43 protein-coding genes, 1 tRNA gene and 2 pseudogenes (1 of these 46 running past the window's edge) are annotated in these 57,671 nt (G+C 70.6%); 26 read left to right on the forward strand and 20 right to left on the reverse strand.

The window, feature by feature from the left end:
• Positions 1-253: 253 nt before the first annotated feature.
• Together cobF and H8R17_RS25130 are read right to left on the reverse strand one after the other, a co-directional pair.
• Positions 254-1,027: a precorrin-6A synthase (deacetylating) gene (gene cobF, locus H8R17_RS25125; RefSeq protein ID WP_187825475.1), complete on the reverse strand. Its 774-nt coding sequence runs from the start codon at positions 1,025-1,027 to the stop codon at positions 254-256.
• A 90-nt stretch (positions 1,028-1,117) separates the two neighbouring features.
• Positions 1,118-1,636, reverse strand: coding sequence for a DUF309 domain-containing protein (locus tag H8R17_RS25130; protein ID WP_187825476.1), 519 nt, complete (start codon positions 1,634-1,636; stop codon positions 1,118-1,120).
• 120 nt (positions 1,637-1,756) lie between these two features.
• On the opposite strand from H8R17_RS25130, the gene H8R17_RS25135 reads away from it, so the two are divergent.
• Positions 1,757-1,833: transfer RNA gene (locus H8R17_RS25135), tRNA-Pro, on the forward strand.
• Positions 1,834-2,009: 176 nt separating this feature from the next.
• On the opposite strand, the pseudogene H8R17_RS25140 reads toward H8R17_RS25135, so the two are convergent.
• Together H8R17_RS25140 and H8R17_RS25145 are read right to left on the reverse strand one after the other, a co-directional pair.
• Positions 2,010-2,132: pseudogene (locus H8R17_RS25140) on the reverse strand (IS701 family transposase); the annotation flags it as partial.
• Between the two features lie 154 nt (positions 2,133-2,286).
• Positions 2,287-2,829, reverse strand: coding sequence for a GNAT family N-acetyltransferase (locus tag H8R17_RS25145; protein WP_187825477.1), 543 nt, complete (start codon positions 2,827-2,829; stop codon positions 2,287-2,289).
• Positions 2,830-3,438: 609 nt separating this feature from the next.
• On the opposite strand from H8R17_RS25145, the pseudogene H8R17_RS25150 reads away from it, so the two are divergent.
• Positions 3,439-3,801: pseudogene (locus H8R17_RS25150) on the forward strand (DUF952 domain-containing protein).
• Between the two features lie 303 nt (positions 3,802-4,104).
• Here H8R17_RS25150 and H8R17_RS25155 read toward each other — a convergent pair.
• A complete protein-coding gene (locus tag H8R17_RS25155; protein ID WP_316959530.1) occupies positions 4,105-4,602 on the reverse strand; it encodes a MarR family transcriptional regulator in 498 nt (165 codons plus the stop codon).
• Positions 4,603-4,774: 172 nt separating this feature from the next.
• On the opposite strand from H8R17_RS25155, the gene H8R17_RS25160 reads away from it, so the two are divergent.
• The 4 genes from H8R17_RS25160 (at position 4,775) to H8R17_RS25175 (ending at position 8,855) form a co-directional block, all read left to right on the forward strand.
• Positions 4,775-6,139 carry an aminotransferase class I/II-fold pyridoxal phosphate-dependent enzyme gene (locus tag H8R17_RS25160; protein ID WP_187825478.1) on the forward strand — a complete coding sequence of 455 codons (1,365 nt, stop codon included), beginning with the start codon at positions 4,775-4,777 and terminating at the stop codon, positions 6,137-6,139.
• A 91-nt stretch (positions 6,140-6,230) separates the two neighbouring features.
• Positions 6,231-6,893 (forward strand): NUDIX domain-containing protein, encoded by a 663-nt coding sequence (locus H8R17_RS25165; protein ID WP_187825479.1) that lies wholly within the window; start codon positions 6,231-6,233, stop codon positions 6,891-6,893.
• Positions 6,894-7,000: 107 nt separating this feature from the next.
• Entirely contained in the window at positions 7,001-7,984 is a 984-nt protein-coding gene (locus H8R17_RS25170; RefSeq protein ID WP_187825480.1) for an aldo/keto reductase, read from the forward strand.
• A gap of 52 nt (positions 7,985-8,036) precedes the next feature.
• Positions 8,037-8,855, forward strand: coding sequence for a DUF427 domain-containing protein (locus H8R17_RS25175; RefSeq protein ID WP_187825481.1), 819 nt, complete (start codon positions 8,037-8,039; stop codon positions 8,853-8,855).
• Here the strand turns inward: H8R17_RS25175 and H8R17_RS25180 are convergent.
• Positions 8,818-9,564 (reverse strand): TetR/AcrR family transcriptional regulator, encoded by a 747-nt coding sequence (locus tag H8R17_RS25180; RefSeq protein WP_187825482.1) that lies wholly within the window; start codon positions 9,562-9,564, stop codon positions 8,818-8,820. The two genes, H8R17_RS25175 and H8R17_RS25180, sit on opposite strands and share 38 nt — an antisense overlap.
• Before the next feature lie 185 nt (positions 9,565-9,749).
• Between H8R17_RS25180 and H8R17_RS25185 the strand changes: the two genes are divergently transcribed.
• From H8R17_RS25185 to H8R17_RS25210, 6 genes are all read left to right on the forward strand, one after another.
• Complete coding sequence (locus tag H8R17_RS25185) at positions 9,750-11,843, forward strand: DegT/DnrJ/EryC1/StrS family aminotransferase (protein WP_187825483.1); 2,094 nt, start codon at positions 9,750-9,752, stop codon at positions 11,841-11,843.
• Positions 11,843-12,868: an LCP family protein gene (locus H8R17_RS25190; protein ID WP_187825484.1), complete on the forward strand. Its 1,026-nt coding sequence runs from the start codon at positions 11,843-11,845 to the stop codon at positions 12,866-12,868. Before H8R17_RS25185 ends, H8R17_RS25190 begins: the two co-directional genes overlap by 1 nt.
• A 137-nt stretch (positions 12,869-13,005) precedes the next feature.
• Positions 13,006-15,705 carry a polysaccharide biosynthesis C-terminal domain-containing protein gene (locus H8R17_RS25195; protein ID WP_187825485.1) on the forward strand — a complete coding sequence of 900 codons (2,700 nt, stop codon included), beginning with the start codon at positions 13,006-13,008 and terminating at the stop codon, positions 15,703-15,705.
• Entirely contained in the window at positions 15,702-16,724 is a 1,023-nt protein-coding gene (locus H8R17_RS25200) for a glycosyltransferase family 2 protein (protein ID WP_187825486.1), read from the forward strand. Before H8R17_RS25195 ends, H8R17_RS25200 begins: the two co-directional genes overlap by 4 nt.
• Positions 16,721-17,716 carry an NAD(P)-dependent oxidoreductase gene (locus H8R17_RS25205; RefSeq protein ID WP_187825487.1) on the forward strand — a complete coding sequence of 332 codons (996 nt, stop codon included), beginning with the start codon at positions 16,721-16,723 and terminating at the stop codon, positions 17,714-17,716. The genes H8R17_RS25200 and H8R17_RS25205 overlap by 4 nt, the downstream gene beginning before the upstream one ends.
• A complete protein-coding gene (locus H8R17_RS25210) occupies positions 17,713-18,972 on the forward strand; it encodes a nucleotide sugar dehydrogenase (RefSeq protein ID WP_187825488.1) in 1,260 nt (419 codons plus the stop codon). The genes H8R17_RS25205 and H8R17_RS25210 overlap by 4 nt, the downstream gene beginning before the upstream one ends.
• Before the next feature lie 34 nt (positions 18,973-19,006).
• Here the strand turns inward: H8R17_RS25210 and H8R17_RS25215 are convergent, their stop codons facing one another.
• The 3 genes from H8R17_RS25215 to H8R17_RS48805 are packed head-to-tail and all read right to left on the reverse strand — an operon-like array spanning position 19,007 to position 22,619.
• A complete protein-coding gene (locus H8R17_RS25215) occupies positions 19,007-19,819 on the reverse strand; it encodes a 2OG-Fe(II) oxygenase (protein WP_187825489.1) in 813 nt (270 codons plus the stop codon).
• Positions 19,812-21,185: an O-antigen ligase gene (locus H8R17_RS25220; RefSeq protein WP_187825490.1), complete on the reverse strand. Its 1,374-nt coding sequence runs from the start codon at positions 21,183-21,185 to the stop codon at positions 19,812-19,814. Before H8R17_RS25220 ends, H8R17_RS25215 begins: the two co-directional genes overlap by 8 nt.
• Before the next feature lie 18 nt (positions 21,186-21,203).
• Positions 21,204-22,619 (reverse strand): polysaccharide biosynthesis tyrosine autokinase, encoded by a 1,416-nt coding sequence (locus tag H8R17_RS48805; RefSeq protein ID WP_187825491.1) that lies wholly within the window; start codon positions 22,617-22,619, stop codon positions 21,204-21,206.
• Between the two features lie 114 nt (positions 22,620-22,733).
• On the opposite strand from H8R17_RS48805, the gene H8R17_RS25230 reads away from it, so the two are divergent.
• The 3 genes from H8R17_RS25230 (at position 22,734) to H8R17_RS25240 (ending at position 25,495) form a co-directional block, all read left to right on the forward strand.
• Positions 22,734-23,798 carry a glycosyltransferase family 4 protein gene (locus H8R17_RS25230; RefSeq protein WP_187825492.1) on the forward strand — a complete coding sequence of 355 codons (1,065 nt, stop codon included), beginning with the start codon at positions 22,734-22,736 and terminating at the stop codon, positions 23,796-23,798.
• A gap of 68 nt (positions 23,799-23,866) precedes the next feature.
• Positions 23,867-24,541 carry a sugar transferase gene (locus tag H8R17_RS25235; RefSeq protein ID WP_316959531.1) on the forward strand — a complete coding sequence of 225 codons (675 nt, stop codon included), beginning with the start codon at positions 23,867-23,869 and terminating at the stop codon, positions 24,539-24,541.
• 6 nt (positions 24,542-24,547) lie between these two features.
• The gene (locus H8R17_RS25240) at positions 24,548-25,495 is read left to right on the forward strand and encodes an NAD-dependent epimerase/dehydratase family protein (RefSeq protein WP_187825494.1); all 948 of its coding nucleotides are present in this window, start codon (positions 24,548-24,550) and stop codon (positions 25,493-25,495) included.
• 50 nt (positions 25,496-25,545) lie between these two features.
• Here the strand turns inward: H8R17_RS25240 and H8R17_RS25245 are convergent, their stop codons facing one another.
• The gene (locus H8R17_RS25245; RefSeq protein ID WP_187825495.1) at positions 25,546-26,526 is read right to left on the reverse strand and encodes a hypothetical protein; all 981 of its coding nucleotides are present in this window, start codon (positions 26,524-26,526) and stop codon (positions 25,546-25,548) included.
• A gap of 378 nt (positions 26,527-26,904) precedes the next feature.
• Positions 26,905-27,867, reverse strand: coding sequence for a class I SAM-dependent methyltransferase (locus H8R17_RS25250; RefSeq protein ID WP_187825496.1), 963 nt, complete (start codon positions 27,865-27,867; stop codon positions 26,905-26,907).
• Between the two features lie 104 nt (positions 27,868-27,971).
• Here H8R17_RS25250 and H8R17_RS25255 point away from each other — a divergent pair, with 104 nt between their 5' ends.
• Genes H8R17_RS25255 through H8R17_RS25280 form a run of 6 tightly spaced genes read left to right on the forward strand, consistent with a single transcriptional unit; the run spans position 27,972 to position 35,601 of the window.
• Positions 27,972-29,291, forward strand: coding sequence for a glycosyltransferase (locus tag H8R17_RS25255; protein WP_187825497.1), 1,320 nt, complete (start codon positions 27,972-27,974; stop codon positions 29,289-29,291).
• A gap of 33 nt (positions 29,292-29,324) precedes the next feature.
• A complete protein-coding gene (locus H8R17_RS25260) occupies positions 29,325-30,641 on the forward strand; it encodes a UDP-glucose/GDP-mannose dehydrogenase family protein (protein ID WP_187825498.1) in 1,317 nt (438 codons plus the stop codon).
• 16 nt (positions 30,642-30,657) lie between these two features.
• On the forward strand, positions 30,658-31,635 hold the full coding sequence (locus H8R17_RS25265; protein ID WP_187825499.1) for a UDP-glucuronic acid decarboxylase family protein: 978 nt from the start codon (positions 30,658-30,660) through the stop codon (positions 31,633-31,635).
• Positions 31,632-32,699, forward strand: a complete 1,068-nt coding sequence (locus H8R17_RS25270) for a glucose-1-phosphate thymidylyltransferase (RefSeq protein WP_187825500.1) — start codon at positions 31,632-31,634, stop codon at positions 32,697-32,699. Before H8R17_RS25265 ends, H8R17_RS25270 begins: the two co-directional genes overlap by 4 nt.
• Positions 32,696-33,736 (forward strand): dTDP-glucose 4,6-dehydratase, encoded by a 1,041-nt coding sequence (gene rfbB / locus H8R17_RS25275; RefSeq protein WP_187825501.1) that lies wholly within the window; start codon positions 32,696-32,698, stop codon positions 33,734-33,736. The genes H8R17_RS25270 and rfbB overlap by 4 nt, the downstream gene beginning before the upstream one ends.
• Positions 33,733-35,601 carry a glycoside hydrolase family 15 protein gene (locus H8R17_RS25280; RefSeq protein WP_187825502.1) on the forward strand — a complete coding sequence of 623 codons (1,869 nt, stop codon included), beginning with the start codon at positions 33,733-33,735 and terminating at the stop codon, positions 35,599-35,601. Before rfbB ends, H8R17_RS25280 begins: the two co-directional genes overlap by 4 nt.
• Here H8R17_RS25280 and H8R17_RS25285 read toward each other — a convergent pair.
• Entirely contained in the window at positions 35,587-36,789 is a 1,203-nt protein-coding gene (locus H8R17_RS25285) for an MFS transporter (protein ID WP_187825503.1), read from the reverse strand. The genes H8R17_RS25280 and H8R17_RS25285 overlap by 15 nt on opposite strands.
• A gap of 351 nt (positions 36,790-37,140) precedes the next feature.
• Between H8R17_RS25285 and H8R17_RS25290 the strand changes: the two genes are divergently transcribed.
• From H8R17_RS25290 to H8R17_RS25300, 3 genes are all read left to right on the forward strand, one after another.
• Positions 37,141-40,293 carry a bifunctional diguanylate cyclase/phosphodiesterase gene (locus tag H8R17_RS25290; protein ID WP_187825504.1) on the forward strand — a complete coding sequence of 1,051 codons (3,153 nt, stop codon included), beginning with the start codon at positions 37,141-37,143 and terminating at the stop codon, positions 40,291-40,293.
• Between the two features lie 72 nt (positions 40,294-40,365).
• Positions 40,366-43,644: an amino acid adenylation domain-containing protein gene (locus H8R17_RS48810; protein WP_187825505.1), complete on the forward strand. Its 3,279-nt coding sequence runs from the start codon at positions 40,366-40,368 to the stop codon at positions 43,642-43,644.
• Positions 43,635-44,429, forward strand: a complete 795-nt coding sequence (locus tag H8R17_RS25300; RefSeq protein ID WP_223125447.1) for a leucyl/phenylalanyl-tRNA--protein transferase — start codon at positions 43,635-43,637, stop codon at positions 44,427-44,429. Before H8R17_RS48810 ends, H8R17_RS25300 begins: the two co-directional genes overlap by 10 nt.
• A gap of 81 nt (positions 44,430-44,510) precedes the next feature.
• On the opposite strand, the gene H8R17_RS25305 is transcribed toward H8R17_RS25300, so the two are convergent.
• The 8 genes from H8R17_RS25305 to iolC form a co-directional block, all read right to left on the reverse strand.
• The gene (locus H8R17_RS25305; RefSeq protein ID WP_187825506.1) at positions 44,511-47,603 is read right to left on the reverse strand and encodes an EAL domain-containing protein; all 3,093 of its coding nucleotides are present in this window, start codon (positions 47,601-47,603) and stop codon (positions 44,511-44,513) included.
• 232 nt (positions 47,604-47,835) lie between these two features.
• Positions 47,836-48,891, reverse strand: a complete 1,056-nt coding sequence (galE, locus tag H8R17_RS25310; RefSeq protein ID WP_187825507.1) for a UDP-glucose 4-epimerase GalE — start codon at positions 48,889-48,891, stop codon at positions 47,836-47,838.
• An 83-nt stretch (positions 48,892-48,974) separates the two neighbouring features.
• The gene (locus H8R17_RS25315; RefSeq protein ID WP_187825508.1) at positions 48,975-49,760 is read right to left on the reverse strand and encodes a GntR family transcriptional regulator; all 786 of its coding nucleotides are present in this window, start codon (positions 49,758-49,760) and stop codon (positions 48,975-48,977) included.
• Between the two features lie 32 nt (positions 49,761-49,792).
• Positions 49,793-51,295, reverse strand: a complete 1,503-nt coding sequence (locus H8R17_RS25320; RefSeq protein WP_187825509.1) for a CoA-acylating methylmalonate-semialdehyde dehydrogenase — start codon at positions 51,293-51,295, stop codon at positions 49,793-49,795.
• A gap of 29 nt (positions 51,296-51,324) precedes the next feature.
• Complete coding sequence (gene iolD / locus H8R17_RS25325; RefSeq protein WP_187825510.1) at positions 51,325-53,199, reverse strand: 3D-(3,5/4)-trihydroxycyclohexane-1,2-dione acylhydrolase (decyclizing); 1,875 nt, start codon at positions 53,197-53,199, stop codon at positions 51,325-51,327.
• Positions 53,196-54,089, reverse strand: coding sequence for a 5-deoxy-glucuronate isomerase (gene iolB, locus H8R17_RS25330; protein WP_187825511.1), 894 nt, complete (start codon positions 54,087-54,089; stop codon positions 53,196-53,198). Before iolB ends, iolD begins: the two co-directional genes overlap by 4 nt.
• 28 nt (positions 54,090-54,117) lie before the next feature.
• Positions 54,118-54,996: a deoxyribose-phosphate aldolase gene (locus H8R17_RS25335; RefSeq protein WP_187825512.1), complete on the reverse strand. Its 879-nt coding sequence runs from the start codon at positions 54,994-54,996 to the stop codon at positions 54,118-54,120.
• Positions 54,997-55,024: 28 nt separating this feature from the next.
• Positions 55,025-56,005, reverse strand: coding sequence for a 5-dehydro-2-deoxygluconokinase (gene iolC / locus H8R17_RS25340; RefSeq protein ID WP_187825513.1), 981 nt, complete (start codon positions 56,003-56,005; stop codon positions 55,025-55,027).
• Positions 56,006-56,279: 274 nt separating this feature from the next.
• Here iolC and H8R17_RS25345 point away from each other — a divergent pair, with 274 nt between their 5' ends.
• Together H8R17_RS25345 and H8R17_RS25350 are read left to right on the forward strand one after the other, a co-directional pair.
• Positions 56,280-57,302: a sugar ABC transporter substrate-binding protein gene (locus H8R17_RS25345; protein ID WP_187825514.1), complete on the forward strand. Its 1,023-nt coding sequence runs from the start codon at positions 56,280-56,282 to the stop codon at positions 57,300-57,302.
• On the forward strand, positions 57,302-57,671 hold the beginning of the coding sequence (locus tag H8R17_RS25350; protein ID WP_187825515.1) for an ABC transporter permease. The gene runs 707 nt beyond the window's last position; only the first 370 of its 1,077 coding nucleotides appear in the window; its start codon is at positions 57,302-57,304; its stop codon lies beyond the right edge, outside the window. Before H8R17_RS25345 ends, H8R17_RS25350 begins: the two co-directional genes overlap by 1 nt.

Genomic DNA, 57,671 nt, shown 5'->3' on the forward strand with positions numbered 1-57,671 from the left:
CTCCATCTCCTCAGGTGTCACGCCCGAAAGAAGATCACACCCTACCCACGCACGAACAACCGGGGTACCTAACAAAGCCCTACTAGTGCCCCGGCAGGCAACGTTCGCCCCGTCGCAGCGCCCGGCACGCCCTCTCGCCGCACCGGCCGAAAGCCCAAGTACGTCCAGTCCGAGGACTTCCGGCCGGCACGCCGAGAGCACGCACCGGACGCCGCTCCTTGACGGGCAAACGTTGCCTGCCGGGGCAGAACAACTAGCGATCCTGCGGATACCGGCGCAGCAGATACGTGTCCATGATCCAGCCCTTGCGGTCGCGGGCCTCGGCACGCAGCCGCTCGATGCGGGGAGCGGCCTCGGCGATCGGGCCGGAGACGAGGATCTCGTCCGGCGTGCCTATGTAGGCGCCCCAGTAGATGTCGACGTCCTGGTCGGCGTACTGCCGGAAGGCCTGGTGGGCGTCGAGCATCACGACGACATCGTCCACGCCCTCCGGAAGGCCCTCGGCGAGCCGCCGCCCCGTGGTGATCTGCACCGGCCGGGCGACCCGGTTCAGCCCCGTCCGATGCCGCGCGACGAGCGCGGAGACACTGCTGATGCCCGGCACGACGTCGTACTCGAAGGCCACGATGCCGCGCTCCAGCACCTCCTGCAGAATTCCCAGCGTGCTGTCGTACAGCGACGGATCCCCCCACACCAGGAACGCACCGCTCTCGTCCTCGCCGAGCTCCTCCACGATCAGCCGCTCGTAGATGTCGGCCCGGGCGCTGCGCCAGTCGCCCACGGCGGGGGAGTACGCCGCCCCACCGGCGCTCCGGTCCCGCTCCGGGTCGCGCGCTTCGACGACACGGTAGGCACCCTCCGGTATGTGCGCGTCGAGCATGTCCCGACGGAGCCGGGTGAGGTCCGCCTTCACCTCGCCCTTTTCGAGGACGAAGAACACGTCCGTGCTCCGCAGCGCCCTGACCGCCTGCAGGGTCAGCTGCTCGGGGTCGCCCGCACCGATACCGATGACATGAATCTTTCGCACGCCCCGAGTCTGCCCCACGCCACTGACAACGCCCGCACCGCGTCCCACGCCGCGAAACTTGTGGGACCACCGTGGTGAAACTCGTGGGACCTACATGCCTTGCAACCGCGGCGCCCGCGCCGCCGCGTCCACGACCTCGTCACCCCGCTCCACGACCCCCGCGAGCTCCCGCGCCCACGCGACGACCCCCGCGAGATCCATCCCGTACGGCCGCCACCGCCCCGGGCCCGACGCCCACGCCTCGACCGCCCCGGCCCCGCGCCGCAGCAACCGCGCGCCACCGGTGACATTCCCGCGGGCGGAGTGGGTGAGGCCGACAGCGAGCTGGGCGAGGCCACGCCACAGCTCCCGTTCCTCCTCGGGTCCCGACTTCCAGGCGTCCTCGAACACCTCGTGCGCGTGGAACGGCTTGCCCTCGTCCAGCAGCGCCTGAGCCTCGGCGACCGTCTCCCGCGGGGTGCGCGCCACGCCCTCGGGCTGCCGGGGCACGCCCTCTTCGCCGTACGGCAGGGGCCGCCCGAGCCCGTCCCGCGGCCGGGCACTGCGCGCCCGCCCCTCGCTGTCACGGTCCCGCGCGTCCGCCGCCCTGCCTGAGGATGAAGTGGCCATACGCCGATTGTCCCTCGCCGGTGCGCCCTTCTTGTCTCCCGCCGTGCCCCCTTCGGCGCGGCCCGGCCCGTGCGGTAAAGTGCTGTCCGCGCGATCACGGCTCACCGCCGTGCGACGCACCGGGACGTGGCGCAGCTTGGTAGCGCACTTGACTGGGGGTCAAGGGGTCGCAGGTTCAAATCCTGTCGTCCCGACCAGCTTTGGTGCAGGTCGGAGGCCGTTCTCTCGTTTGTGGGAGGGCGGCTTTTCCCGTTCCTGAGGGCTGGTGGTCGCACTGGGGTCGCAGGCCGGGTGCGGGGCTGGTTCGCTGTGGTGCAGAAGCTGGGCGGGGTGGGGGAGTGGAGCCGGTTGAGGGTCCGGCGGAGTCGTTGGAAGCTGCCCGGCAGCGGTGACGGTCAGAGGTCCAGGACTTCGGCAGGTGGAGCTCCCGGTCGACCAGGGCCCGGCCCGAGCTGGTGGCGAAGGCGGCGAGCACTCCGCTCTGGCAGTTGTCGATCTTTCCCGTAGACGCCGGTGTACCGCATCAACAGGCCCTGGAAGGCTGATGAAGATCTTGTTCTTGGCGCCCGACTCACCCCGGATCGCCGGTAAATGTCATTGGCCATGAACTGGTGCGAGCCGGGCACTGTTTCAAGATCTTCAGGAGACTCCTAGCCCTGCGAGTCCGGCTTCCAGTCCTGGACGAGGAGCCCGAGCAGCACCTCGTCCAGGAACTCGCCCATCACCCAGGCCGAGGAGCGCAGCACGCCCTCGCGGACGAAGCCGTTGCGCTCGGCGGAGCGCAGCATCGCGGCGTTGTCCGTCAGCGTCTCGATCTGCAGCCGCTGCAGGCCGCGCACGACGAAACCGTAGTGGCACAGCACCGCGACCACGTCGGTGCCGTAGCCCTGGCCGCGTGAGGACGGCAGCAGCCCCAGCCCGATGTGCGCGGACCGGTTGTGATTGTCGATGCCCCACAGCGTCGCGGTGCCGATCAGCGTGCCGCCCTCCAGCTCCACCACGGAGAACGGGACGTGCCCCTGCTCCTTGTCGTCCACCACGAGGCGCGGGTCCTTCGAGCCGGGCGTGATCGGCCGCCACGGCCCGCCTTCGGCCCGCGAGGCGTTGACCACGTCGTCGTAGAGCTCGGCCCGCAGGATCGGGATGTCGTCCTCGTGCCGGGCCCTGAGCCCAACCTTGTTGCCCCTAAGCATGCAAGCTTCCTATCCGACCGGGCTGGTCGGCGGCAAACCAATAAAGCGTGTTGCAGAAGGCCGTGATCAGGCAGCCTGAACTGGGCACTTGGCGGGTCTTGTCATGCGGTGAGGGCGAGGTGTGCATGCGGGCGACGGCCTCCGCCACGCCGTCCAGGCTGGGCAACCAACGCCCTCTGCAACACATCGGCGCCGCCGCGCCCGGTGCGGAGGTCGCCCTCGACGTGGCGTGGCTCCTGTTCGGGCGCAGTGTGTGCGGAATCTTGGGGGCGGCAGTGTCACCGGCGTGTTCATCCCACCTGCGCACTCCCGACGCCCGGCACGACGATGTTTGCGCCGAACGTCCGGTGTCACCCCATGAGAATGTGCCGTGCGTCGTCAACGGCGGCCCGGCCGACTTCATCGAGTGCGGCGGCCCTGCGGATCGATCGGCGTCCCGGCCTCACACCGCGTGTACGGGCCGGCGTGGCTCGCTGTGGCTCACGGCATCGGCCTGCCGCGGGCCGACGTCGACCGGCCGCTGACGGCGCCGCAGTGACTCGTGGACGGCGGCAGTCGGCAACACGGTCGTCGTGATCGAGCGGGGCCGGTCAGTTGTATAACCAGATCATGATCTATCACGTCGTCACGCTCGGTGACTGGACCGCTCAGCCCGACTAGCCGTACGCGCCTGCTTCCCTCGCCGAGGACGATTTCGTCCACTGCTCTCCCGACGAGCCGACCACCCTGGCCGTCGTCAACGCCTTCTACCGGGACGCGCCAAGGCCCTTGCTGGCGCTGCTCCTCGACGAGAGCCGGCTCACCGCGAAGTGCGTCTTCGAGGCCCCGGACCCCGCCCCGCCGCCCGGTACCCCCGAGGGCGTCCTGTTCCCCCACGTGTTCGGCCCCCTCAACCGCGACGCCGTCGAGCGCGTCCTGGAGATCCAGTGGGACACGGACGGCCGGGCGACAGGGCTGCGGGACGTGAGGTGAACAGCGTCGGATGACCGGGTCGTGGGTGGCGATGCCCTGGTGGGGCGGAGGCGATGCCTGTCTCGTGGCGCTGGGCGGCGTTGACCGCGCCGAGGGTGATCGGGACGAAGCCCACGTCCAGGCGGGGCCGAGGGCGGTGACGGACATCGCGGGCATGGGGTGGCTGGTGTACGACTCGACGCGGCGTGCGTGGTTGGCGCGGCCCCGTCGCGCGTCGTACGTGACGGCCGTCCTTCTCCAGCCAGGCTCCTCGCGTATGGCCCGGCCGGTGGGGAGGCCGGCACACCCCCTTGCCGACGCTCGTCACCCGGCGTCCTCGCGCAGCACGCTGTTGATCTCGCCCAGCGCATGCGTCAGCCGCGCATAGTCCTCGGCGCCCAGTGGGTCGACGAAGTGCCGCTGGACCACGCGGGCGTGGACGTCGGCGGCCCGGAGGAACACCGCACGCCCCTGCTGGGTCGGTTCGACCAGGACGCTTCTGCGGTCCTCGGGCGACGGCACCCGGCGGACCAGACCGGCCTGTTCCATGCGGTCGATCAGGCGGGTCGTGCCGCTGCTGGTGAGGGTGAGGTCGTCGGCCAGCCGGCGCTGCGAGACCTCTTCGCCGGGCTGCCGGCAGAGCCGGATGAGCACCTCCAGCATGGTGTGACTGATCCCGCACTCCCGCCGCACCGCGCTGTCGATCCGCTGTTCCAGCCGGGTGGCGGCCTTCACCAGCAGGCCGAAATCACGCACGAGCCCGCTGTTGGCGGCGCGGGCGGCAGCCACGGCCTCCGCATCCCGCCCGATCGCATCCTCCACCTGTCCGAACCCTCTCGCCCGTCCGCGTCGTCGGCCCTGCCGAGTCCGTCCCCCGGTGAGTTTACTGTCCTGACACCTACTGATGTCTCAACTACTGAGCAAGCAATTGCTGAGTAGTCAACTAAATCCTATGGTAGGTGCAGACGCCTCCGCGAACGAGAGGAAGGGATCAGTGGACCTGCAGCACTGGCTCGGCCGAGCCACCCACGCGATTCAGGACTGGGCCGACACCTACGGCCCCTACCAGCCGCACCCGTCCCTCCAGATCGACGACGACCGTTTCGCCGTCGCCTTCGAGGAGCTCACCGGGAGGCTGAAGGACAACTACCCCTTCTTCCACCCGCACTACGCGGGCCAGATGCTCAAGCCCCCGCACCCCGCCGCCGTGGTCGGCTACCTCACCGCGATGCTGATCAACCCCAACAACCACGCCCTGGACGGCGGCCCCACCACCGCCGCGATGGAACGCGAGGCCGTCGCCCAGCTCGCCGCGATGTTCGGCTACGACACCCACCTCGGCCACCTCACCACCAGCGGCACGATCGCCAACCTCGAAGCCCTCTTCGTCGCCCGCGAACTCCACCCCGGCCGGGGCATCGCCTACAGCGAGGACGCCCACTACACCCACGGCCGCATGTGCCACGTCCTGGGCATGACCGGCCACCCCGTCCGCACCGACAGCCGGGGCCGCATGGACCTCGACGCGCTGGAGGACGTCCTGCGCACCGGCGAGGTGGGCACCGTCGTCCTCACCACCGGCACCACCGGCCTGGGCGCCGTCGACCCCGTCCACCAGGCGCTGGCCCTCAAGGAGCGCTACGGCGTCCGCCTCCACGTCGACGCCGCGTACGGCGGCTTCTTCATCCTGCTGGCCGGCGCCGACGGCCCCGAAGGACTCCCGTCCGAGCCCTGGCGGGCCATCGCCCGGTGCGACTCGATCGTCGTCGACCCGCACAAGCACGGACTCCAGCCCTACGGCTGCGGCGCGGTCCTCTTCCGCGACCCCGAGGTCGGCCGCCACTACCTCCACGACTCGCCCTACACCTACTTCACCTCGAGCGAGCTCCACCTCGGCGAGATCAGCCTGGAGTGCTCACGAGCCGGGGCGTCGGCCGCCGCCCTGTGGCTCACCTTCCAGCTCCTGCCGCCCACGCGCGAGGGGCTCGGACAGGTGCTGGCCGCGGGCCGGCGGGCGGCACTCGGGTGGGCGGAACTGATCGCCGTATCACAGCACTTGGAGCTCTACCAGGAGCCCGAGCTGGACATCGTCAGCTACTTCCCCGCAGTCGAACCGGCCACCCTGGCAGCCGTCGACTCCGCGTCCGCGCGCATCCTCGCCGACGGCATGACCGGCCCCGATCCGGTGTTCCTGAGCACCCTCAAGGCCGGCCGCGAGGCATTCACCGCACGCCATCCGGGGATCACCGCGGACGCCGACGGCGCCCGCATCCTCCGCAGCGTCCTCATGAAGCCGGAATCCGAGCACCACGTCGAGTACCTGCACACCAGGGTCGAAGAGCTCACCCGCGGTCGATGATCGTCCCGGAATCCGTGGTAGAAGTGGACATGACAAACTCGCTCCACACAGACTGGCGCCGTTCCCCGCGCCCCGCCCGGACGGCGTCCCGATGACCGCCGGCATCGACACCCCGGACCGCCGCGGCCGCACCGGACTCGACCGGACCGGCCGGGACATGACCGGCAATCCCCGGGTCAGGGTGCGGGACGTGAAGCTCCTGTCCAGCCACTGGTACGTCGAGCGCGCGACCACCTTCGACTTCCGGCACGCCGACGGCACCTGGTCCACCCAGGAGCGCGAGACGCACGACCGCGGCAACGGCGCCACGATGCTGCTGTACGACGCCGGACGCGAAACCGTGCTGCTCACCCGCCAGTTCCGGTTCCCGGTGTACGTCAACGCCCACCCCGACGGCATGCTGATCGAGACACCCGGCGGGCTCCTCGACGACGAGGACGAGCACCCGGAGATCGCCGTGCGGCGCGAGGTCGTGGAGGAGACCGGGCACACCATCGGGGAGATCGAGCACGTCTTCGACGTGTACATGAGCCCCGGCTCGGTCACCGAACGCGTCAGCTTCTACGCCGCCGCCTACGGCCCGTCCACCCGCACGCACGAGGGCGGCGGCCTGGGCGAGGAGGGTGAGGACATCGAGATCCTCGAACTCCCCTTCCGCAGGGCCCTGGAGATGATCCGCACCGGCGAGATCAACGACGCGAAGACCATCATGCTGCTCCAATGGGCGGCACTGGAAAGCCCGTTCGCGAAATGAGCCCGAAACGAGTGTGAAGTGCCCGCGGGACCACTTGACTTGGAGGGCGCTCCAGGCTGAAGACTCCCGTTCGAGCCGGACCCGCCGGCCGAACGGGAGGAAGTACCGTGAAGTACCGCACCATCGGCACCGACCCGGCCACCCGCCGCGAGGTGAGCGTGCTCGCGCTCGGCGCGATGCTCTTCGGCTCGCGGACGGACGAGCAGACCTCCTTCGCCGTCCTCGACCGCTATGTCGAGGCGGGCGGCACCTTCATCGACACGTCTGACAACTACGCCTTCTGGGAGGACGGCGGCCAGGGCGGCCAGAGCGAGAACCTGCTCGGCCGCTGGCGCCGCAGCCGCGGCATCGGCGACGAGATCGTCCTCGCCACCAAGCTCGGCGCCCGCCCCCTGGCCCCCGGCACCAGCTACGTCGACAACCCCGAGGGCCTGTCGGCGAAGGTGATCCGCGAGTCCGCCGAACGCAGCCGGGAACGCCTCGGCGTGGACAAGCTCGACCTGCTGTACGCCCACATCGACGACCCGACCGTGCCCCAGCAGGAGACCGTCGAGGGCTTCGCGGCCCTCGTCGCGGAGGGCACGGTCGGCCTGCTCGGCGTGAGCAACCAGGCCACCTGGCGCGTGGAGCGCGCCCGCGCCCTGGCCGGCACTGCCGGGCTGCCCGGCTACGAGGTGCTCCAGTACGAGCACACGTATCTGCGCCCCCGCACCGACCTGCCCAGCGACCTGTTCCCCGACGGCAGCCTCGGCGCGGCCGGCCCCGACCTGCTCGGCTACCTGCGGGCCGAGCCCGGCCTGACCCTGGTCGCCTACTCACCCCTGCTCAAGGGCGCCTACGTACGACCGGACCGGCTGCCCACCGACTACGACCACCCCGGCACCCCCGCCCGCCTCGCCGCGCTGCGGGACGTGGCCCGTGAGACCGGCGCGACCGTCAACCAGGTGGTGCTGGCCTGGCTGATCGGCGGCGAACTGCCGGTCATCCCGCTCGTCGGCGTCTCGTCGGTGGTGCAATTGGAGGAGAACCTTTCCGCCGTCGACCTCGAACTGACACCGGAACAGCGGGCCCGGCTGGACGCGGCGCACTGAACCCGCCGCGCGCCCGGCCGACGGCCCGCGACCCCGGGGAGAGAAGGGGCCCATGCCCGCACACCCAGCCGCCCGGTCCATCCGCACCACCCCCGAGGGGCTCCTGTGGGAGCCCAGCGAGCGCTGGGTGCGCGGCCGCAAGGGCGACATCACCGTCGTCGACAGCCGCCACCCGGTCCTCGTCTGGGAGCCGGCCTTCCCGGTACCGATGTACGCCTTCCCGCGTGAGGAGGTCCGCACGGATCTCCTCCGCCCGGCGCACCACCCGGCCATGGGCACCCACACCGGCTCCCGGATCTTCTACGACCTCCACGCCGACGGCGAGGTGCGGGAGAACGCGGCCTGGACGTTCCCCGCCGACGACCTGGCCGGACACATCGCCTTCGAGTGGTTCCGGCGCACCGACACCGGCCTCGACCGCTGGTTCGAGGAGGAGGAAGAGATCTTCGTCCACCCCCGTGACCCGCACAAGCGGGTCGACGCGCTGCCCAGCAGCCGCCACGTGCAGGTCGAGATCGACGGCACGGTCGTAGCCGACACCCACCGCCCGGTCCTGCTCTTCGAGACCGCCCTGCCGACCCGCTACTACATCCCGCGCGAGGACGTCCGCCTCGACCTGTTCGAGCCCGCCGACCACAGCACCGGCTGCCCGTACAAGGGCACGGCCCGCTACTGGTCCTGGCGGGGAAACCCCGACGTACCGCCCCACATCCTCTGGAGCTACCCGGCCCCCCTGCCACCCGCGGCCGCCGTCAAGGACCTCCTCGCCTTCTACAACGAGGCGGTCGACATCACCGTGGACGGCGAACCCCTGGAACGCCCGGTGACGCATTTCAGCGAGGCGCTGTCCCGCCGACCTCCGTCCTCGTGAACCGGTCGAGCAGCGCGTCCAGCCCGGCCGCCAGCCCCTCCGGCCCGCCCCGGTCGGCGAGCGTGGCGGCGGTCTCCCGGAGCGTGGGCAGTTCCTGCGCCGACAGCCGGTGCAGCCCGAGGCGGAAGGCGGGATCGGGCTCGTCCGGGTTGTCCACCATGGGCCGCAGCTCCACGGACACATAGCCGAGCAGCCAGGCGGTGTAGGCCCGGAAGACAGCACCACTGCGCACGTCGTCGAACCCGGCCTCCCGAAGCAGCGCGAGCACCCGCTCGTGATCCCGCAACACGGCGGTCGGCCGCCGGGCCAGCGGGACTGCCAGCATGCGGGTGGCGAGCAGCGGCACCGCCCGGGGGTGCGCGAGGCACACGTCGTAGGTCGCCCGCGCCATGCGGTGCAGCCCGGCCCGCCACGCCGGTACCCCCGGCTCGGGACCGGGCTCCGCGGCGAGCCGGGCCTCCAGCTCGAGGTACAGGGCCTCGACGAGGCCGTCGAGGAGGGCGTCCTTGCTCGCGGCGTACCGGTAGAGCGCCATCGCCTCCACACCGAGCTCGGTGCCGAGCCGGCGCATGCTCAGCGCCGACAGACCCTCCCGGTCCACCAGCTCGAGGGCACTGGCCAGCACTCGCTCCCGGCTCAGCCGTCCGTAACGGCCGCGGTCGCTGGCGCGCCGCGCCGGTGCGGCATCCTCGGCCGGGTCCTTCGCCATGCCTCGTCTCCAGACGCTCGGTGCGTGCGGTGTTCCGTTCCTGTTGACTCTAGGCGGTCCGCAGCGCAATCTGTACGTATACGACGTAAATATACGCGATAAGGATGTCTCGAAGAGACAGCGGACGGCGTCATCGTTCCCGACGGAACGTTCCCCACGGAAGCCAGCACAGGGGGAGCACCCCCATGACAGTTCACAGGTTGCGGTCCGGGCGGCAACCGGGCGGGCGCGGTCGGCCCCCCGCCCCCGACGGCGAGTCGCGTGTCGACGCCCCGGCGCCCGGCTCTGCGGGCGGTGGCGTGCCCTTCGCCCTCACCCGGATCAGCCCGGAGGCCCGCAGGGCGGCGCAGCGGGTGCTCGCTTCCGGGTGGGTGACCACCGGCCCGGAGACGGAACGCTTCGAGCACGAGTTCGCGGATTATGTCTCGGCCGCCCACGCGGTCGCGGTGAGTTCCTGCACGGCGGCCCTGGAACTGGCGCTGCGGGCCCTGCGGCTGCCGGCCGGCGGTACCGTCCTGGTCCCGGCCGTGACCTTCTGCGGCGCGGCCCATGCCGTGCTGCACGCAGGGCTGCGACCCGTGCTCGTCGACGTGGACCCGCGCACCGGGATGCCGACGCCGGCCACGGTGGCCCGCGCGGCCCGGGCGTGCGGCTGCCCGCACGCGATGATGGTCCTGCACTACGCCGGGTCGCCGGCCCCGGTCGCCGAGCTGGCCGAAGCCGCGCACCTGCCCCTGACGCACGTGATCGAGGACGCCGCGCACGCCGTGGGCACGACGGTGGGCGACCGGCCCGTGGGCAGCCTGTCGCGGGCCACCTGCTTCAGCTTCTACGCCACCAAGAACCTGCCCATCGGCGAGGGCGGCATGGTCACCACCGACGACGCCGAACTCGCCGGGCTGGTCCGCCGCGGTCGGCTGCACGGTATGTCCGCCGGCGCCTGGCGGCGCAATCTGCCCGGCGGCAGCTGGCGGTACACCGTCGAGGAGGCCGGTCTCAAGGCCAACATGACCGACGTACAGGCCGCCATCGGGCGGGCTCAGCTCCGGCACCTCGACGACTGGCAGCGGCGTCGGCACACCCTGGCCGCGCGCTACGAGGCGGCGCTTCGGACCGTGCCCGGACTCGACCGACTGGAGCCCGCCACCGCGGGGGTGCACGCCCGTCACCTCTGCGTGGTGCGGGTGCTCCGGGAGTACGGAACCGACCGTGACGAACTGATCGAACGCCTGGCGGCGCGCGGTATCGGCACCTCGGTCCACTTCATCCCGCTGCACCACATGCCGTACTTTCAGCGGGCCGCGCTCATCCCGCCGGGTGGCCTGCCGGGTGCTGACACGCTGTTCCCGCAGCTGCTGTCCCTGCCTTTGCACCCGCACCTCACCGAGCGGGTCGTCGACCGCGTCTGCGGGGAGCTGGCCCGGCTCGGTCCACGGCGTCCCACCCCGCGGACGCGACGGGCGACCGGGCCGCGTACACGTGCCATCGGCAGCGGCGAGGCCGGGCAGGAGCTCGCCCGTGATCCGTCCCGCACCCCGCAGCTCGGGCTCGACTATGCCGGCTTCCTGGACGACGAAGACGACGATCCGGCCAGGCGCCGGGCCGGCGTCATCGGGCCGGCGTCAGGCGTCATAGGGGGCCCGCCCGCAATCGGCCGGCTCGACGGCACCGGGGCGGACGTGCCCGCGCACCGGATCGAGGCGGTGGTCGTCGCCGTCCCCGGCCCCGGTGCGGATCGCTTCCGGCGGATGGCGCGCGCCGCGGAGGCCGCGGGGGCAGGCGTGCGGTACCGACCGTCGCTCATCGCCGCGCTCCGCCGCCACATGCGGGCCGGCGACATGCGTTCCATGGACGTGGACGCGCTGTACCGGCTCCTGCTGGAGCTCCACGGCGACGCCCTGCACGCCGACGACGGGGTGATCTCGGACATCCGGGACCGCCCCGGCATCGACCTGCCGCGGCCGGCCGCGCTCATCGTGCAGAACACCCCGCCCGGCACCGCGCTCGGCATGACCGTCGAGGAGGCCGTCGGCCTGCTCCCGGAGGTGGGGAGCATGGCCGAGGTCGGCGAGGTCTTCGTCCTGCACAGGAGCGGCCCCGTGCGGATCACGGACCTCCTCCGAGCGGACGCACGCACCGTGCACCTGCCCGGCGTGGAACGCAACGACACCGGCGATGTCCGCCGCGTCCTCGCCGGACTCCTCGCGGGGTGCCCCACGTTCCCACTGGCTCGCCACAGGCGTGCCGGGGCGGCCGATCCACACCTGGACGACTTCTGATGTCCACGAACCACGAGTGGCCGCGCTGGGCGCCGAAAAAGAACGTCCGGCCGCGTCACCGTCTGCGCAACCGCCTGCTGGTCGGTCTCGTGGTCGTCCTGCTCGCCGTGCTCGGGCTGGGGGGCGGCGGCCTGTGGTGGGCCACCGATCACTACGGCGACCAGGTCACCCGCATACCCCACGCCTTCCCGGACGGCCCGCGGCCCGAGCCCAGTGAGGGAACCACCTTCCTGCTGGCGGGTGTCGACAGCCGCTCCCGGAAGCCGACCACCGGAGACGACGCCGCGGCCCCTCTGTGGAAGGTAGGCGCCCAGCGCAGCGACACACTGATGCTGGTGCACCTCGGCCCCGGCGAGGACGCGGCGTACACCGTGTCGATCCCGCGGGACAGCTGGGTGCCCATCCCGGGACACGGACACGCGAAGATCAACGCCGCGTTCTCCTGGGGTGGCCCTGCTCTCCTCGTCCAGACGGTAGAACGGCTCACCGATGTGCGGGTCGATCATTTCGCCGTCGTCGACTGGCACGGCTTCATGGCGCTCACCGACGCGGTCGGCGGCGTACCGATCACCGTGCGTGAGAGCTCCTACGACTCGGAGCAGCACAAGCACTTCACTGCGGGCACCCACACGATGAACGGCGAGGAGGCGCTCGCCTACGTCCGGCAGCGCCACGGTCTGCCCGGCGGCGAGCTGGACCGGATCAAGCGGCAGCAGCAGTTCCTGCGGAGCCTGGTCGGCGAGATCGGCGCAGACGTGCGCATCACCGACCCGCTGGGGGTCTCCCGGATGCTCGACGCCCTCACCGCCGCCGTGAGCGTGGACGACCACCTGTCCAACGCCGACCTGCGCAACCTCGTCCTCGCCCTGCGTCACCTGAACGCCGCGGACGCCTCCTTCAGGACCGCGCCGATCGTCCGGTCGGACATGATCGACGGCCAGTACGCCCTGATCGTCGACCGAAGCGGGCTGCGGACGCTCTGCCAGCGCATGGTGGCAGGACATTCCGCCGGCACCGGGAAGTGAGGCAGGACGTGCGCCCCAGCCACCACGTGCCGCGACTTCCCGGCCCGGCCGCCACGCCGCACCGCGCAGGGCATGGTGATCCCGCTGCCCCGCACGGCACCTCGTCCGCCGCTCCGGCACGGCGTCTCTTCTCGGGCATGGGCTTCAGCGCGCTGGCGCAGGTGGCTCCCCTGCTCACCAACCTGGCGCTGACGCCCTTCCTGATCCGCCAACTGGGGCTCGACCGATTCGGCGTGTGGTCACTGATCCTGGTCTTCCTGGCCACCCTCGCCGTGCTGGACGGCGGTGTCGGAGCCTCCCTGGCGCGCTTCTACGCCTACCACGGCGCCCGGGGCGACCGCGACGGCACCGGCCGGCTGGTCGTCGGGTCGCTGACGCTCTTCTTCGGGCTGGGCGCGCTCGTCACCGGGCTCAGCGTGCTGCTCGCTCCCGTCGTAGTGGCCGCGCTCGACGTACCGCCGCATCTCTCGCAGGAAGCCGAGCAACTGCTGCTGGCCCTCGGTCCTCTGCTCACCCTGGCCCTGGCCGCCCACTCCGCCATCGCGCTGCTGCAGGCGAACGCCCGCTTCGGCTCTCTCGCGGTCGTCAGCGGGGGATCGTGTCTGCTCTACGCGGTGGCCGTGGTCACGGTGATCGACAGCGGGCCGGACCTCCCGCTGCTCGCCCTGCTCACCACGGGCCGGTACCTGCTCGTCACGGTCGGCGGTCTTTCGGCCGGGGCGCGCCACGTCCGCATCCGCCGCCCCCTGCTGCCCCTGCCGGCCGAGCGCCGCGAGTTCGTCGGCTACGCGTCCCGTATGCAGTTGTCGGGGTTCACCGTCTTCCTCAACGGAGAGGTCGACGCCCTGGTGATCGCCGCGCTGCTCCCGGTGCGCTACGTGGGCATCTTCGCCGCCGGCTACCAGGCCGCGATCGCTCTGCGCAGCCTGCCGCTGTACGCCTTCCCACCGATCCTGACCAGGATGACCCAGGTCTACGCAGCGCATGAACTCCCAGGCGCGGTCCGGGAGTTCCACGCGCTGCAGCTCCGCTGGCTGCCGGCGGTGCTGACCTACGGGGCGGTGACGGCGGCGGCGGCGGGCCTGGCGGTCCAGGTGTGGCTGGGCCCCGAGCTGGCGCTCAGCGGAGCGGTGGCCGCCGTCCTGCTGGCCGGATACGCCGTACAGGTGGCCTTCACCGGGATGCGCACCTGCTTCGTCCGGGCCATCGGGCGCCCGGGGCTCGAGACCCGCTACTCCTGGTGCTCGACAGCGGTGAACCTCGCGCTCACCGTGCCGCTGACCATCGCCTTCGGAGTCGTCGGCGTCGTCCTGGCCACCTCGGTCGGGATCATCGCGGGCTCCCTGTACTTCGTCGTCCTGTGCCGGCGACTGGCCGACCTGCGCGAACAGCACCTGCCGAAGCGATGGGTGCCGGCGACCGCGCTGGCCGTGACCACGGCCGTCCTCGGCGACGTCCTGGTGCTGCAGCTGGGGTGGCACGGTGCACTGCCGCTGCTGCTGGCCGGCCTCCCCGTGCTGGCAGGCCTCGCCCTCGCATGGCCGTTCATCGGCCGCGAACTCATCCAGGGCCCCCGCATCCGGGCGGAGTCCACGCCCGCGAAGGAAGGAGACATCATGACCGGACGGACCTCGCCAGGGCGTGGCGACGGGCGGTCTCGACGCGTCCTGATCGTGGCTCAGCTCGACGGGTACGCCAACAGCGTCAAACCCCTGGCCATCGAGCGGTTCCTGCGGGAACACGGCTACGACGTGGACCTGGTGGACACCAACTGCCTGGCGCGCGCGTCGACCGCTCGTGGCTCCCTCGGGCGGATGCTCCCGGGATCCGCGCGCCCCGGCAAGCTCGCCCTGTACGCGAACGACGTCGCCTCCAAGGTGCTCACCAGACGGTGGGGCTTCGGACGGCGCCACCTCTCGTACTACGTGCTGCTGACGGACCACCGGCTGCGCCGCCGCATCCTCAGGAGCGAACTGGCTCCGGACGACTTCGATCTCGTCATCTGCGAAACACCCTACGACGCGGGCGTGCTGACGAACCCCACGTCCGCCGCCACCCTCTACGACTGCCCCAACCCCTGGGCCGACGAGGTACTCAACGAGGGCCGGCTCACCGCGCGCCAGCACAGGAAGCTCCGGGACTGGGAAAGGGACTTCCTCGAGGGCATGGAGTACCTGTCGTTCAGCTGGGAGACCTACGGCCGGTACGCGCAGGCGAACTACGGCATCAGCGGCGACAACTTCGTCCAGCTCAACTGGGGCTGCACACCGTCCGCCGAGCGGGCGGGGTTCGACCGTCCGCCCCGCGTGGCCTACCTCGGTTCGCTCAGCGGGCAGTTCATCAACCTCCCGCTGCTGTCCCGGCTGAGCCGGCTCTATCCGTACATCGATGTGTACGGCGGGCCGCCGCCGGATCCGTCCCTGGGACTCAACTACCGCGGCTACGCCTCTGCCGAGGTTCTGCGCGAGTACCAGTTCGGGCTGATCACCTGCACTCAAGACGCGCTCCGCGAAGAAGGCTTCTCTGCCAAGCACCTGCACTACCTCGCGTACGGGCTGCCCGTCCTCGTTCCGGCCTGGCGGCGCCACCTCGATCTGCTGCGCGGATCGGTGCCCTACACCGAGGAGGACTTCACCGCCCGCATCGACGACCTGAGCGACGAGGCACGGTGGCAGTCGGCCAGCGACGAGGCGTACGAGCAGGCCCGGAGGCTGGACTGGAACCGGACGCTGGAGCCGCTGCGGCGGCTGCTGGACGGTTCGCCGGCGCATCCCGGGGCGGAAGCTCTGCCGGACCAGCGATACGCGCCCTCCGGCGGGACAGGTCGTGCGCCATGACCCTGCTCGTCGATGTCGTGATCGTCAACTGGAACGCCGGAGTCCACCTCCACAACTGCCTGCGCTCCATCGCCCGGGCCGACCAGTCGCTCCTGCGGGTCGGCGAGGTGGTGGTCGTCGACAACGCCTCGAGCGACGGCTCCGCCCACGACCTTCAGGTACCCGGGCTGCCCCTGCGGGTGGTGCGCAACCCCGACAACCGTGGCTTCGCGGCGGCCTGCAACCAGGGCGCCGCGCGGTGCCGTTCCGACTTCGTGCTCTTCCTGAACCCGGACACCGAGCTGTACCCGGACACCTTGCGGATCACGGGCGAGTTTCTCCGCACACCGGGCGCGCAGCGCTTCGGGATCGTCGGAGCGCGCATGGTGGATGAGCACGGGCGCCCGCGGATCTCCGTCTCACGCTTTCCCAGTCCCCGCACGTACGTCGGAGGGATGACGGGGCTCGACCGGGTGGCGCCCGCCCTCTTCCCCCCGCACCACCTGCGGCCGCAGGACCTGCCCCGCTCCGGCCCGGTCGACCAGGTCATCGGCGCGTTCTTCCTGGTGCGCCGACCCCTGTTCAACGAACTGAACGGCTTCGACGAGGGCTACTTCCTGTACCTGGAGGAGGTCGACTTCGCCCTGCGGGCTCGCCGACTGGGCTGGCCCTCGTACCACCTCGCGGACGCACGGGTCTATCACGCCGAGGCGATCAGTTCGGCCCAACTGGGGCCGTGGCGGCACTATCTGCTGCTGTGCAGCCGCACCCGTTACATGCTGCGGCACTGGTCGCGGCCCCAGGCGTGGTCGCTGGCCGGCCTGTCCCTGTCCGTGGAACCGGTCGCGCGGCTGGTGGGAGCGGCGTTGCGCGGACAACCTCTGAACGTGCGGGCCACACTCGCCGTCCAGTGGGCGTTCCTGCGGTGGCTGCGGCACGGCCGCCCGACGGGGCCGCCCCCGCACTCGTCCATACCGGCACGGCAGATTGCCGAGCCGCGACCCGTCCATCCGGCACCTACGAGGAGGAGGTCGGCATGAGGGCGCTCATCACTGGCGGTGCGGGTTTCATCGGCTCGCACCTGGTCGAACACCTGCTGGCCCTGGGCCACGAGGTCGTCGTACTCGACGACTTCAGCACCGGCTCGATGGCGAATCTCACGCGGACCTCCGATGCCGTGACCATGGTGCGCGGTTCGATCCTCGACGAGGCCGACGTGACGGAGGCGACGGACGGCTGTGACACCGTCTTTCACCTGGCCGCCGCGGTCGGCGTGCACACCATCGTGAACCGGCCGCTGGAGTCGCTGCGCAAGAACCTGCTGGGCACCGAGACTGTTCTCGACGTGGCCCGGCGCCAGGGGACTCGGCTGCTGCTCGCCTCCTCGTCCGAGGTGTACGGCAAGAACACCAAGGACCGTCTCGACGAGGACGACGACCGCGTCCTCGGCTCGCCGCTCAAGAGCCGCTGGTCGTACGCCGCCGTCAAGGGCCTCGACGAACTGATGGCGTACTGCTACTGGCGCGAGCACGGCTTGCGTGCCGTGATCGTGCGACCGTTCAACGTTGTCGGTCCCCGGCAGTCCGCTCGCTACGGCATGGTCGTGCCGACCCTGGTCGGGCAGGCGCTGGCCGGCCGTCCGCTCACCGTCCACGGCGACGGCACCCAACGCAGGTGCTTCTGCGCGGTCGGTGACATCGTCCCGGCTCTGGTCGCGCTGGTGACGGACCCACGCGCGTACGGTCGTGTGTTCAACCTCGGTGGCACCGAAGAGGTGTCGATGCGGGAGCTGGCCGACCGGGTCCTGCGGGTCACCGGGTCGCACAGCCCCGTCGTTCACGTCCCCTACGAGCGGGCTTATGAGCCGGGGTTCGAGGACATGGCGCGCCGGATGCCGGACACGGCCAGGGCCCGGCAACTGATCGGATACCGGCCGCGGACGGGCCTCGACGAGATGATCGCGGCCGTGGCGGCCGACCAGCGCGGACGTGCCCGGGAAACCGTGGGCACCAGGACCGAGGAGTCCCGATGAGAGACCTCGCCGTGATCGGGCTCGGCTACGCCGGGCTGCCGCTGGCCCGCGAGGCGGCGGCGGCCGGACTGTGCGTGGCAGGGTACGACGTCAATCCTCGTGTGGTGGAAGGCCTCAACGCGGGTCGGTCGCATGTCGACGACGTGTCCGACCACGACGTACGGGCCATGTTCGACGCCGGTTTCACCGCCACCCTTGATACGGCCGCGCTGGGCACCGCACACGCAGTGGTGATCTGCGTGCCGACGCCGCTGCACGCCGATGGCAGTCCGGACCTCACGCCCGTCCGTCGGGCCACGCAGACGCTCGCCCCGTACGTCGGCCGCGGCACACTGGTGGTGCTGGAGTCGACGACCTACCCGGGCACCACGGACGACGTGGTGCGCCCGGTGCTGGAGCGGGGCACGGGGTTGACCGCCGGGACCGACTTCCATCTGGCGTTCGCGCCGGAGCGTATCGACCCGGGCAACAAGGGTTTCGGGTTGCGCAACACACCGAAGGTCGTGGGTGGGCTCATGCCGTGCTGTGCCCAGGCCGCCGCCGCGCTCTACGGCAAGGTCTGCGACACGGTGGTGATGGCCAAGGGCACGCGCGAGGCGGAGATGGCCAAGCTGCTGGAGAACACCTATCGGAATGTCAATATCGCGCTGGTCAACGAGCTCGCGATGGTTGCCCACGAACTGGACGTCGACCTGTGGGACGCGATCGCGTGCGCTGCCACGAAGCCGTTCGGCTTCCAGCCCTTCCACCCGGGGCCGGGCGTCGGGGGGCACTGCATCCCCGTCGACCCGAACTACCTCATTCACCAGGCGCATGCGGCGGGCAGCGCTGTTCGCCTGGTCGAACTCGCACAGGAGATCAACCGCGGTATGCCCGAGTACGTCGTGCGGCGCGCGGCAGAAGTGCTCGGTGCGGGCAGATCGCTGAGAGGCGTCTGCGTCCTCCTGGTCGGGGTGACGTACAAGGAGAATGTCTCCGACCTGCGGGAGACCCCGGCGCGACCGATCGTGCGGCGGCTGCGGGCCGAGTCGGCGAACGTGACCTATCACGACCCGTATGTCGCCGGGTTCACCGTGGACGACGAGCCGGTGGACCGGGCGGCGGACGTCGTACGGGCCGCCGCCGCGGCGGATCTCACCATCCTGCTCCAGCCGCACGCGGCCTATGACCTGGACGCCATCGTGGCCGCCGCGCCGCTTCTGCTGGACGCGAGGGGCTGCACCCACAGCACCCACAGCGGCGCCGAACTGCTGTAGCCGCCGAACAGTACAGTCGGCGTGAGCCGCACACCTAGCGGGCGTGCGCCCGGCGCCGGACATGCCGCGCGGCATCGAGCAGAACGGGTGGTGTCACGCGCTCAACGGTCCTGCGCGTGCGCCCCTGGCGTTCGCCCGGCCGCTGCTGGTACAGGGTGCTGTGCTCGGAGCTGCGCTCCTCCGCCGGGCGGCCGTTGGTGTAGTAGTAGAGGGCGAGCGACCGACGGGTCCGGCCCGGCGGGCAGGCCAGCGGCTCGGGGTGGCCGTGGTAGGCGAAGTCCGTGGTGGCGAAGACGACGAAGCGGTTGAAGACGGGAAGGACTTCCGCAACCGCGTGGGTCATCTGCCGGTCCCACAGCTCCAGAGCACCCCCGTACGACTCCTGCCAGTCCCTGTTCAGGTAGACGATGGCGTTCAGCCTGCGGTCGAGGCGCAGTTTCTGATGCCAGTTGAAGTCCGCGTGCACTTTGAGGAATCCGCCCCGCTCGATCTGGTGCAGGCCCCCGCCCTCGAAGTACGGGTCAGGTACGAGACCGTCGATTCCGGTCAGCCGCTCGAGAAAGCCGAGGAACACCGCCGAGTTGAACTGCGCCAGCAGATGGCGGGTGAACTCCCCGAACAGGGCGTCTCCTTCACTGGCCAGCTTCTTCGAGGTGGACCGGTCGAACTTCTTCCAGGGCCCGTCACCGGGCTGAGGGAACTCCGACACGACCTGGTCCAGGACCCACTCGGGCAGGAGGCCGTCGAAGACGACATGGGGGAACGGCTCGGCGCTGCGGAAGCGATCGCGAGAGGTGTCGGCGAGTTGCGACAGGCGGTCGTCCGAGAAGTAGTACGGCTCAAACATCGCTCATCATCCTTGGTTTCGAGTGGTGGTGTTGTCGTACGGATGTCCCGGCCCGCGCCCGCGCCTGGACCGGCAGGAGTGTTGCCGCGACGAGCGCGAAGGTCATCGAATTGCTGATGCCGAAGGACCAGGGGCGCTCCAGCACGGAGGCGAGGAGCACGGGGAGCAGGACGCAGGCCGCGACCGGAAAACCGCGGGTCCCGCCGCGGAAGAGCAGATACGCCAGCAGAACGGCGAACAGGAGCAGTCCGACGATTCCGCCCGCGTACAGGGTGTCGATCCATTGGTTGTGCAACGAGGGCGAGACGGCTGCGGGTATCTCGCCACTCTGGTACTTGGCGGACCAGGCCTTGCTGCCGTAACCGAGGAGCGGAGAGCGGGTCCACTCCTCCTTGGCCAGGTCCCAGATGGCGGCACGCAGTCCGAGATCGCCGAAGTGCGCGGGGCGGAGCGGCACGGCGAGGCCGACCGCTGTCACCCCGGCGACGACCGTCCCGCCCAGCAGAAGGCGGCCGGGGGTAACGCCCGCGTTCGGTGCCGGGTCCGGCTGGTCGGGAAGCCTCGGCCGCAGCAACGCCAGCAGGGCCACCGCCGCGATGGCGGTCACGCTCGCCAGGACGCTGCCGGTGGCGATCGCCACGAAGGCGAGGTAGCACACCAGCGGGACGCGCACCCAGCCGCGCAGGCCCAGCCAGACGAAGGGGATGCTCGCCACCACCAGCAGGCTGAAGATGTTCTCGTTGGTGAAGACGCCCGCGTAGAGGATCCCCAGTTCGCCGCACGGATTGTCGCCGCGGCAGGAGCGTACGACAGTGGCGGGCTCGACGAACGACTCGATGCCGCCCAGCACGGTGTACACCATGACCACGGCGGCACCGCCGAGCAACGCGGAGCGTCCGGGGCGTGCGACGGCTGCCGCCAGCAGGGCCGCCAGCAAGGTGAGTTGTCGCGGCGTCCACAGGGGCTGTCCGTGCAGGGCGTCGGACGCGGCGAGGGCCAGGACGATCACGGTCGCGATCAGGGGCGCCACATTGATACGGGCGCGGGCGACCAGCAGCCGGCCGACGACGAACAGCACGCAGACCAGGAGAATCAGACCGTTGGCGAGGGAGCCGATCCGGTTCACCCAGCTCGGGAACCCGATCACGGTGTCGCCGAGGGGATCCAGGTGCTCCGCCCGGCCGGTGACGATCGTGTACACGGTGGCGGGCAGGTTGGCCAGGACGCCGATCAGCAGGACCAGGGTCGAGGTGAGGTCCCAGTCGCCGAACACGCGGGCCCTGCGAAGGGCGATCGCCCAGGGGATCAGGGACAGGAGTGTCAGGATCCCGATGATCAGTACCGTGGTGGACTGCTGTTGCGTCATCGGCGGCCTCCCGGGTGACTACCGGCTGCGGCCGGCCGGGGTGCGGATGCCGTCGGGAAGCGCCTTCGCCCGGTCCTCGGGTGCCGGAGCACCGTGCCGCTGTGCCGCTTGGCGGCGCCGGTGCGGGCGGGTGTGCCTGTCGGGCGGCGCGGCGGTGACGACGGCGCCGAGGACGCGCGCACCGATCGAGGCCAGGCCCTCGAGCGCACGGCGTACCTGGTCGAACCGGCTCTTGCCGACCCGGACCACGAGCACCACCGCCTCCGCCTCGGCGGCGAGGATCGCCGCGTCGGCGAACGGAAGCAGGGGTGGGCTGTCCAGCACGACGAAATCCGCGTCCGCCTCGAGCGTGCGCAGCAACTGCCTCAGGTGGCGTGACGACAGCAGTGCGGCCGGGTCGGGCGGAGGAGCGCCGCTCGGCAGCACCCGCAGATGTCCGGCCTCCCAGGTCTGGAGGGCGTCGGCGAGTCCCACCTCACCGGTGACGACGTCAGTCAGGCCGGGGGCGTCGTGCAGGCCGAGCGTCTCGGCCAGACGCGGACGACGCAGGTCCGCCTCGACGAGTACGACGCGTCGGCCCGTGCGGGCGACGTTGACCGCCAGGTCGACGGCGGTGTCGGTCCGGGCCTCACCGCTCACGGCGCTGGTGACGAGCAGTGAGTTCGGTGTGCCGTCGCGTGGCAGGCGCAGGCGGATCCGCAACTGGCTGAGCGCTTCGTCACGCTGGGTGCCTCGGCCCCGGTCGGCTGTGCCCGCCCTGCGCCGTGCGGGCTTGGGGAGGACGCCCAGCGTCGCGACCTCCAGACGCCTGCGGAGGTCGCCTGCCGAACGGACCCTGGTGTCGAGCGAGTTGCGCAGGACGGCGCCCGTGATGCCGACGACGATGCCGGCGAGCAGACCGATCGCCCCGTTCAGCACCGGGCGCGGACTTGTGGGTGTCGTCGGCGGTTCGGGATTGCCGACCACGCTGGCCTTGACCAGTTGCGGCGCGTCGTCCGAGCCCTTCTCGATGCTGTCGATGTACCTCGTGAACTGGGTGGCGGTCTCGTCGGCGATCGCCTGTGCACGCGTGGCGGACGGGTCCTCCACCCCGATGTCGACCAGGGTGGTGTCGAGCGGCGCCTGCGCACTGATCTTGTTCGCGAGGTGCTCGGGTGTCGTGCGCAGATCGAGTTCGTCGATGACGCCGCGGAGCACCACGGGACTCGTCGTGATCTTCGTATAGGACTTGACGCGCTGCTGGGTGAACAGGCCGCCCGCATACGCGTCGGCGCTGTTCTTGTCGTTGGTGGCGATGAAGAGCTGCGCCTTCGCCGTATAGGTGCGCGGCGTCAGGGCGGTCACGGCTGCCGCTGTGAACAGTCCCACCAGGACGCACACCACGACGAACCGCCAACGCCGGCGCAGGACATCGACGTATTCACGGAGATCCACGGGAGCTCCTCTGCGGCTTGGGGCGGGACCGCTTGACCTTGCCCGCCCATAGAGGCATATGCTGGTTTACGTCGTAAATGTACGTTATCAGCTTATGTTGCAAGGTGGGAAGTCATGGACAATCGCCTTGGGCACTGCGCGATCACCCCCTACGGGCGGGGAGCCGGCAGCTCGCGGGTCCGTGTCTTCGAGTGGCTGGACCGCGTCGACACAGACTTCACCGTCAGCAGCTACGCGTCGTTCGCCGATGCCGCCCCGTCCCGGCTGGCCCGGCACCCGGTGGCCGTGGCGCTGGCGGAACGGCGGCTGTACCACCTGGCGGCCGCGCGCCCGCGTCGTCTGCTGCTGCACCGGGAGGCGTCCCCGCTCAGCCGCGGCTGGTGGGAACGCAGGCTGCTCACCTCCGCGGACTTCGGCGTGTACGACTTCGACGACGCCCTGCAGTGGGACTGGGGTGCCGGTGGGGCGGTGCGCAGGCTCGCCCCGAAGGCCGGCAAGGCGCGAACCGCGGTCCGGTACGCCGACCGCGTCATCGCGGGCAACGACGTCCTCGGGAACTGGGCCGCGGGGCGCCACCGCGACGTCGTGGTGATCCCCAGTTGCGTCGCGCCGGAGGACTACGCGCCGAAAACCGCTTATGCGTTGCACGACCCGCCACGCCTCGGCTGGATCGGCTCACGGCACAACGAGGCCTGCCTGCTGCGGGTGGCCGGGGCGCTAGAGGAGATCCACCGGGGCAGCGGCGCCCGCCTGACGCTCATCGGCACCACGACGCGTTCGCTGGGCCGCATCGAGGCCTTCATCGACCGGTTCGACTGGAGCCCGCACCGCGAGCGCACCATGCTCGCGGACATCGACATCGGTCTCATGCCCCTGCCGTCGACCCCTTACAGCATGGGCAAGTGCGGTTACAAGCTGCTCCAGTGCGGGGCCGCGGGGCTGCCCGCCGTGGCCACGCCGATCGGGGTGAACGCCGAGATCCTCGATCGGCTCGGGATGCCGGCCGCCCGCGACGAACGCGAGTGGACCGAGGTGATCCAGAGCCTGCTGAGGGCGTCGGATGCCGCCAGGGAGCGGCTGGGGAGGCAAGCGCGGGCCGTCGTCCGCCGCCACTACTCGTACGACGCCTGGCTTCCCCGGTGGGCCGCGGCACTGGAACTCGAGGGTGTGCCGTCATGACCGCCGCCTCCCGCGAGCCCCTGCCTGCCGGCGTCCGTGGCCGAGCGGCCGTTCCGCCGATGACTCCCGTGCCTCTCCCGTGGACGCTCCGGGCCCTGGACGTCGTCGTCGCGGTGACACTGCTCGTCCTCCTGTCACCCCTGATGCTGTTCCTTGCCGTCCTGATCCGCGCGACAAGCGGCAGCCCCGTGCTCTTCCGGCAGCAGCGGACAGGAGAAGGGGCACGGGAGTTCACCCTCTACAAGTTCCGTACCATGCGGCACGGTATGACCGGCCCCGGGCTCACCAGCGGCTGCGACCCCCGTGTGACCGGCACGGGCCGACTGCTCAGGCGCTTCCACCTGGACGAGCTGCCGCAACTGGCCAACGTGCTGCGCGGTGACATGACGCTGGTGGGTCCCCGCCCGGAACCGGCCCACGTGGCTCGCCGTTTCCCGCCCGAACACCGATGGATGTTCCGTCACCGTCCCGGGCTCACCGGACCGTGCCAGCTGCTTTCGCGCGAGCACGCTGCGCTGCTCAACGACAAGCCGGATCCCGAGGAGTACTACCTCGCGGTCATGGTTCCGCTGCGCGCCGAGCTGAACGCGGAGCTATTTTCCCACGCCTCCTTGACCACCGTGCTGCGTTACATCGCTCGGACGCTGTGGTACGTGCTGTCCGCCATGTGGGACAGGAGTGGTTCCGGTACACGCTCCGACCGGCCCGGCGATGCCGGCACACGGTGCACCGAGGAAGGTTGATTCCCCATGCGAGCGGTCGTGACCGGGGCAGCCGGATTCATCGGCTCCCATCTGTGCGAGCACTTGTTGTCCCGCGGCGACGAGGTGATCGGCGTCGACGCCATGACGGACTTCTACACCCCCGCGCGCAAGCGGGAGAACCTCGGCCCGCTGCTGGACCGGGACGGATTCGCCTTCCGGCGGGCCGATCTGCTCCAGGTTCCCCTGGAGCCGGTCTTCGCCGAGGCCGACGCCGTCTACCACCTCGCGGGCCAGCCCGGCGTCCGCGGATCCTGGGGCCCGGAGTTCGCCGTCTACGTGGAACGCAACGTCCTGGCGACCCAGCGCGTGCTGGAGGCGGCCCGCGCCACCGGCCTGCGCCGCCTCGTCTACGCCTCCAGTTCGTCGGTGTACGGAGACGCCGAGGCGTACCCGACCCGGGAGACCGTGCGCCCCAGCCCCGTCTCCCCGTACGGCGTGACGAAGCTCGCCGCGGAGCACCTGTGCGAGGCCTATCGTGCCGCCTTCGGTGTCCCCGTCGCCTCGCTGCGGCTGTTCAGCGTCTACGGGCCGGGGCAGCGTCCCGACATGGCGTTCTCACGGCTGGTCACGACAGCGATCAGTGAGCGTCCGTTCCTGCTCTACGGGGACGGGGAGCAGAGCCGCGACTTCACCTACGTCACCGACGTGGTGACCGCCATGCGCGCGGTGGCGCTCTCCTCGTGGAGCGGTGTCGCCAATGTGGGGGGCGGCTGCGAGGTGACGATGAACGAGGCCATCGCCCTGCTCCGCCTGCTCGGCGCCCCGGTGCGCGTGGTCCGCGTGCCGCGTCAGCCGGGCGACGCCCGCCGTACCGCAGCCGACATCACCCGCGCACGTGAGGCGTTCGGCTACCGGCCGGCAACGGGCCTGCGGGACGGACTCGCGGCGATGGTGACGGCCGCACGCACCGGCCGCCCGGTGCCGGCCGTCTGACCACCGGGACGACCGTGCGACCAGCAGGTTCGTCAGACATCCCTGTTCGGCTAGGCAAAGTGCGGATCGTCATTGGTGATGGGGGTGGTCACTCCGACGAACGTGTTGCCGGTCGACGTACCCAGAGCGCCCTTGTAGTTGTATATGGCCCACTGCATGCCGTCGAATGTGTTGTCGTACACATTCGCGCCTATGTAGTGGTTGATGCCGACGCCGAACCTGTCCGCATTCCCGATGTTGTGGATGTTGTTCCGGTAGACGTTCAGGTTCTTCGCGGCGTTGAACGGACCGCCGCTGATGCCGATGATCACGACACCGTTCGTGAATCTGGTTCCACTGATGTCGTTGTCGTGGATAAGGATGTTGTCGGCTGCCGCGTTCTGGAAGCCGCTGTATACAATGCCCGGCAACGTACCTGTGCCGGTCGTGGAACCGCCGACGATCGTGTTGTGGTGAACGAATACGTCGGACAACATCTCGCTGGACGAGTTGGGCTCGAGGTCGATGGGGCCGGGCATTCCGGAACGCGAACACTTGACAAAGGTGTTGTTATGCACCTCGATGCGCGTACCGGTGATGATGGAAACACCGTTCCGATTGAAGTGATCAGACGTGAACGTGTTGTTCGGCCCGATCGTGCAATTCTTGGCGGAACTCCCGATGTTCACATAGACGCCGTCACCGATGATGTTGTTGAACTGGCAGTTCTTGACAACCACGTTGCTGAAGTTTCCGTGGATCCTCACGCAGTGGCGGTATTGGGACCAGGTGGCTCCCTGGTTCGCCGCACGTCCGTCGAATGTGAGGTTGTCGATCGTGACGCCCGAGCCACTCACCTTCAGGATCTCGTCGCTCTGCCTGGTCGACGCGGTGGAGTTGTCGGGGAAGCGCAGGACCGAACCATTGCCTTCGACGTAGCAGTTGGCCGGAATCGACAGCGAGGTGACCGTGTACGTCCGCCCTGCCGGGAAGACGAGACGCTTGCCGGCGGCGGCGTCGGCCGCCAACTGAGGTGTGGCGTAGTCCGCCACGAGGACAGCGCCGCCGTCGCCCGAAGGGCGTCGTGCTGCGGTCAGAAGAGGGATTGATATCAGCGCCAATATCGACCTGCGGGAAACAGGGCTGAAACCGGAGGGTATCTCCGCCTGTGATCTCTGTGCTCGGTGCAAACCAGGGACTCCGTGTGCGTGGAACAATGTCAGCGGTCGGCGCCCGCTCGGGTGCGGTACTCTACCCTAAACTTGCTCCATTGCCAGACTTGACATCAGAGCCTGCCCGTGAATCGATCTTTGATCAGAGCGGCGCAGCTGCGCGGCCGCTATCACCGCCTTCGTCAATTTACGGCGTATGTTTTATGGCGTGTGCGCGTCGTAGTCGGGCTGGGGGTACGAAGTGCGTCTGCCGCGCACTCAGGCCTTCCTTTGCGCTCCGCCGTAATAGGCCACGATTTCCGAGGCCGACATCTCGCCCTCCCGTCTGCGTCCCAGGAAGTAGTAGGCCGTGGCGTCGTCCATCGCGTACGGCGCCGGGACGAGGCGGTCGAGGGCCCGCAGCCAGCACAGCAGCAGGCGCGCCACCCGGCCCGCGAAGGCGGAGCGGGTCAGGCCCCGCACCAAGTGGTCGACGCTCCAGAGCAGTTGGGTGCCGGGACCCGCGACAGGGCCGGCCGCGAGTTCCTCGAACCCTCGGAAGAGATAGCGGTGGCCGCTCGCGGTGAACCGCGTGAAGTCGTAGGGCCCGGCGTGCACCTGCTGCAGGAACGGGGTCTCCGCGTAGACGAGGCCGTCGCTCTTCAGGACGCGGTGGGCCTCGGCGACGACCAGGGCCGGATCGAGCACGTGCTCCAGTACGGCCTGCACCAGCACCCCGTCGACGCTCGCCGTGGGCAGCGGGATGTGATGGGCGTCCGCGACGAACTGGGTCACCGGGCTGCCGACGAGGTCGAAGGCGATGACCTGGACACGCCGATCGCGGTAGACCGCGTCCACGCCGTTGCCCACCGTCCCGCCGCCTATGACGAGCAGCGTCGGGGCGGAGCCGGGAAGAGAGCGCATCAGGACGTCGATGTTCCGGGCCGCTACCCGGTTTGACGGCTTCCAGAGGCGGCGCAGCGGGCGGGGCAGCCGGGAGACGCGGCCGAGGGGATTCTGCCCGGTGCGTCCGGCACCGTCCGCGAAGTCCTCTCGGCGGAGCACGCTGCGCTCGAAGTCGACGAGGACCGGCCACCCGCCGATCACCGGGAAGCCGGCCGACGCGTGGTGCGGGCACTCGGGCGACGTGCAGCAGAAGGCGTCGCGCGCCGCGTTCAGGGGGGACCGGCAGCGCGGGCACATCAGTAGCCGCTCGATGCGGTCCAGTTCGATCAGGGCCATTGAGCTCCTCCGTCCGCTGCGCCGTCGGCTTGACCCGGCTTGACGGGAGAGGGAGTATGTGTACGTATACGACGTAAATATACATGCTGGGAAGGAGTGGCGGAATGTCGACCCCAGCTCTTGCGGCGACCACCCCTCCATCGGGCTCCGCCCCCGACTGGCCCGCACCGCCACCACGCGCGTCGTCGGCCGACCGGTTGCCGCCGCAGCCGGTGCTGCCGCGCGTCAAGGTGCTCCATGTGATCACCCGCATGCTGGGCGGTGCCGGAGGCAACACCCTGCTGTCGTCCATGGGGATGGACCCTGACCGGTACGAGATGTGGATCGCGGGCGGGCCGGGCGGTGAGCTGTGGGACCGGGCCCGGGCGGCGGGTGTGCGCACGGTCGAGATCCCGGAGTTCCGCCACGTTCTCACTCCCGCGGACATCCGCGTGCTCTGGCGGCTGATCAGGCTGATCCGCCGCGAACGCTTCACCGTCGTGCACACCCACTCCGCGAAGGGCGGCTTCCTCGGCCGGCTGGCCGCACGGCTGTGCCGCACGCCGGTGGTGGTGCACACCTTCCACGGCCTGAGCTTCCACGACCGGATGCCCCTGGGCCGGCGCAGGATCTACCACGGGCTCGAACGGGTGACGAGGCGCCTCGCCCACCGCTACCTCGCCGTCGCGCCGCGCGTGGCGCGCCAGGTCGTGGAGGAGCGGCTGGCTCCAGCCGGCAGCGTCCACGTCGTGCCGTCGGCGGTCGAACTGGCCAGCATTCCCGACGGGTTCGAACCGGCCGCACGGCGTGCGCTCGGTGTGCCGCCCGGGATGAAGCTCATCGGCACCGTCGGGCGGATCGACACCCAGAAGGCGCCACTGGACTTCGTCCGGATGGCCGCCGCCGTTCAGGAGGTGTTTCCCGACACCGCATTCGTCATGATCGGCGACGGGCCGCTGGCCGGGGACGTCCGGCGGCTCGCTGCTGAACTGGGCGTCGAGATACGGCTCACCGGTCACCGTCCGGACGCCGCCGCACTCGTAGCCGGACTGGACGTCTTCGTCATCACGTCCCTGTACGAGGGGCTCGGCCGCGCCCTCACGGAGGCGCTCGCCGCGGCGCGGCCGGTCGTCGCGACGGCCGTCAACGGAGTCCCCGACCTGGTGGAGCACGGCGCCACGGGCCTGCTGACGAGGCCGGATGACCGGGAGGACCTCGTCCGCGCGGTCGGCTGGCTGCTCGAACACCCCAGCGAGGCCGCCGCGATGGGGCGGCAGGGACGGGACCGCGTACGGGCGGCCTTCGCCCCCGAGGACATGTGCGCCCGCCTCGACGCCTGCTACCGCGAACTGCTGGGCCTGCCGGGCATCCGGCCGGCCGGACCCGCCCCCACCGCCCAACGGACCGTGACGTCCACCGACGCCGTGCCTGTCCCCACGTCCTGACGGGGACGCTCCCACTGCCACGGAGAAACCACCATGCGCCTCTCAGTCATCGGCACCGGATACGTAGGAGCCGTGCACGCCGCCTGCATGGCGGAGGTCGGGCACGAGGTCCTCGGCGTGGACGTCGACGCCGAGCGGATCACCGCGCTCGCCGCGGGCCGTGTGCCCTTCTACGAGCCGGGACTCGGCGGGATGCTCAAGCGGACCGTGGACGGCGGACGGCTGCGCTTCACCACGTCGACGGCCGAGGCGGTCCGCTTCGCCGACATGCACTTCGTGTGCGTCGGCACTCCGCAGCGGCCCGGCTCCGGCGCCGCCGATCTGCGGTACGTGGAGGCCGCCGTGGACGCGCTGGCCGCCCACATACCGGGCGGCGGACCCACGCAAGCCCTCGTCGTCGGCAAGTCCACCGTCCCTGTCGGGACGGCCGAGCGCCTCGCCCAGCGGCTGAAGGGCGCCGCCGACGTTGCCTGGAACCCGGAGTTCCTGCGCGAAGGGTGCGCGGTCCAGGACACCCTGCGGCCGGAACGCATCGTCGCCGGGGTCCGCACAGCGCACGCCGAGATGCGGCTGCGCGAGCTCTACGCGCCGCTGCTCACCGCCGGCATGCCCTTCATCGCCACCGACACCGCCACCGCCGAAATGGTCAAGCTGGCGTCGAACGCCTTCCTTGCCACGAAGATCTCCTTCATCAACGCCATGGCCGAGATCTGCGACGTCACCGGTGCCGACGTCCGCACCCTCGCCGAGGCCATGGGCGCGGACTCCCGCATCGGGCCCCGCTTCCTGGCCCCCGGCCTCGGCTTCGGCGGCAGCTGCCTGCCCAAGGACATCCGGGCCTTCGCCGCCTGGGCGGAGGAGCGGGGCGTCGCGGAGTCGGTGACCCTCCTCCGGGAGGCCGACGCGATCAACACCCGGCAGCGGCGGCGTGTCGTCGACCTTGCCGAACGGCTGGTCGGCGGGTCCTTCACCGACCGCGGTGTCGCGGTCCTCGGGGCCGCCTTCAAGCCCCGCAGCGACGACGTCCGCGACTCGCCGGCGCTCGCAGTCGCGGAGGAGGTTCGACGCCGGGGCGCCCGGGTCCGCGTCCACGATCCGGAGGCGGTCGACAACGCCCGGGCGGCGCACCCCGCGCTGCAGTTCGCCCTGGACGTGGCCAAGGCATGCGAGCGGGCCGACGTGGTGCTGCACCTCACCGAGTGGCCCCAGTACCGAGAGCTCGACCCGGCCTCTCTGGCCACCGTGGTGCGCACCCCGGCCATCGTGGACGCGCGCCACACCCTCGACTCGGTGGCCTGGCGCGCGGCGGGCTGGACCCTGTGCGCACCCGGCCGTCCGCGGCTCGGCTGACCGGCAGGAGGATGTCATGCGTGTCGTGGTGGCCGGCGGGAGCGGCTTCCTGGGATCGCATCTGTGCGAGGCGCTGCTCAGCAGGGGGGACGCCGTCTGCTGCCTGGACGACTTCTCCTCGGGCCGGGCGGCCAATATCAACCACCTGATGCCCGTGCCCGGCTTCGTCTGTACACGGGGCGACGTCACCACCCGCTTCCGGGTCTTCGGGCACGTCGACGCCGTGGTCCACCTCGCGAGCCCCGCCTCGCCGCCCGACTACCAGCGCTGGCCCCTGCAGACACTGGCCGCCGGCAGCCGGGGCACCGAGAACCTGCTGCTGCTGGCGGTCCGGCACCGGGCCCGTTTCGTCCTGGCGTCCACCAGCGAGGTCTACGGCGACCCCGCGGTGCACCCGCAGGAGGAGGAGTACTGGGGACACGTCAACCCCGTCGGACCGCGCAGCGTCTACGACGAGGCCAAGCGCTTCGCCGAGGCCCTGACCATGGCCTACCGGCGCAGCCGGGGCGCGGCCACCGGTATCGTGCGGATCTTCAACACGTACGGTCCGCGGATGCGTGCCGACGACGGACGGGTGGTGTCCACCTTCGTCCGGCAAGCCCTGGACAGGGAAGCACTGACCGTCTTCGGCGACGGCAGCCAGACCCGCAGCCTGTGCTACGTCGACGACATGGTCCGCGGCCTGCTGGCCATGGTGGACTCGGACCTGCCCGGCCCCGTCAACCTCGGCAACCCCGGTGAGCGGACCGTGCGGGAGCTCGCGGAACTGGTACTGCTGATCACGGGCTCGGACAGCGGACTGCGCTTCCTGCCACTGCCCGTCGACGATCCGGTCCGCCGGCGCCCCGCCATCACGCGGGCCCGCGAAGAGCTCGGCTGGCAGCCGCAGGTGCCCCTGGAAGAAGGGCTGCGCCGCACTGTCGCCTGGTTCGCCGCGCGGCCGGACACGCCCGTACAAGCCCCCGACCCTTCTACAGCGGGGTGGCCCTCATGAAAGCACTCGTCCTGTGCGGCGGAGCCGGCACCCGCCTGCGCCCCATCACACACACCTCCGCGAAGCAACTCGTGCCGGTGGCCAACAAACCGGTGCTGTTCTACGGCCTGGAGGCCATCGCCGCCGCCGGCGTGACCCGGACCGGCATCATCGTCGGCGACACCGCGCCGGAGATCCGCGAAGCCGTCGGCGACGGCTCCCGGTTCGGACTCGACGTGAGCTACCTTCCGCAGGAAGCGCCGCTGGGGCTGGCGCACGCCGTCCTGATCGCCCGGGGCTTCCTGGACGACGACGACTTCGTGATGTACCTCGGCGACAACTTCATCGTCGGTGGCATCTCCGGCGTGGTCGACGACTTCCGCCGTGAGCGGCCCGACGCCCGGATTCTGCTGACCCACGTGCCCGAACCGACCGCCTTCGGCATCGCCGAGCTGGACGGGACGGGCCGGGTGGTGGGCCTGGAGGAGAAACCGCGGCATCCGAAGAGCGATCTGGCGCTCGTGGGCGTCTACCTGTTCACCCCCGCCGTGCACGAGGCCGTACGGGCCGTACGGCCGTCCCGGCGCGGCGAGCTGGAGATCACCGACGCCCTCCAGTGGCTGCTCGACCAGGGGTACAACGTCCGGGCCAGCACCATCTCGGGCTACTGGAAGGACACCGGGAACGTCACCGACATGCTGGAGGTGAACCGCTCCGTCCTGGAGACCCTTCAGCCGCGGACCGAGGGCAGCGTCGACGAGGTCAGCGAGATCATCGGCCGGGTCCGCATCGAGGCCGGCGCCAAGGTCTTCGCCAGCCGCGTCGTCGGCCCGGCCCTCATCGGGGCCGGGACGGTGATCGCCGACTCCTACGTCGGGCCCTTCACCTCGATCGCCGAGAACTGTCTGGTCGAGGAGAGCGAGATCGAGTACTCGATCGTGCTGCGGCAGGCGACCGTCGTCGGGACGCGCCGGATCGAGGTGTCGCTGATCGGCAACAGCGTCGAGGTGACCCCGGCGCCCCGTACCCCTGCCGTGCACCGGCTGGTGCTCGGCGACCACAGCAAGGTGCAGATCCCGTCATGACCACCATCCGCGTCCTGGTCACCGGCGGAGCCGGGTTCATCGGCTCCCACTACGTCCGCACGCTGCTCGGCCCGGACGGCCCGCCGGAGGTGACCGTCACGGTGCTGGACAAGCTCACCTACGCCGGCAACCCGGCGAATCTGCACGAGGTCCGCGACGCGGACGGCTTCACCTTCGTCCGCGGCGACATCTGCGACGCGGAGCTCGTCGACCGGCTGGTCGCCGCACACGACCAGGTGGTGCACTTCGCCGCCGAGTCGCACGTCGACCGGTCCATCCTGGGCGCCGACGCATTCGTACGGACGAACGTGCTGGGCACACAGACCCTGCTGGACGCGGCCCTGCGCCACGGACTGGGGACCTTCGTCCACATCTCCTCCGACGAGGTGTACGGCTCCATCGAGAAGGGCTCCTGGCCGGAGACCGACCCGCTGCGGCCCAACTCGCCCTACTCCGCCTCCAAAGCGGCGTCGGACCTGATCGCGCTGGCGTACCACCGCACCCACGGCCTCGACGTGCGGGTCACCCGGTGCTCGAACAACTACGGCCACCACCAGTACCCCGAGAAGGTCGTCCCCCTCTTCATCACCCGTCTGCTGAACGGCAGGCCCGTCCCGCTCTACGGCGACGGCGGCAACGTGCGCGACTGGATCCACATCGACGACCATGTGCGCGGCATCGAACTCGTCCGCACCCGAGGCTGCCCCGGCGAGGTCTACAACATCGGCGGCGGCAACGAACTGTCCAACCGGGAAATGACCGACCTGCTGCTGCTCGCGTGCGGCGCCGACCGGCGGATGGTGAGGTTCGTCGAGGACCGCAAGGGGCACGACCGCCGCTACTCGGTCGACTTCACGAAGATCCGCACCGAGCTCGGCTACACACCGCGCAAGGACCTGGCCACGGGACTCGCGGAGACCGTCCGCTGGTACCGCACGCACCGCTCCTGGTGGGAGCCGCTGGTGGACCGAGCGGCCGGAGGCCCGGCCCTGCGCACCTCCGGCCTACCGGTGCGGAGGACGGAGAATCCGTCATGAGCCTGCCCATCGAGGACTACGCCCTTCTCAGCGACCTGGAAACCGCCGCCATGGTCGGCCGGGACGGTTCGGTCGACTGGCTGTGTCTGCCCCGCTTCGACTCGGAGGCCTGTCTTGCCGCGCTGCTGGGCACACGGGACCACGGCTTCTGGCGGGTCGCTCCGACCGCCGCGCCGGGTACCTGTACCCGGCGCGCCTACCGGCCCGACACGCTGGTTCTGGACACCTGGTGGGAGACCGCCGAGGGAGCGGTGCGGGTCACCGACTTCATGTCGCCCCGTGCCCGGCTGCCGTGCATCGTCCGTGTGGTCGAGGGTTTGTCGGGCGCCGTGCGCATGCGCAGCGAACTGCGCCTGCGCTTCCACCACGGGCGCGTGGTGCCCTGGGTCCGCGACATCGGCGACTGCACCGTCGCGGTCGCCGGGCCGGACGCCGTATGGCTGAGCGCGGACGGTCCGGTGCGCCCCCTGGGCGGGGAGGGCACCACGGTTCTGGACTTCAGCGTCCCGGCCGGACGGCGGATGGCCCTCACCCTGGCATGGGCGCCCTCGCACCGCCCCGGGCTGCCCGCACCCCTGGGTGTCCCGGCGGAGACGATGCTCAAGGAGACCGGCGACTTCTGGCGGCGCTGGGCGGGCCAGTGCCGCTACCAGGGGCCGTGGCGGGACGCCGTGGTGCGCTCCCTGATCATGCTGAAGGCGCTCACCTACGCCCCCACGGGCGGCATCGTCGCCGCTCCGACCACCTCGCTGCCCGGGTGCATCGGCGGCGAACGCAACTGGGACTACCGGTACTGCTGGCTGCGCGACTCCGCCCTCACCCTGTCCTGCCTCCTGCGCAGCGGCTACCGGGAGGAGGCCTGCGCCTGGCTGGACTGGCTGGTACGGGCCGTCGCGGGCGACCCGGCCGATCTGCAGACGGTGTACGGCCTCGGTGGACAACGGCTGCTGCCGGAGACCGAGGCGCCCTGGCTGCCCGGCTACGAGGGATCACAGCCGGTGCGGTTCGGGAACTCCGCGGTCGGCCACTTCCAGCTGGACGTCTACGGCGAGGTCCTGGACGCGCTGTCGCTGTCCCTGCGGGCCGGCATCCCCATGCCCGCCCATGTATGGGATCTGGTCGAGGCACTGATGGGCTTCCTGCAGCGGCATTGGCGGGAACCCGACCAGGGGCTGTGGCAGATGCGGGGGCCGCGGCGGCAGTTCGTCCACTCCAAGGTGATGGTGTGGGTTGCCGCCGACCGTGCTCTGCGCATGGCGGAGGCGCTCGGCCGCAACGGTCCTTCGGCGGAGTGGCGGGCCCTGCGGGACGAGGTGCGCCGGCAGGTTCTGCGCCTGGGCTGGGACGCGGGGCAGCGGTCCTTCGTGCAGTCCTACGGTTCGGCCGGCCTGGACGCCTCCGCCCTGCTGATGCCACGACTCGGCTTTCTGCCCGCCCGGGACCCGAGGGTGCTGTGCACCGTCCGCGAGATGAGCCGACTGAACCACGGCGGCTTCGTACGGCGGTACGGCCCGGGCGGCGAGGGCGTGGACGGCATGCGGGGTCGCGAAGGGACGTTCGTGGCATGCTCCCTGTGGTATGCCGACGCTCTCGCCGCCACCGGACACACCCAACAGGCCCGGGATGCCTTCGAACGGGTGCTTGGCGTCCGCAATGACGTCGGACTGCTGTCGGAGCAGTGGGATCCGGACGCCGGGCGCCAGCTGGGCAACGCTCCCCAGGCGTTCAGCCACATCACCCTGGTGGAAACGGCGTTCACCCTGTCTGTAGCCCCATCGCGGAGTCCCCGAATCGGAGAAGCGTCGGACCGGCGACGGTCCTCGTCACCTTCGGGCGATCGGTCAAGAGCGTCAACACCCCGCTGACCGCGCGCTCGCGCGGGTGAGCCGCGGCAGGGCGAGGAAGACTGTCGAGGCGGCGAGCAGAGCCGCCGCGCACGGCACCCAGTAGCCCGCCGAGGCCCCCGCCGCGTCGGCCACCCACCCGGCCCCGCCGTAGCCCAGCGCCACCCCGACGGAGAGGCCTGAGACGATCCAGGTGATGCTCTCGGTGAGCCGTGCGGCCGGCGCCAGACGGCTTACCAGCTCCATCGTGGTGATCAAGGTCGGCGCGATGGAGGCGCCCGCCACGAAGAGCATCCCCGTCAGCACCGCGAGACCCGGCGCGAACACGAGCGGTGCCGTCGCCACCGCCATCGCCCAGACGCCGACCAGCAACCGCCGCGTGATCGCCCCCCGCGGCCGGATCGCGCCGAAGACCACGCCCGCCAGGGCCGAGCCGAGGGCGTACACGCCCAGCAGCAGACCGGAGAGCGCCTTGTGGTGGTGTGCGTCGGCGAACGCCACCGTCGCGACCTCCACCGAACCATAGGTCGCGCCCACCGACGTCAGCGTCAGCACCAGCAAGCCGAGGCCCGGGATGCGCAGCGCCCAGCCCTTCGAGCGCTGCGGCTGCGGGCGCACCGGCGGTTCCGTGCGCCGTTGTGCGGCGAACAGCAGGACGCCGACGGCGAGCAGGACCGCGGCCGTCAGCGGTCCGGCCTCGGCGCTGACCTCGGTCGACAAAGTGATCGCCAAGATCGGCCCGGCGACGTAGGTCACCTCGTCGAGCAGCGACTCCAGCGAGTACGCGGTGTGCAGCAGCTGCCGTGATCCCCGGTGGATCTCCGCCCAGCGGGACCTGACGAGCGCGCCCATGCTGGGCATGCAGCCCGCCACCGCCGCCGCGGCGTACAGCGTCCAGACCGGCGCGGCGTACCGGGCGCACAGCACGAGCGCACAGATGGCGGCGACCGACACGACCATCGCCGGAACGACGACCCGGCGCTGGCCATGGCGGTCGACCAGCCGGGAGATCTGCGGCCCGATCGCCGCGGTGGCGAACGCCTGTGTGGCGGAGACCGTACCGGCGAGCAGGTACTCACCGCCGAACTGCGACAGCATGGTGACGATGGCGACGCCGATCATCGACAGCGGAACGCGCGCGATGAAGCCCGCGGTACAGAAGTGCAGGCTGCCAGTGGCAGAGAAGATCCGGCGGTAATCGGAGAGCATGGGGACTCCACGCCCCGTCAGGAGCCGATCGTCGTTGGGCTGATCCGTCCGATGTCACCATCCCCAAGTCGCCTATTTTCCCGCATGACTCGGTATGCCGCGAGGCGACGCGCTTTCTCTCAGGGCGTATGCCGGTCGGTATATCTCCCTGCGCATGCGGGAGATGGCGAGATGAGTAAGCTGGAGGGAAGACACGTCGCGGCCCTGGAGAATCCTTCCTCCTCCACCAGCCCGATCACGCGGGCTTCTCAGCCGTCGCCCGGTGCCGTTCGCTCGGCTCGGCCCGCCCGAAAGTGGCCTTCCCAGGAGGTGAATGGGGGTGTGAACGCACTACCGCGAAGCCATGCACCGATGGCCGCGGTCAGCGCATGCATCATCGCGCTGACGGTGTTTTACTACATATTTCCGGAACGGCGGCTGCTCTTCGTCGCCATAGGAATAGTCGGCGTCACCGGTATCCTTCTGGGTGTCTTTCTCAACCGTCCGGTGCACCGACGCCCCTGGCTGCTGCTCGCCGCGGGAAACCTCTCCTTTGCCGCGGGCCAGACCGCCCAGATCACCTATATTCAGTTTCTCCAGCAGCCGAGCCCGTTTCCGTCGATAGCCGACGGCTTCTACCTCGCTGCGTACCCGCTCTACGCGGCCGGGCTGCTGGGCTTCGTCCACTGGCACACGGGGTGGCGCGACCGCGCGAGCCTCGTCGACGCGCTGACGCTGACGGTCGGCCTGGCATTGCTCTCCTGGCTCTTCCTCATCGACCCGTTCGCCCGTCTGGAGGGCCTGACCTGGGTGCAGAAGGCGTTCTCCATCGCCTATCCGCTCGGCGACATCCTCGTCCTGGCTATGCTGCTGCGCCTGCTCGCAGGCCATGGCGGCAAGAGCCGCTCGCTCGCGCTGCTCACCACGGGCACCCTCGGCCTGCTCACCGCCGACGTGGCGTACGGCCTGATACAACTGAACGGGACCTGGCGCACCGGTACGCTTGTCGATCTCGGCTGGGCCGTCCTGTACGGCGCCTGGGCGGCCGCCGCGCTGGATCCGTCCATGCGGTCGATGACCCAGCCGGTGGAATGGCGCGCCGACACCGGTGTGGGCCGGCTGAGCCTGCTCACCCTGGCGTCGCTGATCGCGCCGACCATCCTGCTGGTGCAGGCGGTGCGCGGCGTGAGCTCCAACGGCGGCGTCATCGGAGTGTTCTCCGCGGTGCTCTTCGTGCTCGTGCTCTACCGCCTGGCGGGCGTGGCGACGACCCACCGGCAGGCGGTCGGCCGGGAGAAGGTGCTGCGCGTCGCGGTGTCGTCGCTTGGCCAGGCGAACGGCGTGCCTCATGTGGCCGCCGCCGTCCACACCGCGGTGACGGGGCTGATGAATCACGGCCCGGCGCGTTCCGCGCTGCTCATCGTGCCGGACGACACTTTCTGGCTGAACGGGGCGCACGACGGCGAACGCCGGCCCGTGCCCGCGTGGGTGACCGCGGCCGTACAGAACCTGACCGCGTCCGGCGAGAACCGCCTGGTGCCCCTCGACGGCCTCGTGCGCGATCTCGCCGCCGACCTCGTGGGACCGGACGACGAGGAGCCGGCCCGCACAGGCCGGGCACTGGTCTGCCCGCTCGTCTCACACGACCACCCGTGCGGCGAACCGCTGATCGGGGCGCTGATCGTGGCCGGGGACGAGCGGGACCTGCTCGTGCTCCGTGAAACGCTGGCGACCCTCGCGGCGCAGACCGCACTCGCCGTGACGCGGCTCGACCTCGCCGAAGAGGTCAACCGCCGCAACAGCGAGGCGTACTTCCGCACCCTGGTGCAGAACGCCTCCGACGTCATCCTGATCCTCGACGACGACGACCGGGTCCGCTACGCCAGCCCCTCCGCCGACCAGGTGCTCGGCGTGCCGAACCTGGAGGGCACCCACCTCATCGATCTGGTGCCCCCGCAGGACAGCCGCACGGTGGTCCAGACACTCGGCCGGATACGCAGCCGTGACTACCAGACCCGCCGCGAGCACTGGCGCATGGTCCGCGTCGACCGGACGTCCATCGAGGTCGAGGTGAGATGGAGCGACCTGCGTGAGGAGGCGACGGTCGGAGGTGTGGTGCTCACCCTGCGGGACGTGACCGAACAGCGCAAGCTCGAACGCGAACTCACCCACCGGGCGTTCCACGACGCGCTCACCGGCCTGGCCAACCGCGTGCTCTTCCAGGACCGCGTCAGCCATGCCCTGATGCAGGCACAGCGCGACGGCACGGTGGTCGGCGTGCTCTTCGTCGACGTCGACAACTTCAAGGTCGTCAACGACATCCACGGCCACAGCGTGGGCGACGAACTTCTGGTCGCGCTGTCACTGAGGCTGCAGACCGCCGTCCGTGCCTCCGACACGGCCGCGCGCATCGGCGGTGACGAGTTCGCGCTCCTGGTGGAGGGCTCCGTCACCGCGGGGGGTGTGGAGCGGTTCACCGAACACGTGATGACCGTGTTCGACGAGCCGTTCCGGCTCAGCGTCGGGCCGGTGAGCACGTACGCCAGCGTCGGCGTCGCGACGACGGAGGACAGCATCGACTCGGTCGAACTGCTCAGGCACGCTGATCTCGCGTTGTACGCGGCGAAGACGGCGGGCAAGCGGCAGTGGCGCCGCTACCGCCCGGAGCTGCAGAGTGGCATGGCCGAGCGCGCCAAGTTGCAGGCGGGCCTGGACAGTTCGTCGATCGAGTCGTCGTTCATGGTGCTGTACCAACCCATCGTGGAGCTGACCGGCGGGCGGATCGTGGGCTTCGAGGCGCTCGTTCGCTGGCCCCACTCCACGCGCGGCATGGTGCTGCCGGAGGAGTTCATCACGCTGGCCGAGGAGAGCGGGCAGATCGTCCCGCTCGGCGCCTGGGTACTTGATCAGGCCTCGGCCGAGGCCGTCCGGTGGGAGAGCTCCGTGCGGCGCGACGGAGCGGCCGGACGCAGCGCACCGTACGTCAGCGTGAACGTGTCGCCGCGTCAGTTCCGGGACGAGGGGTTCCCGCAGGTGGTCCGGCGTGCCCTGGATCTCTCCGGCATCGAACCGTCGTCCCTCGTCATGGAACTGACCGAGAGTGTTCTGATGTATAACGACGAACGCATCCTGGCTGAGATGAGTTCGCTCACCGATCTCGGAATCCGCATCGCGATTGACGATTTCGGAACGGGATACTCGTCATTGAGCTATCTGCGTGAATTCCCGATCTCGATACTCAAGATCGACAAATCGTTCATCAGCGAACTGGGGCACTCTCCGGAGCAGTACGCCCTGGTCGAGGGCATCACCCATCTCGCGGACACGCTCGGCCTCACGGTGATCGCGGAAGGAGTGGAGAACGTGAGGCAACAGGAGTCGCTGGTCTCCATGGGCTGCCGGTTCGGGCAGGGATACCTCTTTGCCGAGCCGGTCGGTGCCGAGGAGGCGCAGCAGCTCGTCCTCGCGCCGCCACTCGGCCGCCTGGCGGAACTGCCTGGTGCGCCCGCGGAAGGGAAGCAGTGATGGGGACGGCGCTCTCCAGTGCAGGGCGCGGATTGCGCTCCGCAGGACGCCGCGGGTGGCAGGAGACCCAAGGTGTCGCAACGTGATGCCCCGTCGGCCGAATCGGCTGCGCCGTGCGTCGTGCTGCGCAATGACGAGGAGCAGTACGCGATCTGGCCCGCCGGTCGCCGGATCCCGGCCGGATGGCGCCGGGTGGGCGGGCCGGCGACCGCCGCCTGGTGCGCGGGCCTGGTGGACCGCCAGTGGACCGACATGCGCCCCGCGAGCACCCGCGCCGGGTGGCGGCCCCCGGCCCCGGGGCCGGGCACCGTGCCCGAGCTGGTCCGGGAGTGGGCGCGGCGTGAGCCGTCCGCGGACGCGGTGCTCTCGGACGCGGGCCGCCTCAGCTACGCCGAGCTGACCGGACGCGCCGACCGGCTTGCCCACGAGCTGCGCGCGTCGGGCGTCGGCGCGGAGTCCCTCGTCACCGTGTGCCTCGACCGTGTGCCCGAGCTGGTCGTCGCGCTGCTGGCGGTGTTGAGCTCCGGCGGTGCGTTCCTGCCCCTCGACCCGGCGACTCCGCGGCAGCGGCTGGTGGGACTGGTAGGAGAGACCGGTTCACGCCTCATCGTCTCGAGCCGCGAGCACGCCCCGATCTTCGCCGGGTGCCAGGCGCGGATCGTCCATGCCGGGGAGGTGGCCCCGCAGACTCCGCTGGAGGGACCGCGGCCGGCCCCCGGCCCGCGGCCGGACGACCTCGCCTACGTGATCTACACCTCCGGATCCACCGGGCCCCCCAAGGGTGTGATGATCACCCACAGGTCGCTGACCCATTCCCTCACCGCGGTGGCCGGGGCGTACCAACTGACGCCCGGCGACCGCGTGCTGCACGCGGCGGCCCTCGGCTTCGACACGTCGCTGGAGCAGATCTTCGCCACGCTGATCAGCGGTGCGACGCTCGTGCTCGCGGGAACACACGCCTGGGCGCCCACCGACCTGCTGCACCGCCTCCCGGAGCACGGGATCACCGTCGCCGACCTGACCCCGGCCTACTGGCGGCAGCTGGTCTCCGCCGCTGACCGCGGCGAGCGCATGGCATCGCTCAGGCTCGCCATCGTCGGCGGCGAGATCGTCACTGCGAAGGACTGCCGGGCCGTTCTGCGCCGGGTCCCCGGCGCGCGGCTCATCAATGCCTACGGGCTCACCGAGACCACCATCACCTCCACGCTCTGCGACCTGAACGAGGAGGTGCTCACCGCGCCCGACACCGCAGTCGCCCCGGTCGGCAGGCCCCTGGAGGGCAGTCACGTCCACGTGCTCGACGCCGAACTGCACCCGGTGCGACCGGGCGAGCGCGGCGAGATCTACATCGGCGGCCGGGGGCTGGCCCGCGGTATCTGGCGGCAACCCGCCCTGACCGCACGGCAGTTCCTGCCCGACCCGCACGGCTTGGCGCAGGGGGACCGGATGTATCGCACCGGGGATCTGGGCCGTCGGCGCCCGGACGGCCACCTGGAGGTCCTGGGCCGGGTCGACGACCAGCTGAAGATCCGCGGGTTCCGGGTCGACCCGGCCGAGGTCGAGGCCGCGCTCGTCTCCCTCCCGGAGATCAGCCAGGCGATGGTCGTGGCCCGGGCGCGCGACGATGGCGACCGGGACCTCGTCGCGTACTGCACAACGGCCTCACCACGGGAGGACGGCGAGGCGACACGGCGCGCTCGGCTGCGGGCGGCACTCGGCGAGGTCCTGCCGGGCTACATGATCCCGGCGGCTTTCCACACGGTGGAGCGGCTGCCCGTCACGCCAGGCGGAAAGCTCGACCGCCGGGCCGTGCTGGAACCCGCGGCCACGGCGCCGGTGACGGTCGGCGCCCACGACCGTCCGGTGCCGCAGGGCATGGCCCAGTTGTGGGGACGGATCCTGGGCGTCGACTACGTCCATCCGCACGACGACTTCTTCGAGCTGGGCGGCAACTCGCTGCTGGTCATGGAGATGCTCGCCCGGACCCGGGTCATCTTCGGCATCGGCGTCACGCAGATCCGCGACCTGACCCGTTCTCTGCTGCGGCATCCGACGCTTGCCGCCTTCGCCGAGGCCGTGCGCCAGGCGCGGGCGGGCACCTTGGCCCCCCCGGCCGGCGGCAGCATCTACTTCGCCGCCGAGGCCGATCGGCGCGTTCCGACGGTGGGCCACCACGCGCCGGCTCCCGACCCCAGCCACCCCCGCGACGTCCTCCTCACCGGGGCGACCGGGTTCTGCGGCGCGCACATGATCGACGAGCTGCTGAGCATCACGACAGGACGGGTGCTGTGCCTGGTCAGGGCCTCCGACGAGCAGCACGGCATGGAGCGGATCCGCGCCAGCCACCAGCGGCACGTCCACCGCGATCTGTCCAGCGCCCGCATCCAGCCGGTCATCGGCGACCTGGGCAAGCCCCTCCTGGGGCTGTCACCCGGCCACTTCGAGGAGCTGGGATCGACCATCGACGCCGTCTACCACTTCGGCGGCCAGGTCAACTTCATTTACCCGTACCACGAGTTGTGCGCGGCCAACGTCGACGGCACCCACGAGATCATCCGCCTGGCCGCGAGCCGGGCCGTCCCCGTCCACTTCACCTCCAGCATGGCGGTGCTGGCCGGATTCGGGCCGGCCGGGGTGCGCGAGGTGACGGAGAGCACGCCGCTGCGCTTCCCCGAGTATCTGTCGGTGGGGTACGTGGAGACCAAATGGGTCGGCGAGGCGCTGCTGAAGAAGGCGTCCGACGCAGGGCTGCCGGTCGCCGTCTACCGCTTGATGGACGTCACGGGCAGCAGCGGAACCGGCGTGATGAACACCGGCAGCGAGATGGCCGCCCTCATCGGCTTCATCGCGCGGACCGGGCTGTGCCCCGACGTTCCGCTGCCGCTGGACTTCCTGCCGGCCGACTGCCTCACGCGTGCGCTCGGCCACATCTCCACCCGCCATCCTGCGCGCGGCCAGGTCTACCACCTCACCAATCCGCGTCCCGCGCTGCTGGATTCGCTCACCGAGCGCCTGCGCGAGCGGGGTTACCCGGTCCGGGAGATGCCGTACGAGGAGTGGATCGCGGCCTTGGTGACGTACGCGGCCGGGCATCCCACCGACCCGATCACCCCGTTCGTCCCGCTCTTCGTCGACCGGTGTGCGCTCGCCGACATCACCGTGAGCGAGATGTACTTCCAGGGCGTCTTCCCGGAGTTCACCCGCGGCAACGCCGAACAGGCGCTGGCGGATGCCCGGATCGACATACCCCCCGTCGACGTGGAGATGATCGACCGCCACATCGACTTCCTCCGACAGGCCGACTACGTCCGGCCGGTGACAGGCCAGGAGCAGGGAGCGCCATGGTGGTGAGCCGATGCCCTGGCTGGGAGGCGCTGGACGTGCTGGAAGCGGCGCCCGACGCTCCGGTTGCCTTCTGCGCCGACCTCTCGCCCGCCTGCCTGCTGGCGGCGTACCGCACCGGGGTCTATCCGTTCCCGGCGTCCGACGAGTACGTCCGCGCCCTCAACGAGGCGATGTTCGCCGACCAGGTCCAGGAGGGCCGCATCCGTCTCGTGGGGGAGGAGCCGGACGACCCCTACGCCGTCTCCTGGTGGTCGCCGGACCCCAGACCGGTGGTGCCCGTCTCGGCCGCACACGTCAGCCGGAGCCTCGCCCGGCGGCTGCGCAGCCGCCTTGACTGGACGACCAGCCTCGACCGGCGGTTCGAGCAGGTCGTCCGCGAGTGCGGCGCCGGCCGCACCCCCCTGTGGCTCACCGAAGAGCTGATCGCAAGCCTGGTCCGCCTCCACGATCTGGGTCATGCCCACAGCGTCGAGGTGTGGGAGGAGGGCGATCTGGTCGGCGGCGTCTTCGGCCTCCAGGTCGGATCGGTCTTCAGCATGGACTCGATGTTCTTCCGCCGTCCCGGCGCCTCGAAGGTCGCGGTGGCCGACCTCGCGGCGCGCTTCGCACAGGCCGGCGGCGTGCTGCTCGACGCTCAGCGGGACAGCCCGCACGTCCGCAGCCTGGGCGGCGTTCTCGTACCGCGAGAGCAGTACGTGCGACACCTGCGCCGCAGCGCGCGCGACAGCCCCCCGATGCCCACAGATCCCCTGCCGGCCCGTCGCCTCGTCCGGCCGACGGGATCGCGCTGACCGCGTGCGGAGCGCTGCCGTGCCGTTCCGAGGTGTGCGGGCCCACCGGGGCACTGTCGTCGGACGTACGTCGTCGTTCCTTCACGCAGGCCCGGCGGTGTGGCCATGGGCCCCTTGCCGCAGGACGAGCTCGCCCTCCTCCACCGTCATCGGCCGGGCGAACAGGTATCCCTGTCCGTACCGGCAGCCGATGTCGGCCAGCAGGTCCCGTTGCACCCGCTCCTCGATCCCCTCGGCGATCACCTCCAGCCCGAGCGTGTCGGCGAGGCGGACGATGCCCTCGACCAGGGCCACCTGCTGCGGGTCCCGCGGGATGTCGTCGATGAACGTCTTGTCGATCTTGAGTACGTCGATGGGGAAGTCCCGAAGGTAGCGCAGCGAGGCGTAACCGGTGCCGAAGTCGTCGATCGCGATGCGCACGCCGATCTCCTTCAGCTCCCGGATGAGCGTGTCGATCTGGTCGGTCCGCTGCATGAGCACCGATTCGGTGAGTTCCAGCTGCAGCGTGCCCGGGACCAGACCGGAGGCGTCGACGGACCTGCAGACCTCGTCCAGAAAGCTCATGTCGCGCCACTGCCGGGCGGACACGTTGACGCTGAGGTACGGCGGTGCGGGCAGTCGGACGCGCCGCTGCAGCCGGGCGATGTCGGCCGTGGCATGGCGCAGCACCCAGGCGCCCAGTATCGAGATGTGCCCGGATTCCTCGGCCAGCGGGATGAACTGCCCCGGCGGGACCGGTCCGCTGGACAGACCCGGCCAGCGGGCCAGTGCCTCGAAGCCCACGACCTGGTCTGCGGCGATATCCACCACGGGCTGGTAGCGCAGGGTGAACTCCCCCCTGGCGATCGCTCCGTTCAGCTGCGCCCGGAGGTCGTGGCGCTCGACCAGGCGGACACGCTGCTGGGGCTGGAAACGGCGCCACTGTCGCTTTCCGGCGGCCTTGGCGGCATACAGGGCCAGATCGGCGAGCGCCAGGAGTTCGTCGGCGTCAGTGGTGTCCTGGGCAGTGGCCACGCCTATGCTGCCGGAGACGCTCACCGAGTCCTCAGCAAGCTGGAAGGGCCGGTTCAGGGTCTGGATCACCTGAGCGGCCAGCAACTCGGCGTCGAGGGGCTGCTTGGCGTCCTCCATCAGCACCGCGAACTCGTCGCCACCCAGCCGAGCCGCCGTGTCGGTACGGCGCAGGGCCCCCGACAGGCGCTCCGCCACGGCGCACAGCAGCCGGTCGCCGACCGCGTGCCCGCGCGTGTCGTTGACGATCTTGAAGTCGTCCAGGTCGATGAAGAGCAGGCATGTGATCGCCGACTCGCGCCGGCCGCGCAGCAGCGCGCGCTCGGTCCGCTCCAGCAGCAGCGTCCGGTTGGGCAGACCGGTCAGGGGGTCGTGGAAGGCGCGCTGCGTGAGCTCGTGCTCCAGCCGACGCTGCTCGGTGACGTCCCGCAGGGTGATGACCAGACCGCCCACGGTCCGGTCCTGCCGCAGGTCACGGCAGCGCACCTCCACCTCGATGCGGCTCGAATCCCGTACCACCCACCAGTGGTCGTGCGCTTCCTGCCGTGCCTCATCCAGCAGGCTCGTCAGCGCGCGGTTCACCCGGTCGCGCTCCTGGGGATCGACAAGTGCCTGCAGTTCGGTGCCGACCAGGTCGGCGCTGCCGAACAGGACGCGCGCGGACGGACTGGCATAACGGACGGTCGTGTCCTCGTCGACGATGAGGATGACGTCCGAGGCGTTGTGCACCAGGGTGCGGAAGTACGCCTCGCTCTCCTTGCGGGTGATCTCCCGCCGCAGCGCGATGCGTTCCGCCACCAACCTCGCGTGCGAGGCCAGGATCTCGAGCGAGCCGCGCATCTCGGCGAGTTGCTGCTCAGGGCCGGCTGCCAGCAGCACGCCCGAGGGCCCGCCGTCGGTTGGCCGGTCGGGCCGGTCCATGGGGCAGATCAGGGCGGTCGGCAGATCCGCGAGCCGCGCGGCGATGTCCGGCCCGAGCGCGGCGACGGGCACCATGAGGGCGCGGTGCCGGGCGAGGCTGCCCTGCCCGCTCGGAAGGCCGGGCTCACCACCGTTCAGACGCGTGTACAGGTCCTGGGCGTGCTGGGCCGACAGGACCAAGGTCGCGTGCCGGACGCTCGGTCCGAACAGCGCGGTGACCGCCGTGTCGCAGGCCCGCGCGACCTCCTCCGGCCAGAACGCACCCACCAGTGATGCGGACGCCGCGCGCAGTGCCTGTTCCCGCGCCACGGCCTTGCGGTGCGCCACGACCATCACGGCGAGCCGCAGGATCACCAGCACGAACAGCGCGGCGGAGAACGCGGCCAGCACTGTCGCGTCGTGCACGGTGCCCGCGCTCTCCTCGTGGACCAGGATCGCGGGCGGAATCAGTGTGGCCGCTGTGAGCAGCAGCAGGCGACGCCAGGGCGGAAACAGGGACTGCCACTGCGACCGGGGCTCCGACGCGGTCAGCTGCGTCATGGAGGGGTGGAGCGCGGCCAGTCCCCAGGCCGTGCAGAAGACGATCCGGCCGGAGTCCAGCAGGGTGTCCGCCTGCCCCATCTCGTTGAGCCGCAGGATCCCGTAGGCGATGTCGAAGCTCAGCAGTGTGCTCGTGCCCAGGACGAGCAACTGCACGGCGCGTTGGCGGCCGGGCCCGGGTCTGGGGGCGAGCAGCCGGACCAGCATCGCGAGCACCAGGACATCCCCGAGCGGGTAGGCCACGCTGATCGCATGCTGCTGCCAGGTGAGGCCCTCGAGCCGGACCAGCGGCTGCACCAAGTAGACCCACACCGGTAGCGCGAGCCCGGCCGTGACGATCAGCGCGTCGAGCAGGCTGGGCAGATCACGACCCGCCCGGCGGTAGCGCACCAGCCCGAACAGTCCCGCGGTGAGGAGAGGGTACCCGGCGAGGGAGCAGACGTCGGACGGGGACGTGAACGAGTTCGACGCGTGAAAGTACGTCTCCCGCACGTTGGAGTAGGTGCCCCCCGCGGCGAAGGCCAGCAGCCCGGCGGCGAGGACCCACCACGGCCAGCGATGCGCGGGCCGGTGGATCCGCACACCGGTCAGGACGGCGACGACACCCGCCAGGGCTATGACGGCCCACACCGGCGCCCGCATGTCCGGAACGGTCAGGTATACGCCGGTGAGGGGGCCGACCAGGGCAATGTGGGCTGCCATCAGGCGGTGGGCCAGCAACAAGGGCAAGCACCCCGAATCGGTGGCGACCGAAATGCGCGGTATATGCCAACTTGGGCTTTCTGTACCGATCATAAGGCGTGACCGGCATGCGCCGCATGTCGTCCTGCTGTGGGGCGCGCGCGGAAGCGTCAGCGCGAGCGAGGTCCCGGCCGTCCCGGCGTCGGCCGGCCGTACGGGCCTCTCGCTGACGGTCGGAAGCCGCAAGGGGGTGCTACTGCTGCGCCGCCGGGCGCCGGGCCGAGTCGGCGTAGCCGCGCGGGTTGAGCCGCTGGAAGTGCCAGGCATCCCGGCACATGTCGGCGAGGTCCCGGACGGGGCCCCAGCCCCAGGCGCGCCGTACGGCGGACGAGTCGGCGACGAGTGCGGCAACGTCGCCGGGGCGGCGCGGCACGATCTCGTACGGGATGGGTCTGCCGCATGCCCTGGTGAACGCGGCGACGACGTCGAGGACCGAGTTGCCGTGGCCCAGGCCGAGGTTGTACACGTGCATGCCCGGGGCGTCGCCGAAGTGGTCGAGGGCGACGCGGTGTGCTTCTACGGTGTCCATGACGTGGATGTAGTCGCGAATCGCGGTGCCGTCGTGCGTGGGATAGTCCCCGCCGTACACGCTCAGCCGTTCCCGCCTGCCGATGGCCACCTGCGCCAGGTACGGCATCAGGTTCCCGGGCGTGCCGTGCGGGTCCTCCCCGAGCAGTCCGCTGGGGTGGGCGCCGACCGGGTTGAAGTATCTCAGGCACAGCACGGTGTACTCGGGTCGTCGGCGGCAGACGTCGGCGAGGATCTGCTCGCAGACCCACTTGGAGGCGGCGTAGGGATTGGTGGGCCGGGCGGGGGTGGATTCGTCGAGCGGCCCCGTCCCCGCCTCGCCGTAGACGGAGCAGGACGAGGAGTACACGAGCTGGTGCACTCCGTGCTCGTGCATGGTCCGCAGCAGGGCCGTCATGCCGCCCACGTTCGTGTCGTAGTACTCGATGGGCGTGCTCGTCGATGCGCTCACGGACTTCAGGGAGGCGAAGTGCATCACCGCGTCCACCGCGTGCCGGTCGAAAACGGCCGAGAGGGCCTGCCGGTCGCGGATGTCCAACTCGTAGACATCACCGACGAAGCGTCCGGCGATCCGCTCCACGCGCGCGAAGACCTGCGGCGTGCTGTTGGAGTAGTCATCGACCACGATCACCTCGTAGCCGTGGTCGAGCAGATCGACGCACGCGTGGCTCCCGATGAAACCGGCCCCGCCGGTGATCAGGACTGTTGTCGGTGCGCTCATGGACCCGGCTCCCTCGAACGTCGTACGCTTACGACGTATACACGACTTTCCTCCTTTCGTTTCCTTGAGTCAAGGTCCGGACGTCAGGCCCTGACCAGCAACTGGAAATCAAACGCATACCGCGACGCCCGGTAGATGTGCGTCCCGTACTCCACCGGCCGCCCAGTGTCGTCGTACGCCGTGCGCTGCATGGTGAGCAGTGCGGCGCCCTCCTGTTCGTCCAGGCGGGACGCCTCCGTCGCGGTGGCCGAGCGGGCGCCGATGGTCTGGTGGGCGCTGTGCAGGGTGATGCCGGCCGAGCGCATCATGCGGTACAGGCCGGTCGACTCCAGGCGGGCGCTGTCGAGGTCCAGCAGCGTCGCCGGGAGGTAGTTGGACAGGAGGGCGACCGGCTGGCCGTGCGTGCAGCGCAGTCGTTCCAGGGCGATGACGTCGCTGCCCTCGGTGAGACCGAGGGCGGCCGCCACGTCGGGGGACGCCGGTACCGGCTCGTTGCGCACCACCTTCGTGGTCGGGCCCTGCCCGGCTGCCTCCAGGTCGTCGTAGAGGCTGCTCAGCTCCAGCGGGCGCTTGACCTGGCTGTGCACGACCTGGGTGCCGACGCCGCGCCGCCGGACCAGCAGTCCCTTGTCGACGAGGGACTGGATGGCCTGGCGGACGGTGGGGCGGGACAGGCCCAGGCGTACGGAGAGGTCGACCTCGTTGCCCAGGAGGCTGCCCGGGGCGAGGACCCCGTGCTCGATCGCCTCCTCCAGCTGCTGCGCGAGCTGATAGTAGAGCGGCACCGGACTGCCGCGGTCCAGGGCGAAGTCCAGCGTGCTGAGCGCGGGGGCGCTCCCGGCACGTGTGCGGTCACTGGTCTTCGCCATGGACGTACTTCCCAACTGAGGGCGCGGCAGGGTCAGGAGTTGCTCGGGAAACCGAGGTTGATGCCCGCGTCGGCCGGGTCCGGCCAGCGGGTGGTGATGACCTTGCCCTGGGTGTAGAAGGCGATGCCGTCGTTGCCGTAGATGTGCAGGTCGCCGAAGAGGGAGTCCTTCCAGCCGCCGAAGGAGTGGTAGCCGACGGGGACCGGGATCGGGACGTTCACGCCGACCATGCCCGCCTTGACCTCCAGCTGGAAGCGGCGGGCGGCGCCGCCGTCCCGGGTGAAGATCGCGGTGCCGTTGCCCCAGCGGGAGGAGTTGATCAGCTGGATGGCCTCCTCGTAGGTCTCCGCGCGGACCACGCACAGCACCGGGCCGAAGATCTCGTCCTTGTACGCGTCCGCCGTGACCGGCACGCGGTCCAGGAGGGACACGCCCAGGAAGAAGCCGTCAGCGCATTCAGGGTGGCCGTCGACCGTGTAGCCCGTGCCGTCGACGACGACCTCGGCGCCCTGCCCGGCCGCGCTCGCCACGTACGACGCCACCTTGTCGCGGTGCTCGCGGGTGATCAGCGGGCCCATCTCCGAGGCGGGGTCGTTGCCGGGGCCGATCTTCAGGTTCTTCGCGCGCTCGGCGATCTTGCCGACCAGCTCGTCACCCGTGTCGCCGACCGCGACCACGACGGAGACGGCCATGCAGCGCTCGCCCGCCGAGCCGTACGCGGCGTTGATCGCCTGGTCGGCGGCGAAGTCCAGGTCGGCGTCCGGCAGGACCAGCATGTGGTTCTTGGCGCCGCCCAGAGCCTGCACGCGCTTGCCGTGCTCGACCGCCCGGGCCTGGATGTACTTGGCGATCGGCGTCGAGCCGACGAAGGAGACGGCCTCCACGTCCGGGTGCTCCAGGAGACGGTCGACGGCCACCTTGTCGCCCTGGACGACGTTCAGCACGCCCTCGGGCAGGCCCGCCTCGGTGGCCAGTTCCGCCAGCCGGTACGACGCCGACGGGTCCTTCTCGCTGGGCTTGAGCACGAACGTGTTGCCGCACGCGATGGCCAGCGGGAACATCCACATCGGCACCATCGCCGGGAAGTTGAACGGCGTGATGCCCGCGACCACGCCGAGCGGCTGGCGGATCGAGGCGACGTCGACCCGGGTGGAGACCTGCGTGGACAGCTCGCCCTTGAGCTTCTCGGAGATGCCGCAGGCCAGCTCGACGATCTCCATGCCCCGCGCGACCTCGCCGAGCGCGTCGGAGTGCACCTTGCCGTGCTCCGCGGTGATCAGCTCGGCGATCTCGTCGCGGTGGGCGTCCAACAGCTCGCGGTACTTGAACAGGATCGCGGTGCGCTTGGCCAGGGACACCGTGCCCCAGCTCTGATACGCGGCGCTGGCGGAGGCGACCGCGGCGTCCACCTCGTCGACGGTCGCGAACGCGACCTGCTTCTCCTGGGCGCCGGTGGCCGGATTGTAGACGGCGCCGAAGCGGCCGGAGGTGCCCTCGACGGGCTTGCCGTCGATCCAGTGGGTGATGTTCTGCATGGTGCGGGGCCTTTCGGGAGCGGGGGAGTTCAGAGGTGGTGGCGGCGTCCGGCGAGGTGGTGGTCGTAGCGCTCGCGGGCCTCGACCGCCGCCTCGCGGGAGGCGGCCTCGGCCACGGGAACGTCCCACCAGGCCTGAGGGCCGGGGGAGGTGGGGTTCATGATGTCCGTCTCGACGTACACGCAGGTCGGCCGGTCGGAGGCGCGGGCAGTAGCCAGCGCCGCGCGCAGCTCGCGCACCGTCTTGGCGCGCAGGACGTCCATGCCGAGGCTGGCCGCGTTGGCGGCCAGGTCCACCGGGAGCGGGGCGCCGCTGAAGGTGCCGTCGGCGGACCGGTAGCGGTAGTCGGTGCCGAAGCGCTCGCCGCCGGTCTCGGCCGACAGCCCGCCGATGGAGGCGTAGCCGTGGTTCTGGATCAGAACGATGTTGACCGGCAGCCCCTCCTGGACCGCGGTGACGATCTCCGTCGGCATCATCAGGTAGGTGCCGTCGCCGACCAGCGACCACACGACCGTGTCCGGGGCGGCCTGCTGGATGCCGATGCCGGCCGGGATCTCGTAGCCCATGCAGGAGTAGCCGTACTCCAGGTGGTACTGGCGCGGGCTGCGGGAACGCCACAGCTTGTGCAGGTCGCCCGGGAGCGAACCGGCCGCGTTGATCACCACGTCGTCGTCGCCGACGACCGCGTCCAGCGCGCCGAGCACCTGCGTCTGGGTCGGCACCGCGCTCTCGTCGTCGGCCCGGTAGGCGGCCTCGACGACCTGGTCCCAGCGCTCCTTGCCGGCGCGGTACTCGGCCTCGTACGCGTCCGCCACGCGGTGGTCGGCCAGCGCCTGCGTCAGACCCGTGAGCCCTGTCCGCGCGTCGCAGACGAGCGTGCTCGCCGACAGCTTGTGCGCGTCGAAGGCGGTGATGTTGAGGTTCAGGAACCGCACGTCCGGGTTCTGGAACAGCGTGCCGGAGGCCGTGGTGAAGTCGGAGTAGCGGGTGCCGACACCGATCACCAGGTCGGCGGCGCGGGCGATGTCGTCGCTGACCGACGTGCCGGTGTGGCCGATGCCGCCCAGATCGGCCGGGTGGTCGTAGCGCAGGGAGCCCTTGCCCGCCTGGGTGGAGGCGACCGGGATGCCGGTGGCCTCCACGAACGACTTCAGTGCGGCCTCGGCCTCGCTGTGGTGGACGCCGCCGCCCGCGACGATCAGCGGGCGCTCGGCGGCCCGGATCGCCTCGACGGCCGCCGTCAGCTCCACCGGGTCGGGCGCGGGGCGCCGTACGTACCAGACGCGCTCGGCGAAGAACTCCTCCGGCCAGTCGTACGCCTCCGCCTGCACGTCCTGGGGGAGGGCCAGCGTCACCGCGCCGGTCTCGGCCGGGTCGGCGAGCACCCGCATGGCTTTCAGGGCCGAGGGGATCAGGGCCTCGGGGCGGGTGACGCGGTCGAAGTACCGGGACACCGGACGCAGCGAGTCGTTCACCGACACGTCCGCCTCGACCGGGTGCTCCAGCTGCTGGAGCAGCGGGTCGGGGGCGTGGCTGGCGAAGTAGTCGCCGGGCAGCAGGAGCACCGGCAGGCGGTTGATCGTCGCCAGGGCGGCGCCCGTGACGAGGTTCGTGGCGCCGGGGCCGATCGACGTCGTCACCGCCTGCGCGGACAGGCGGCCCAGCTGGCGGGCGTAGCCGACCGCCGCGTGCACCATGGCCTGCTCGTTGCGGCCCTGGTGGTACGGCATGACGTCCTCGCCGGCCTCCAGCAGGGCCTGGCCGACGCCGGCCACGTTGCCGTGGCCGAAGATGCCCCAGGTACCGGCGATCAGCCGGCGCCGTACGCCGTCCCGCTCGGTGTACTGGGCGGCCAGGAACCGCACCAGCGCCTGGGCGGTCGTCAGTCGGCGGGTGGAGCTCATCGGGACCTCTCGGGGGCGGTGTAGAGGGGCAGACGGGGGTCGACGGGCTGGTCCGGCCAGGTGCCGCGGATCCAGGCGTGGTCGGGGTGGTCGCAGATCAGCCAGGCGCGCTCGTCCTCCGGGCCCGCCATGACGTTCAGGTAGTACATGTGGTGGCCGGGTGTGGCCATGGACGGACCGTGCCAGCCGTCCGGGATGAGCACGACGTCGCCGTCGCGCACCTCGGCCAGCACGTCCGTGTCGCGGCCCGGACCGGAGGGGGAGACCCGCTGGTAGCCGAGGCCGGGGATGCCGTCGTGCCCGGCGAACTCGAAGTAGTAGATCTCCTCCAGCACGGACTCCTCGCCCGGCCGGTGCTCGTCGTGCTTGTGCGGCGGGAACGACGACCAGTTGCCGCCCGGCGTGATCACCTCGACCGCGATCAGCTTGTCGCAGTCGAAGACCCCGGCCGCGCCGAAGTTGTTGACCTGGCGGGAGCAGTTGCCGGTGCCGCGCAGCTCGACCGGGACCGACTCGGCCGGGCCGTAGCGGGCGGGCAGCCGGCGGGTGCAGCGCGCGCCGGTCAGCGCGAACCGTCCGCCGCCGGTGGACGTCACCGTCGTACGGGCGTCGCGCGGCACGTACGCGAAGTCGCTCACGCCGCTGAAGACGTCCGCGCGGCCGGTCAGCTCGAAGGTGTCGTGGCCGAAGTCGTCGTTGGCGGCGACCGTGCAGCCGCCGCTGAGCGGCACGACGATCCACTCGCTGTCACCGGTCTCGAAGGTGTGCGTGCCGCCAGGGGGCAGCTCCAGGATCCGCAGGCTGGAGTGGCTCCAGCCGGCCTTCTCGGGCGTGACGTCGACGACGTACGGGCCGCCGAGGGCCTTTCCAGCGGGCAGGTGAAACGTCATGGTCTCCTCCGGATCACTACAGGCCGGATCACAACAGGCCGACGGCCGTGTCCACCGCCGTCTCCACGCTGCCCTCGGCCGGGTAGAGCAGCGAACGGCCGACGACCATGCCCTTCACGGTGGGCAGCCGCAGCGCCTTGCGCCAGCGCTCGTAGGCGCCCTCCTGGTCCTTGCCGACCTCGCCGCCGAGCAGCACGGTGGGCAGCGTCGAGGTTTCCATGACCTGCGCCATGTCGTCCGGGTCGTCGGTGACCGGCAGCTTCAGCCAGGTGTAGGCGGAGGTGCCGCCCAGACCGGAGGCGATGGCGATGGACTTGGTGACGGCCTCGGCGGACAGGTCGTTGCGGACCTTGCCGTCGACGCGGCGGGAGATGAACGGCTCGACGAATATCGGCAGCCGGTGCGCGGCCGAGTCGTCGACGGCGCGGGCGGTGGCTTCCAGCGTGGTCAGGGAGCCCGGGTCGGCGTAGTCGATGCGGACCAGCAGCTTGCCCGCGTCGAAGCGGAGCCGGGCGATGTCCTCGGCGCGGTAGCCGGTGAACCGGTCGTCCATCTCGAAGGCGGCGCCGGCCAGGCCTCCGCGGTTCATCGAGCACATGACGACCTTGTTCTCCAGGACTCCGAGCAGCAGCAGATCCTCCAGGATGTCGGCGGTGCCGAGCACCCCGTCGACGCCGGGCCGGGACAGCGCGACGCACAGACGTTCCAGCAGATCCGCCCGGTTGGCCATGGCCAGGCTCCGGTCGCCGACGCCCAGGGCACCGCGGGCCGGATGGTCGGCGGCCACGATCATCAGGCGGCCGCTGTCGCCGACCAGCGGCCGGCGGGCGCGCCGGGCGGCCGCCTCGGCGATCGCCTCGGGGTGCCTCGCCCTGATCGAGACGAGGTCGGGGATGCTGATGCTCAAGACAGGCTCCGTTCGGGGATGGCTCGGGTCAGCGGCGCGCGAGGAGGTCGTCGACCTCGGACTCGGTCGGCATCGCGGAGGAGCAGGCGAGGCGGGAGGCGACGAGGGCGCCGGCCGCGTTGGCGTACCGCATGGTCTTCTCCAGCTCCCAGCCGGCGAGCAGCCCGTGGCACAGGGAGCCGCCGAAGGCGTCGCCCGCGCCGAGGCCGTTGACTACCTCGACCGGCACCGGCGGCACCTCGGCGCGTGTGCCGTCGCGGTGCACGGCCAGCACGCCCTTGGGGCCCTGCTTGACCACGGCCAGCTCGACGCCGGCCTCCAGCAGCGCCTCGGCGCACGCCTGCGGTTCGCGGACGCCGGTGGCGACCTCGCACTCGTCGAGGTTGCCGACCGCGACGGTGACGTGCCGCAGCGCCTCGCGGTAGTACAGGCGGGCCTCCTCCGGCCCGCGGCGGGAGCCGCTGATGTCACTGCTCCAGAACATCGGCCGCCAGTCGAGGTCGAAGATCGTGGTGCCGGCCTTGGCACGCGCCTTGAGGGCGGCGAGCGTGGCGGAGCGGCTCGGCTCCTCGCTCAGGCCGGTGCCGGTGATCCAGAAGATGCGGGCCCCGCGGATCGCGAAGAAGTCCAACTCGTCGGTGTGGATCTCCAGGTCGGGGGCCTTGGGCTGCCGGTAGAAGTACAGCGGGAAGTCGTCCGGCGGGAAGATCTCGCAGAACGTGACCGGCGTCGGGTACGCGGCGACCGGGGTGACCCAGCGGTCGTCGACGCCGAAGCCCTGCAAAGCCTCGTGCAGATAGGTGCCGAAGGGGTCGTCGCCGGTGCGCGTGATCACCGCGGTGCTCCGGCCGAGCCGGGCGGCGGCCACCGCCACGTTGGCGGGCGAACCGCCGAGGAACTTCCCGAAGGACTCCACCTGGGCCAGGGGGACGCCGGTCTGGAGGGGGTAGATGTCCACCCCGATGCGGCCCATCGTGATCAGGTCGAATTGCTGGGTTGACTCGGCCATGAACGACGCTCCTCTGGACTGGGCGGGGGCCTGCCGCCTCCCAGGTGTAGATCCTGCGGGCACATGCTGTCAATACTTTGTACTGACATTCGGACCTGCACGTGAAATGATGTCTTAACAAAGTATTGACACCGGGCGTGGCAGAGGCTTGGATCCCGTGGCATCGCAACAACCGTTGTGCGGCATCATGATCCGGACCCGTAAGGCTCCGGGACCACGGATCCTCTTGTGATCCCCCCTTTCCCCCGCATAGCACAGTGAGGTGCCAGGAAAGATGGACCGCTCTTCTCACCCCCGCCGCTCCCGCAGGCTCGTTCCCGTCGTAGCCGTGGCCGCGGCAGCCGCCCTGACCCTCGCCGGATGCTCCAGCAGTTCCGGGGGCAAGAAGTCCGAGGAAGGCGGGGCCAACGCCTCCGCCGGCAAGGCGAACACGCCCCGCATGACCGTCGCGCTCGTCACGCACCAGGCGCCCGGTGACACCTTCTGGGACACCGTACGCAAGGGCGCCGAGGCCGCCGCGGCCAAGGACAACATCAAGCTCATCTACTCCGCGGACCCGAACGCGGGCAACCAGGCCACCCTGGTGCAGAACGCGATCGACCAGAAGGTCGACGGCATCGCGGTCACCCTCGCCAAGCCGGACGCCATGAAGAGCGTCGTCGGCAAGGCGGAGCAGGCCGGCATACCCGTCGTCGGCCTCAACTCCGGCCTGAGCGCCTGGAAGAAGCTCAACATGCTGGAGTTCTTCGGCCAGGACGAGTCCGTGGCCGGCGAGGCGTTCGGCAAGAAGCTGAACGAGGTCGGCGCCAAGCACGTCCTGTGCGTCATGCAGGAGCAGGGCAACGTCGGCCTGACCCAGCGCTGCGACGGCGTGGCGAAGACCTTCAACGGCAAGACCACCCCCGACAACGTCAACGGCACGGACATGCCGTCGGTGAAGTCGACGATCACCGCCAAGCTGAAGCAGGACCCCTCCATCGACTACGTCGTCACGCTCGGCGCCCCGTTCGCGCTGACCGCGGTGCAGTCGGTGAGCGACGCCGGCAGCAAGGCGAAGGTCGCCACCTTCGACCTCAACAAGCAACTCATCAAGGCCATCCAGGACGGCTCCATCCAGTTCGCCGTCGACCAGCAGCCCTACCTCCAGGGCTACCTGGCCGTCGACGGCCTGTGGCTCTACAAGAACAACGGAAACTACAGCGGCGGCGGTGAGCAGCCCGTGCTGACCGGCCCGGCCTTCGTCGACAAGTCCAACGTCGACAAGATCGCCGAGTTCGCCGCGAAGGGCACCCGGTGATGACCATGACCCAACAGGCTGCGCCGGCGGTGAACACACCGCCGGCCTCCGGCCCCAAGCAAACCGACGGGCGGACGGCGCGGCGCCCCCTGGCGCTCAGACTGCTCGCCCGGCCCGAGGTCGGCGTCTTCCTCGGCGCCGTCGCGGTCTTCGTCTTCTTCCTGGTCGCGGCGCCGTCGCTGCGCCAGGGCAGTTCGATCGCGACCGTCCTCTACCAGGCGTCGACCATCGGGATCATGGTCGTGCCCGTGGCGCTGCTGATGATCGGCGGCGAGTTCGACCTGTCGTCCGGCGTCGCCCCGATCGCCTCGGCGCTGACCGCGAGCATGACCGCCTTCCAGCTGACCCTGAACGTGTGGGTCGGCGTGC

The sequence above is a fragment of the Streptomyces sp. TRM68367 genome, assembly GCF_014495685.1.
Lineage (GTDB): Bacteria > Actinomycetota > Actinomycetes > Streptomycetales > Streptomycetaceae > Streptomyces.

What these genes read in the sequence shown, in the direction of transcription:
- H8R17_RS25130 (WP_187825476.1), bottom strand. Translation starts at nt 1,636, where the DNA reads ATGGCCACTTCATCCTCAGGCAGGGCGGCGGACGCGCGGGACCGTGAC.
- H8R17_RS25145 (WP_187825477.1), bottom strand. Translation starts at nt 2,829, where the DNA reads ATGCTTAGGGGCAACAAGGTTGGGCTCAGGGCCCGGCACGAGGACGAC.
- H8R17_RS25165 (WP_187825479.1), top strand. Translation starts at nt 6,231, where the DNA reads ATGACCGCCGGCATCGACACCCCGGACCGCCGCGGCCGCACCGGACTC.
- H8R17_RS25175 (WP_187825481.1), top strand. Translation starts at nt 8,037, where the DNA reads ATGCCCGCACACCCAGCCGCCCGGTCCATCCGCACCACCCCCGAGGGG.
- H8R17_RS25180 (WP_187825482.1), bottom strand. Translation starts at nt 9,564, where the DNA reads ATGGCGAAGGACCCGGCCGAGGATGCCGCACCGGCGCGGCGCGCCAGC.
- H8R17_RS25185 (WP_187825483.1), top strand. Translation starts at nt 9,750, where the DNA reads ATGACAGTTCACAGGTTGCGGTCCGGGCGGCAACCGGGCGGGCGCGGT.
- H8R17_RS25190 (WP_187825484.1), top strand. Translation starts at nt 11,843, where the DNA reads ATGTCCACGAACCACGAGTGGCCGCGCTGGGCGCCGAAAAAGAACGTC.
- H8R17_RS25195 (WP_187825485.1), top strand. Translation starts at nt 13,006, where the DNA reads ATGGGCTTCAGCGCGCTGGCGCAGGTGGCTCCCCTGCTCACCAACCTG.
- H8R17_RS25200 (WP_187825486.1), top strand. Translation starts at nt 15,702, where the DNA reads ATGACCCTGCTCGTCGATGTCGTGATCGTCAACTGGAACGCCGGAGTC.
- H8R17_RS25205 (WP_187825487.1), top strand. Translation starts at nt 16,721, where the DNA reads ATGAGGGCGCTCATCACTGGCGGTGCGGGTTTCATCGGCTCGCACCTG.
- H8R17_RS25210 (WP_187825488.1), top strand. Translation starts at nt 17,713, where the DNA reads ATGAGAGACCTCGCCGTGATCGGGCTCGGCTACGCCGGGCTGCCGCTG.
- H8R17_RS25215 (WP_187825489.1), bottom strand. Translation starts at nt 19,819, where the DNA reads ATGTTTGAGCCGTACTACTTCTCGGACGACCGCCTGTCGCAACTCGCC.
- H8R17_RS25220 (WP_187825490.1), bottom strand. Translation starts at nt 21,185, where the DNA reads ATGACGCAACAGCAGTCCACCACGGTACTGATCATCGGGATCCTGACA.
- H8R17_RS25230 (WP_187825492.1), top strand. Translation starts at nt 22,734, where the DNA reads ATGGACAATCGCCTTGGGCACTGCGCGATCACCCCCTACGGGCGGGGA.
- H8R17_RS25240 (WP_187825494.1), top strand. Translation starts at nt 24,548, where the DNA reads ATGCGAGCGGTCGTGACCGGGGCAGCCGGATTCATCGGCTCCCATCTG.
- H8R17_RS25250 (WP_187825496.1), bottom strand. Translation starts at nt 27,867, where the DNA reads ATGGCCCTGATCGAACTGGACCGCATCGAGCGGCTACTGATGTGCCCG.
- H8R17_RS25255 (WP_187825497.1), top strand. Translation starts at nt 27,972, where the DNA reads ATGTCGACCCCAGCTCTTGCGGCGACCACCCCTCCATCGGGCTCCGCC.
- H8R17_RS25260 (WP_187825498.1), top strand. Translation starts at nt 29,325, where the DNA reads ATGCGCCTCTCAGTCATCGGCACCGGATACGTAGGAGCCGTGCACGCC.
- H8R17_RS25265 (WP_187825499.1), top strand. Translation starts at nt 30,658, where the DNA reads ATGCGTGTCGTGGTGGCCGGCGGGAGCGGCTTCCTGGGATCGCATCTG.
- H8R17_RS25270 (WP_187825500.1), top strand. Translation starts at nt 31,632, where the DNA reads ATGAAAGCACTCGTCCTGTGCGGCGGAGCCGGCACCCGCCTGCGCCCC.
- rfbB (WP_187825501.1), top strand. Translation starts at nt 32,696, where the DNA reads ATGACCACCATCCGCGTCCTGGTCACCGGCGGAGCCGGGTTCATCGGC.
- H8R17_RS25280 (WP_187825502.1), top strand. Translation starts at nt 33,733, where the DNA reads ATGAGCCTGCCCATCGAGGACTACGCCCTTCTCAGCGACCTGGAAACC.
- H8R17_RS25285 (WP_187825503.1), bottom strand. Translation starts at nt 36,789, where the DNA reads ATGCTCTCCGATTACCGCCGGATCTTCTCTGCCACTGGCAGCCTGCAC.
- H8R17_RS25290 (WP_187825504.1), top strand. Translation starts at nt 37,141, where the DNA reads ATGGCCGCGGTCAGCGCATGCATCATCGCGCTGACGGTGTTTTACTAC.
- H8R17_RS25300 (WP_223125447.1), top strand. Translation starts at nt 43,635, where the DNA reads ATGGTGGTGAGCCGATGCCCTGGCTGGGAGGCGCTGGACGTGCTGGAA.
- H8R17_RS25305 (WP_187825506.1), bottom strand. Translation starts at nt 47,603, where the DNA reads ATGGCAGCCCACATTGCCCTGGTCGGCCCCCTCACCGGCGTATACCTG.
- galE (WP_187825507.1), bottom strand. Translation starts at nt 48,891, where the DNA reads ATGAGCGCACCGACAACAGTCCTGATCACCGGCGGGGCCGGTTTCATC.
- H8R17_RS25315 (WP_187825508.1), bottom strand. Translation starts at nt 49,760, where the DNA reads ATGGCGAAGACCAGTGACCGCACACGTGCCGGGAGCGCCCCCGCGCTC.
- H8R17_RS25320 (WP_187825509.1), bottom strand. Translation starts at nt 51,295, where the DNA reads ATGCAGAACATCACCCACTGGATCGACGGCAAGCCCGTCGAGGGCACC.
- iolD (WP_187825510.1), bottom strand. Translation starts at nt 53,199, where the DNA reads ATGAGCTCCACCCGCCGACTGACGACCGCCCAGGCGCTGGTGCGGTTC.
- iolB (WP_187825511.1), bottom strand. Translation starts at nt 54,089, where the DNA reads ATGACGTTTCACCTGCCCGCTGGAAAGGCCCTCGGCGGCCCGTACGTC.
- iolC (WP_187825513.1), bottom strand. Translation starts at nt 56,005, where the DNA reads ATGGCCGAGTCAACCCAGCAATTCGACCTGATCACGATGGGCCGCATC.
- H8R17_RS25345 (WP_187825514.1), top strand. Translation starts at nt 56,280, where the DNA reads ATGGACCGCTCTTCTCACCCCCGCCGCTCCCGCAGGCTCGTTCCCGTC.